Consider the following 57,671-nt stretch of genomic DNA (forward strand, 5'->3'; position numbering starts at 1 on the left):
GAAAGTGTTATCCGGTATTAGCTCCGGTTTCCCGGAGTTATCCCAGTCTTACAGGTAGGTTGCCCACGTGTTACTCACCCGTCCGCCGCTCATTCCACAAGTTCACACCCCGAAGGGTGATCGCTTGTTTCCTGCGCTCGACTTGCATGTATTAGGCACGCCGCCAGCGTTCGTCCTGAGCCAAGATCAAACTCTCCATAAAGTTTATGAGCTTGATTGCTCGTTCAAAAAACTAGCTTAATTTCTTACTTAACATACTGGTTGTTTCGTTCAGTTTTCAAGGATCAAATCGTGATGTCTTTTTTGCGACAGCTTTTACATTATATCAAGTTATTTTGATAAAGTCAACAACTTATTAACAATGTTTTTTTCGTTTTTGTTCCGCCGTTCAATTTGACGGCTGAATTAATATATCATGTTAACCATTTCGATGTCAACACTTTTTCTTCGTTATTTCATGGTGATTCGCCGCGTCTGTTTCAGCGACGGATATAAATATAACATGGATATCAATACATGGTCAATACTTTTTATTAATAAATTTAAATTAGCAGCGACCACAACGATTAATGACCAAACATTAGTACCAATTACAGTTGATCATGATCTTCATGGTCGCACAGTTTCCTGATGTCCAAACCATTTAATAGGATTTAACTTTATACTTTCTATGATAGATGTCCTTCCCTTTTGTTTCTACCTGGACAACTTCTAAGATTTCTTTCTCTGTTAAATACTCAATCATAGAACTTAAGTTTAATGCGTAAGACTCAACTTCAGGATGCACTTTTAATTCACCAAAGGACCATGCTTCCTCTTTTGTCTCTATAATATCAATTAAATGCTTCGCACACACTTTAGAACGTGAACTAAGCGCAAATTCCATCGCAATCAACATTAATTCAATTCGCTTTTTTAAATCCTCATCACTTTTTATTAACTCTTCATATAACTTATATACTTCCGGATCAATTCGCTTCACTTGGTTCCAAACGATTACTTCCGGATGATATCCTTTTTCGATGATTGCAAGTCTTGCTAAATAATGTAACGATCGAATCACTTTACTATAAGCATCTAGATATTGAGCCGATTCATATAAATCCTTTGATTCACTGCAGCTTCTAGTAAGCTTAGAAAACTCCATTGCTAGCTTGGATTCTCTTTTAACTTGTGGGAAATTTCTAAGTTCTCCCTTCAGATTAGCTACAAACTCATTTCGGTCAAAGATAGTTTTTCCGTCAATCACCCATTCTACAGCTCTAGGAAACGTACTTGTATCAATCCAATGATTTAACAACTTTGTATCCACAATATGCATAGCGGCAGTTTTTCCATCAAACTCATAATGTTTTACATACCAAGATTGTTTTGCCTCTTTAACAATGACAAGTAAGATCACATCAAAATTATCCGTTACCGGGCTGATAGGTTTTTTCTTTCCTATTATAAGTACACCTAATGTGTTGGGTTGGCTTGCTCGCTCTTGATAGACTGGACGTAATAAGTCTTCCATAGTCTTTGCCTCCAATAAATAATTTAAAACACTATTTCGATAAAATAGCCTGAAATCCTTTTTTATATTAGCAGAAATTATAGATAAATCGAATACTTAATTTTAAAAACAAAACAATTTTCTAAATTCAGTATACATTACATTTATCCATACCCTTATTCATTTAGCAAATTAACATACATTAGTTAATTTCAAATTACTCCTTTAAAATTTTATGCTATACTACCTGTTGAAGGTTAAGGAGGGAATAGCTTGGCTTTAAATTATTCAAATAAAATTAATAAAATCCGGACGTTTGCTTTAAGTTTAATTTTTATCGGCTTCGGGGTTATGTATGTAGGAATTATATTTAAACAAGTCGAATGGCTAATGGTCATTTTGTTTATTCTCGGATTATTGTGTATTGTATTTAGTACAGTTGTTTACTTCTGGATAGGCATGCTTTCTACTAGGGCTGTACAAATCATTTGTCCATCATGCGAAAAAGCAACGAAGGTTTTAGGGCGTGTTGACGCTTGTATGCATTGCAAACAACCACTCACTCTTGATAAAAACCTTGAAGGTCAAGAATTTGACGAAAAATATAATTCAAAAGACTATCGTAAATCAATAAGAAATAAATCAGACAAATAAACGTTTCACCTTTAGAAAAATACAGTTTCTTGGATAGGTTTTATCTCTTAAATATCTTATAAAAAAACAAGCCCCTCTTCCTGCTCCACTTGAGCATTAAAGGGGCTTGTTTTTTCTGCACGTAATGTAGTGTTAATTAGTGCTTTGTTTTACAGTCTCCACATACACCATAAATCTCCATCCTATGATGACTGACGTCAAATCCAGTTACCTTTTCAGCAAGAGACTCAACTTCATCTAGACTTGGATAATGGAAATCAACGATTTTACCACAAGAGTCACAAATAATATGGTAATGTTTTGATGTATTGCAATCAAAACGGCTAGAAGAATCTCCGTAAGTTAATTCCCTAACAAGTCCAATTTCACGGAATACTCGTAAATTATTGTACACGGTAGCAACACTCATGTTTGGAAATTTTCCTTCTAATGCTTTATATATATCATCTGCGGTAGGGTGAATCTCAGCATTTAAAAGATATTCTAGCACCGCATGACGTTGTGGGGTAATTCTTACTCCAGATTCTTTTAATCGACCTACAGCTTCTTGAAGTCTTACTTCAGCCACCGTCATGCACCTCTCTTTCAATCCATATATTTTGATTTTTTGTTTTTATCTACGATTATTAGAATGATTATAACTGGTAAATAGGATTTATTCAATTTATTCTAACACTATTATTACTTTGTAATTCTTATAATTAGTCTAACCGCTTTGTAAACATTCTGTCAATAAAAGTATATTAAGTTTATCGATCATTTATACTACTCATCCACTTTTAATGGTACTTCATTTCCTCCACACATCTTATTAGCATAGCGTGCTGCAACGAACAAATAGTCAGACAAGCGATTGAGATATGAAATAACCAGTGGGTGACTTTGCTCACCTTCCACAGCTACAGCAAGACGTTCCGCCCTTCGAACAATTGTCCTTGCTACGTGTAGTGTCGCCGCAACTGGGTGACCAGATGGTAAAATGAAATTTTTAAGTGCTGGGAGTTCGTTATCCCATTGATCTATTTGGGATTCTAGTTCTACTATATGCTGATTCGTTAGCTTCCATGTCACTTCATTATTATCTGGAGTCGCAAGTTCTGAACCAACATGAAATAAAATGGTCTGAATTCGGTGCAAACTATTAAAAAATTCTTCCTTCTTCTCCCACTCGACTGCATCCAAGTGACTTAGCGCAAGTCCAATCATTGAATTTGCCTCATCACACGTCCCATAAGCTTCAACACGGATGTCGTTCTTAGCAACTCGCTTTCCATAGATTAGCGATGTTGTTCCTTTATCACCAGATCTTGTATAAATACGCACTTTAGTACCCCCTCGTTAAATCGATATCATTCAACTAATTTGTGTTTTTGTTTAACTAACTATTCTCAAGGTATTTTTTCATCATATACTTTTTCCTTTAACGTGAAAAACTTTATGACTTAAGTCAATTTCATAATTACAATATCAAGCGATATCCTGTCAACATATAGGTGGAAAGGGTTCAGGTCCTACTATTATATTATCAGGATATGGCGGTAAAGGTATTATGAAATTGATTAAACTATGGGCTTATGTATTACTAGTCAATTCCATACTATTGATTTTTTGAAATTGACTCATTACTTACTATTTCCCAGAAAAAACACAAGGAACGAGTCCTTGTGCAAGATATTAATTATAAGGGGAGGTTTCAGGGTTATATGGTACTATATGAATTTAAATCACTATTGTATAGCGTTATTGCCTACCTTATGATAAATTTTCCGGATTTAGGCCTTTTAACTCTTCTACAACAAATAATCCATCTTTGCGGATTAATACATCATCAAAGTAAATTTCTCCGCCCCCATATTCTGAACGTTGAATCAACACCATATCCCAGTGCACCGATGACTTATTTCCATTTGGAGCATCATCGTAGGCTTCGCCTGGAGTGAAATGGAGACTTCCTGCTATTTTTTCATCAAACAATATGTCACCCATCGGCTCCGTGATTTTCGGATTGAGCCCTAGTGCAAATTCACCGATATATCTCGCTCCATCATCTGTATCTAGAATTTCGTTTAATCTTATTGAATCGTCTGCGGTGGCTTTTACAATTTTCCCATTATCAAATGTCAGAGAAACATTATAGAATGTATTCCCTTGATATGGACATGGCGTATTATAAGTAATGGTGCCAGAGACACTATCTTTCACTGGCGCAGTATATACCTCACCATCAGGAATGTTCCTTTCACCAAAACACATCACAGCCGGAATATCTTTAATAGAAAAATTTAAATCAGTATCAGGGCCAGTAATACGAACCTTATCCGTACGATCCATTAACAATTTCAGAGCCTTTTGGGCCTCTTCCATTTTATCATAATCGACGGTACAAACATCGAGCACATAGTCATAGAACGTGTCGTAGCTCATCGAAGCCTTTTGCGCTGCACCATGTGTTGGGTAATTAAGCAGCAACCATTTTTTATTATCGATTAAATAATCATTGGCTGGCTTTAACAAGCGACCTGCCATTTGCCACTTTTCGGCAGGAACTTCCCCAAATTCTGCATCATTTTCTTCACCAACAATCGAAATAAATGCATCAATATCCTGATATTTTTCCATATTCCATTTATTTTGCAACTCAAACTGTAATTCTTGTGAATCCTTCACCTGTAGCCTTGTCAGCTCATCATCCATTAACTCGAAATAAGGAATTGCTTTAAGCTCATACGCTTGTTTAATTAACTCTTTAATCAATGGTTTTGCATTCGTATGGCCCAGAATATGTACTTTTTCATTTTCCTCTATTTTTAATGAATGTGTTAATAATAATCTGGCTAGCTTTGTAAGCCTTGTATCCCTCACTAGATAATTCCCCCTTTTGTTTTGATAGAATTATTTATTTTCAGGCTTAAAAAGCTAATCCTTCCTTAACTTAAATTTTCTCGAATAAACGATAGTGCATCTTCCACATGCCCATCTACTTGAACGTTGCGGTATTCCTTTTGCAAATTACCTTCTTTATCAATGATAAATGTAGAACGTTCAATTCCATAGTACTCTTTCTCTGGCTTTTTCTTTAATTTCCAAACACCATATTCTTCTGCTAGTTTATGATCCTCATCCACTAATAGAGAAAAAGGAAGATCATGCTTTTCCTTAAACTGTTGATGACTTTCTTCTGAATCAGGACTAACTCCAAGGATAACGGCATTAACATCTTTGAAACTTTGATGGTTATCACGGAATCCACAAGCTTCTGTTGTACATCCTGGTGTATCATCTTTCGGATAGAAATATAATACAACATGTTTACCTTTAAGATCAGAGAGCTTCACTTGTTCTCCATTATTTGCTTTCAAATCAAAATCCGGTGCTTTTTTACCCACTTCTACGGTCATTATTATTCCTCCTCATTTAATCCATCTATAATTAATGGTATATAATATTCGTCTAACTTACAAATAATCAAATTTGCGTTGTTCTTCTTTTTGTCTATCTTCCGCTTTTAACTCAGCAGAGTATTGCCAAAACTTCAGAAAAAATGCTGTTGGCAGAATGTAACCGATTAACGCTTCAATTAAAGCAAGCAGCCTCCCCCATCCAATAGGTGTTACATCACCATAGCCAACCGTCATTAATGTTACTCCACTAAAATACAATGAGTGAGCTAATGATTCTAATACACCTATTTCCTGCAATATTCCTCCTTCTATTAAAAGAACACCATTAAATGAAAGTACAAAATAGAGTAACCCAAAACTGATGAGTACGCCAAAATAGACTATTATCATCGTATAAAAAATCTCGCGGGAAAAGTAGCTCCTCTGGTAAGACTTCTGGTAAAAGAATGAATACAAACTACCCCCAAGTAACACCAGTATTAATAGCACCGCTACGATCGCAATCATTGTTCGACACCTCCACCTGACAAGCTATCACCACTACTTTTAAGTCTATGTTTTAAATGCCGATTTATTTTCTACTTTATAGTTAAATGTAATTATGCAGCACTGGTCTAAGCTGTTCCTGTCTTTTTTAAACTGTTATAATAGGATCGAAAATCAAAGATAAAGATATGGAGGTTTCACATGAATTTTACTAATTCCGAAAAGTTACATACAGAAGCACAAGAGCATATTGTTGGTGGTGTTAATTCGCCATCACGCGCCTTCAAAGGTGTTGGCGGAGGTACTCCTATTTATATGGAAAAAGCAGAAGGAGCCTACTTCTATGATGTTGATGGCAATAAGTATATTGACTACTTAGCCGCTTACGGTCCAATTATTACTGGACACGCCCACCCACATATTACTGCCGCCATTACAAAAGCAGCTCAAAATGGCGTTTTATACGGGACACCAACTGCCCTTGAGAATACATTTGCTAAAATGTTAAAAGAAGCAATTCCTTCTTTGGAAAAAGTACGTTTTGTTAACTCTGGTACAGAAGCTGTTATGACCACCATTCGTGTGGCACGGGCCTATACAAACCGAGATAAAATTATAAAGTTTGCTGGTTGTTACCATGGACATTCGGATCAAGTATTAGTCCAGGCCGGTTCTGGTCCATCCACACTTGGCAACCCAGACTCCGCTGGTGTAACTAAATCAACTGCCAAAGATGTCATCACAGTACCTTTTAACGACATTGAGTCCTATAAAAAAGCAATGGACGAATGGGGCGATCAAGTAGCAGCTGTTTTAGTTGAACCAATTGTTGGTAACTTTGGCATTGTTGAACCGAAACCCGGTTTTCTAGCGGAAGTGAATAAAATCACTCACAACGCTGGTGCATTGGTAATTTATGATGAAGTAATTACGGCTTTTCGTTTCACTTATGGAAGTGCGCAACAACTTGTACATGTTGAACCTGATATGACCGCGCTTGGAAAAATTATTGGCGGAGGTCTACCTATTGGTGCATACGGTGGGAAAAAAGAAATAATGGAACAAGTTGCCCCCCTAGGGCCTGCCTATCAAGCAGGAACCATGGCTGGAAATCCGGCATCCATGTCCGCTGGAATAGCTTGTTTGGAAGTGTTAAAAAAACCGGGAATCTATGATAAATTAGATAAACTCGGGGAAAAATTAGAGCAAGGTATTCTTAAAGCCGCTCGAGATAATGACATTACAATCACAATCAATCGTTTAAAAGGTGCATTAACTGTCTATTTCACTGATGTGAACATAGAAAACTACGCGCAAGCAGAAGCTACCGACGGCGATAAATTCGGGCAATTTTTCAAACTTATGCTCAATCAAGGAATTAATTTAGCACCATCAAAATATGAAGCTTGGTTCCTAACCATCGCACATACTGAAAAAGACATTGAAGATACATTGGTTGCTGTTCAACATGCATTTAAACAAATGAAATGAATGAATTAATATACAAAATGGACGATTTGAACACTTCCAAAATATCCCTCATTTCCACTGATATCATCATGAGGGGTTAGATTCAATAAAATTTACAAACCAGCATTTAAATTGCATAATTATTTGATTATTATGTATCTTTATGCTATGATTAAGATGAAAATTAATACTTTTCAACTCATGCTATTGTGTCAGTTTACGTATGACTTCCCTTCAAAAGCATGATTACTTGCTCCTGCATTTTATGCAGGAGCTTTTTTGTTTATTTAATTGAAGCTATTGAGTCAATTCAGAAATAATTACTATTGTTTGCTATACTTAATTTAGAGGAATAAAGAGATTTACTGCTTACTTTTTTAAATTTAGCAGTTTTAAACTATTGACTTTAAGAGGGATGATTACATGAAACTTGGAGCAAGAATGCTGAAAACTGGACTTGCTGTAGCAGTAGCACTTTATGCAGCTGAAATGCTTGGTTTTTCTTCACCCGTTTTCGCGGGTATCGCAGCAGTATTTGCGATTCAACCATCCATTTACCGTTCTTTTCAAACAATAGTAGAGCAAATACAAGCAAATATTATTGGTGTACTGATTGCAATTATCGTTGTTTTCACCTTAGGCAATGATCCATTTGTCATTGGCTTCACGACCATATTAGTCATTGGGATTTGTATGAAATTAAAGATGTCTGAAAGTACAATTTCCTTAGCGATTGTTGCTATTATTGCTGTTATGGAATCAACTGATATGAATTTCTTAAACTTTGCATTGATGCGATTCTCCGCTTTAACGTCAGGAATCTTATCAGCGTTTTTGGTGAATTTATTATTCTTGCCACCAAAATATGAAACAAAACTTTTTCAAAAGATCGACCGCTCTACCGGTGATATATTACAGTGGCTTCGTGTAACAACTCGGCACCTTTCCGATGAACCGGCACTAAAAGGTGAAATTACACGATTGCATGATGAAATTCGAATAATTGATAATACCTATAAGTTATTTCTAGAAGAACGAACATACTTAAAAAAGTACCGTCTAATCAAAGCACGAAAGTTGATCATTTTCCGACAACTGATCGTTACAACAAAGGAATCTTACGATGTATTAAAGACATTTCACCAATTAAACGAGAAGATTAGCACGATACCACACAGCTTTCAATCCGTATTAGTTGAAGAATTGGATAAGGTCATCCACTCGCACGAGAAACTTTTGTTAAGCTCGATGGGAAGAATTAAAAAACAAAACACAGAAATGCTACACCAACTGTCCGAACCCGACATCCCGAAGTTAATTGACACACTTATCCATGTTTATCAAGAAGATGAAGATAAGAAATTAGTCTTATTACCCTTAGCAGCACAATTGATGGAGTATCAACGTGAATTGCTCCATTTACAACTATTGTTGAAAAGTTATCAGCAGTATCACCAGGACGAACATCTGGAAGTGGTTCATAAAGATACATAAAACGGTTAACACAACATCAGATTCTGCTTTTAATAAAAATATCTAAACAGTAAACGGCTGTGAACTTATAAGTTCACAGCCGTTTTTCACCTTAGGTTCCCATATATTCTGGTTTTGAGTCATCTAGATGTTGTACTTGATAGAGACTATAGTAACCACCTTTTTTATTCATTAATTGTTGATGTGAACCTTCTTCTTTGACAACGCCATCTTCAATTAAAATGATACGATCTGCGTGGGTAATCGTAGCAAGTCGATGTGCTACAATAAACGTTGTACGATCTGAAGCTAGTTTTTCCAACGCTTCCTGGATCAAGTGTTCACTTTCCAAATCAAGTGCAGATGTTGCCTCATCTAAAATAAGAATTGGTGGATTTTTCAAGAAGATACGAGCAATTGCTATCCGTTGCTTTTGTCCGCCAGATAACTTGACACCACGTTCTCCAACTAACGTGTTGTATCCATTTGATAGTTTCATAATAAATTCATCTGCATTAGCTGCTTTTGCTGCCTCTATTACTTGTTCATCCGTAGCATCAGGGTTTCCCATCCGGATATTCATTGCAATTGATTCACTAAATAAAATATTGTCTTGTAAGACCATTCCAATCTTATCTCGCAACGAGCGAGCCTCCACGTCTCTAATGTCGTACCCGTCAACCTTTATACTTCCACCAGTGACATCGTAGAGCCTAGGGATTAAGCTGATAATGGTTGACTTTCCACCACCACTCATGCCCACTAACGCAATTGTTTCTCCTTGTTTTACTTGGAGTGATATGTTGTCCAACACTAATTCTTCTTCGTCCTCATATCTAAAAGAGACTCGATCAAATTCAATTTTTCCATCCAAATCCTTTAAGTGCTTAGCGTCTTTTTTATCAACAATATCATAATCTTCATCAATAAATTCAAACACGCGGTCCATGGAAGAAATTGATTGGACAAGGACAGTCGAAGAACTAATCAGGCGCCTTAACGGACCATAAACGCGGTCGCTATATCCTACAAAGGCTGCAATCGTACCTACAGTAAGTCCAGAAGTAATCGCTAAATACCCCGCAAATGCAATAACAATTAGTGGTGCAATGTCTGTAATTGTATTCATTACAGCAAATGTCTTTGCATTCCATGATGTATGGTCAATAGCTTTGTTTAGAAAGTTTTTATTTTGCTGGTCAAACTGCTCTTGTTCATAATCTTCTAAAGCAAAACTTCTTGTGACTGGTATTCCTTGAATTCGTTCATGCAAATGCCCTTGAACCTCAGCCAAAGCTTGTGACCTTTCCCCTGTCAGGCTTCTTAATTTTCCATAAAATATCCTCACTGCTATACCATATAAAGGGAATAGTGCAATAGCTACGATAGTTAATGGGATATTCATTGTAAGCATGATGGCGATAGCGATTAGAATTGTTATCAAATCAAGCCAAATATTCATTAATCCAGTCATCACAAAATTCTTTGTTTGCTCTACATCATGAATGACTCTTGAAATAATCTCTCCCGTTTTTGTCTGCGAGTAATAACGAAGACTGAGTCGCTGAATATGTTCAAATAATTGCTCTCTTATATCATAAAGTATTTTATTTCCAGTCCATTGCCCTAAGTATTGTCTATAATATTCAATCGGTGGACGTAATACTAGAAATACAACGAAGGCTCCTCCCATTAGCCACATTAATTCACCTAACTTTTCTGTATCACTAAGATTTGGTGCTCCGATAATGTCATCAATCACATATTTAACTATTAATGGCATTAATAGCGGGATCCCAAATTTCAAAATCCCAATCAAAACTGTCAATAATATTTTCCATTTATAAGGTGTTACAAACTCTAAATACCGTTTTATACTATCCAAAATGTCACTCTCCTTGGTTGCCTTGGTACCTTGCCATTTTTTTCTTCTGTACTTGAACTTCTTCATCGTGTTTTAAGACATGCCAAATTAGAATACAAAAACCTTGTCTTTATGAGACAAGGAATTATAGTAAAATATAGAACTATTCATTTAGCGGTAGGTTAAATATCGCTCATACCATTGATCAATAAATTCTGGCGCAAAAGGACCTTTTCTTTGTCTAACCCAATGAATTAAGTATTCTAAATTATTTTTCAAAATCCCATCAAGTACCTTTGGATAATTCATTTGATTTCGGTGTAATTCGTATTCATCTTCATCTAACAATGTGTATGTCATATCAGGAAAAACCTTCAAATCCAAATCATAGTCAATATATTTAATTGCTTCTTCTTCGAAAATAAATGGAGATCCAATATTGCAATAATAATGGATACCTTCATTACGCAGCATGCCGATAATATTAAACCAATATTTTGAATGAAAATAGCATATGGCCGGTTCTCTCGTTACCCATGTTCTTCCATCACTTTCTGAGACAACGGTTTTATCATTAGCTCCAATAATCACGTTACTAGTACCTTTTAAAACCATACTATTCTCCCAGACGCGATGGAGTTGGCCATTATGTTTGTAGCTTTGTATTTGTATGGTAGTACCAGGTGCCGGGCCAGCCATTCCTATCTTCCTTTCTATTCGTACAATCAATTATACTTATTTTAACATATATTATAACTGTTAAAATTATTAAAAGGAAATGAAAGGCTGTATAACGATCTAGTAAAAAGATGAAATAAATTAGAACGCACGTACCAGAAATCATTTAAGGGGTAGAAAAGGAGCCCCCATCGGCATTGGGAGCTCCTTTTTTAAAAATCATCCTGGCGCTTAATTACTTCTTTTGTTGAGACTTTTGGTTTTGCTGTCTTACTTTCTGTGCATCGGTCTCAGAAGCAAATTCAGTACCGAATTGTTGCTGACCTTGGCCTTGTTTAGCCTGTTGGTTTTGTTGTTTCACCTTTTGAACATTTGTTCCTGCAACAGTTTTGTTTGGCTGATTATTATTTTTAGCCATGAGAATATCACCTCCGCAGATATTAATTTATCCATTTCATTTGATATTATCCAAACATAATCACAAAAAATTTTTATTCCATCTATTACAGGCTAAAAATACCCAGCGAATAAACTTTTCATTATGAATTAAAATATGTTTAACAACTGAATCAATTTCAAGAGAAGTGCTATGAAATTGACTAAACTACTTGAAATGGAGATGTATGAATATGTACAAAGGTAGAGACATGACGGCATTATCAATGATGGGAAAAACAGATTGGGACAAGCAAGAATTGACTTATTTCCACCATGCACTTACTCAAATTCTCCCTTATTTAAATGAAGAAGGTACCACCATCTTAAGAGAGATAAATGCAGAAATGCACAATAGAAGCAAACTTTAAGTCAGCTAGAAAGATTGTGTTGAAAAAAGATAGGGAATTTCTATAAAATGCGACGTAACTTTATCGTGACTTTTCTTTCATTCTTTATAAGATGAGTGGTTAAATCAGCGCTGCGGAAATACACTTCGCTTTCCGCGGGTGGCTGCTGAGCCTCCTCGTGCTTCGCACTGCGGGGTCTCATCTATGCCTTTCCTCCCGCAGGAGTCTTCGTGTATTTCCTCCGCTAGTAAATGTGGTTTGGTCAATTAAATTTCTTGATTGATTTTCACATAATAACGAGTTGTTTGGAGCGGAGGGCAGTCGACTCCTGCGGGAAAAGCAACAGCTGAAAATCCCGCAGGAAGCGGTTTTCTTCCGAGGAAGTTGAAGCGTTGCCCGCGGAAAGCGACTGGCCGGAGCGGAAATCAACATTGCAGTTACGTCGCAATTTCTATCAACTGCGGAGGTTTATAACCAACAACATTTACGAAAAGACCAAAAAACACAAGCGCCTCAGTCACCCTAGGCAATAAGTCGAACCTGTATGTGGTGCTTTTGCCACAACAAAGAGTAGACCTCAGACTGGTAGGCGCTAGAGCTAGACATTAGTACGCAATTAGAAATAAGCAATATAACTCACCGTAAGTGTTTTAAAATCTTTTGGTGAGGAACAGGGAATGGATATTCTTCTAATTTTTCTAATGATACAAACACTGCATCACTGTTGGATAATTCCCCTCTCACAACGCTTGCATCATAGACATCCAACTGCCAAATGATGTGAGAAAATACGTGTTTAATTTTATTACTATTCCTATTCACATTAACCTTTAGTCCGTATATTTGTTCTAACCATTCCTCACTGTGTTCAAGGTCAACCTCATCTAATGGAGCCATTGGGAATTGCCACATATTGGCGAGTAAACCTTTTTCGGATCGTTTTTCAATTAAAAAATTACCATTAGAATCTTTAATTACAAAAACATGATAAGGAATCGTCTTTTGCTTCTTTTTCTTTGATTTGACAGGAAGTTGGTCTTGTCGACCTGCCTCATATGCCTGGCAATGTTCCTGAACAGGGCATAACAGACAATTTGGAGTTCTCGGCGTACAAATAACTGCTCCAAGTTCCATTAACCCTTGATTAAATGCAGACGGGTTATCTTTTGAGATAATTTGACTGACACACTGTTCAAATAAGTTTCTCACACTTTGTTTAGCAATGTCTTCGTCGATTAAAAGAATTCTTGATAATACTCGCATGACATTACCATCAACAGCTGGCTCAGGTATATCATAAGCGATACTCAAGATTGCACCCTTTGTATAGGGACCGACACCTTTTAACGATCCAAGTTGTTTTGTTTCTGAAGGTACTTTGCTATTATAAGAAGTAACAACTTCTCGAACAGCGTTTTGTAAGTTCCTTGCACGGGAATAGTACCCTAGACCTTCCCAAGCTTTTAATACTTCTTGTTCTTCTGCATCTGCAAGGTCACTTAAGGTTGGAAACTTTTCAATAAATTGCTTAAAATAAGGTATGACTGTATCTACTTTGGTTTGTTGAAGCATAATTTCAGACACCCATACTTTATAAGGGTCTTTATCTTTGCGCCAAGGAAGGATTCGTTGTTCCTTTTCAAACCAATGAATTAAATCATTTTGAAACTGTTCTATTTTTACATTTTCTACAAGTTTATTTGCTTGATCGTTTGGCACAATGCTTCATCCTTCGTGTTACAATAAATTTGTTATGGAATAGCTGATAATCTTTAGCTAATCATCGTTAATGATTGCTTTTTGTTACTGAGTTAAATTTCATAATTAGACGATAAAGCTATATCCTAACAACATAATTATGAAATTGATTAACCTTATATTGAAAAATTCAAGGCGCGCCCAATATATATCGAATTAATTCACACGCACTTATATTATCATCAGATTTACTTTAAGTGAAACCCTATTTTAGTTGAATTCACGAAGAAATAGAAAAAGGAGGAACCATTTGGATGGATACAGGAACCCATATTGTTATGGGGGTTGCTTTGGGTGGAATAGCCACTCTTGATCCCGTAGTACAAAATGACCCTACTTTGTTCAACGCTATCATGATCGGTACAGTATTAGGTTCACATGCTCCTGATTTCGATACCGTTCTTAAATTAAAAAATAATGCAGTTTACCTGCGACATCACCGCGGAATTACACATTCCATGCCGGCAGTTGCCTTATGGGGCATAGGTCTAGCAGCGCTGATTTATGCATTCACGCCAGAAGTTAGTTTCCTACATCTATGGCTATGGACATTTTTAGCAGTTATTCTGCATGTTTTAGTCGATGTCTTTAATGCTTATGGGACCCAGGCATACCGGCCATTTACACGTAGATGGGTTGCTTATGGCTTTATTAATACTTTTGATCCCTACATCTTCTCGTTGCATATTGTCGGTATTGTTGCATGGATGCTTGGGGCTGAGCCAGGATTCACTTGGTTAACCATTTATGCGATTATCCTACTTTATTACATCAAACGGTATTTGGATAAGCGTGAATTAGTCAGGAAAGTCCATCAACATTTTGATGCTGTTGAACAAATTGCAACATCTCCAACACTAAAGCATAATGTATGGCGATTGGCAATTACGACTGCTAATAACTTCTATGTTGGCAAAGCGGAAAATGGCCATATAGAAATTGTGGATGAGTTTGAAAGAGTATTTTTACCGAACAATAAAATTATTGATAAAGCAAAACAAGATAAGAATATCTCCGCTTTTCTTTCTTTTTCACCTGTATATCGGTGGGAAATTAATAGTTATGATGACTTCACAGAAGTAAGGTTTATTGACTTAAGATATCGATCAAAGGAGCATTATCCATTTGTTGCTGTTGTTCAGATTGATGACAACATGAGAATTATGAGTTCCTATACTGGATGGATATTCTCTGAACAGAAACTACAAAGTAAACTTCTTTTGGATGAGAGTCCCCCGTCTATTTAGAACAGAAAACTAACTTAAAATAAGAAGGCTGACTGCTTGATAGCGTCAGCCTCTTCTTAATGCAGCTTTTTATTTTTTTCAAATAATTCTCGATATTTCGGGTTATGTTCTGCAAATTCATGTAATTTCGGGCCATAATGATCAATCCAGCGCAGCACAATCTGTTCAGTAACTTCTTTTCCTGCATATTCACGACCAGCTTTCGCTCTTGTCGAATCGAAGTCTTCCCAAAGTAATTCCACCCAAGTGATCGCCTGATCAATTGTAAGCTTTTCATTTTTATTATATAACCGCTCCGCTAAGCGTTTGATTATGTCTTGCATAGCTATTTTCACCTCAGTTTTCCTATCTGGATCGTTTAGTAATATCCAAAACTTAACTGTCATTGTACCACATAACATGCTTCAATTTTGCGCAAATTAAAGATGCATTACTTAGCAAAAGTAGTGCAGTGCATGTTACTGTTCGGGAGGTTTGAACAATGCGTAATAAGAAGAAAGGTTTTCCTTTGAAAAATATGGACGGCGAACCACGTGCTAAGGCGAAATACAGCCCGCAAAGAGCAAATGGAACGACCAATACTGATCCCCAAGGACGAATGCAAAAATCTTCCAAACGCTAAATTATTAGGAGGAATCAGTCATGGCCAAAGGCCGTAATCAGCATAAACCATTCTTTGCTAATCTTTATCAAGATCCGTTTCAATCACCCCGTGCAAGTCATAAACACACTGGCCATCAAGTGAATGGTGAAACAAAGAAGAGCCAGTCAGAGATTATCACTGAAGTTCAAATGAATAAACGAGCATAAACAAAAGCACTGGCGCCGGAGCTAGACATGGCTAACCTAGACAAAAAGAAGAGAGGTACAGTCCTAAGTCGACTGTACCCTCTTTCCAAAAACAGAAATTGGTATCGCTTCTTGTTTTTCATACTTCTGACCTAACAAATTGATTCGATACCCCCAGGCAAACACTCCATTCATATAACTAATCACAAACGTCTGTCCAGGATCACCGTCGAGCTCATAAACTTCTCCAGCTTTAAAATCACCCGGGTTTAGCATATAGGCAATAGCCATTTGTACTTTTCTTTCATATATTGCGTACTCACTTACATTTCCCATTTGCTCAGCTTTTTGAGCCTTCTCTTTTAATGTTGCTACTTCGTCTCTAAGCTGTTCCACTGTATATTCACTGTATCTCGTTTCCATATTTTTCACCTTCCCAAATGAAGTTATTGTTTAACAAGACCTTCTATCTATAGATATCCATTCTGAGGTCTTAAGTAGCAATGATTGCAACTAGCGCGAAACTCGCCTTAAAATTAAATTTCTGTATTCAATACTCTTGAATGTGTATAATCAAAATGAAATGCATTATAAAACATCCTACATAAATAAAGGAGTACCTTACATGTTGAAGTTATTTGTAACAGATCTTGATGGAACATTATTGGACAACCACCGATATGTTAAAGAAGAGAATATACTAGCCATCCAAACATTAATTGAAAATGATGTTGAATTTGCAATCGCAACTGGTAGAATGGATCGCGATATTATTGAGATTCTGAAAAAAGTCAACCAAACTGGTCATAGAGTTAGTCAAAATGGAGGATTTGTTCATGACAAGGATGGAAGCTTACTTTTCTCTGAGACGTTCTCTGATGATTTAAGTAAACGACTCCATCAATCAATCTCTACTCATTCGTCCTTTTATTCTGTTACCACCGCAGACGAGGTTTATGTAACTGAGAAGACACCAATGGTGAAGCAATTTGAGAAATTAGCATATTTCCCATTAACAGAGTTTGCTGATGTTGCTGATCATTATGGTAGTACTATATTTCCGGCAAAGTTTAATATTATTGGAAAAACCGAAGACATAATAGCGATTCAGGAAAAAGTAAATCAAGAGCTAGGATTGGAAATGGAAAGTTACTTATCTGATAAATATTGTGTTGATTTTGTACCCAAGGGTGTAAGCAAAGCACTTGGACTGTCTCATTTAATTGATAAACTCGAAATGAAGGCTGATGAAATTGCTGTTATTGGCGATTCACACAATGACATTCCAATGCTCGAAATGACACCACACAGCTATGCGATGTCCACTGCCCATCCTGAGGTTAAAGAAAAAGCTTCTTATGTCGTTGATCATGTTCATGAAGCCATTAATCACTTAAGGAACAAAGAATTATTTTAAGTGTTTTGTTTGCGCGCGATAACAAATCGCGTGCTTTATCTTTAACTATTTTCATCAATGAAACGATCAATTAAATCAAAACTAAAGCCTTTCTGGTACAAAGCACCTTTTAATTTTTGTCTCAATGCATTTCCTTCTAGCTTTTTCTCATATTTGCGAACTAGTTTTTCACCTTGATAAACAACTGATTGCCATTCCTGATCATCATCTTTATTGTTTTCAACATTCTCAAGAACGTCTTTTATCACATCCTGTGTAAATCCCTTTTGCATTAATGTTTGTTGCAGATTTTGCACTTGTTGCCTAAAAGACTTTCTATTACTACTTTTTAATTTTTTTTCTACCCATTTAGCGGCTTTTTCATATTGAGACTCATATGGATAAAAAGATAATGCTTGATCAGCGATTGCTGATGAAACACCCTTATCCATTAACTCTCGCTTTACTAGCATCGGTCCTTTACTTGTCGTTTGAACTCTTGTACGAACTAACGCTTCAGCAAAATCAGTATCGTTTAGTAAACCCTCAGAAAGCAATCGGTTGACAACAACATCGATTTGCTCTTGTTCTACTTCCTTTTTTATTAAATATTCTTTTATTTCTTTGATGGAGCGCATTCGGTAGCTTAAAAAGTTTATTGTCAGGGAATAGGTCCTATGTATCGAATCTTTTTGAATAAGCTGTTCTGTTGTTTGCTTGTCCAGTTCTAAACCCTTACGAAGGTGAAATTCAATTAATATATCTTCGTCCACACTGAATCCATACTCTTCACCCTGTCCATTATCTATAAAAATATTGTATCTACTTTTACTTTTTTTCTGTGTAGTGATTCGGGTTATTACTGCCAAAATACTCACCCCTTCGTAATTATATTAACACGAAAGAATAGAAAATCGTTAACAAGATAAGATTCTAGTTTTAACTAAAAGGTGTTGCAGGCAATGACTGATTTAAACTTAAACAAACACAATGGGAGGCGTTTTCAAAATGAAAATTGCAATTACGGGCGGGACAGGATTTGTTGGTAAACAAGTAACCGACCAACTAGTAAAACAAAATCATGAGGTTTATATTCTAACTCGTTCACCAGATAACTATCATGACACAAATGAGGTTACATACGTTGGCTGGTTAAGAGAAAACGATCAACCAAGTAAAAAACTACCAGCGTTAGATGCAATCGTTAATCTTGCCGGAGATTCTTTGTTTGGCTATTGGACCAAAAACAAAAAAAGGCGTATCCTCCAAAGTCGACTAACAGCCACTGAAAATGTAATACATTTAATTAAAACGATGGAAATAAAACCAAAGGTGTTAGTTAATGCATCTGCAATTGGTTATTATGGTACCTCTACCTCAGACTTTTACACAGAAAAAAATGCAACAGCAGGTAACGACTTTCTAGCCCATGTTACAGAGAAATGGGAGCAAACTGCAAGTGCCGCCGAGTCATTTGGCGTAAGAACAGTCTATGCTCGCTTCGGAATTATTTTGGGAACAGAAGGCGCGTTACCGTTAATGACACTTCCTTTTAAATTAATGGTTGGCGGCAAGGTCGGCTCAGGTGAACAATGGATGTCTTGGATCCATATTCAAGATGTGGTTGGTCTAATCATTTTTGCAATTGAAAATAATCAAATCAGTGGCCCTTTGAACATAACGACACCAACCCCGATTAAAAACAAAGAGTTTACGATGACGATAGCTAAAGTACTAAAACGTCCCAACTTAATAACTGCCCCCTCGTTCGCTATCAAAACGATTCTTGGTGAGATGAGTATACTCGTATTGAAGGGACAGCATGTAACACCTGAAAAGGCAGTCGCGCAAAAGTATCCCTTTTACTTTACTCACTTAGATCATGCGTTACGTGATATTTATCAGTCTAAAGACTAATCATTTCCTTTTAAATTTCCGTAATAGACTTTGAAAATGGGTCTTTGAAGCACCATGAAAAACATCAGAAAATTCGTACACATGTACTTCAAAAAAGTGTCGAAAAATCAGTGAAAATTTTTGTTGGCAATTCATTTATTTTTGTGTAATATATTGATGAGAAATCAATACATTTTGATGCCTCTTAACTCTAAAAAACGTACGATAAAGATTGCTGTTGTTTTATATACAGGGAAGGCAAATGGTGCGCCACCAGTTTAACTGGTCCTAGTGGGTTCGATTCCCACCCCGAATTTTTGTTGGTATTTTGATAAAAATTCGAGGGTGAGTGTACCACTATGTCTACCGTAGTGTCTTCACCCTCCCACTAGGAGGGTTTTTTTATGTTAAAAAGACGTGATTTACATGATGCACCAGTCTTGTTTGAATTGATGACACACAAAGAAGTATTTCCATATGTTCGTCATAAAGCTTATTCATCCGATGAATTTTATTTTTTAACTAAAAGTACGATAGAAAAAGAAGAAAACGGCGAGCTTATCTCACGTACAATTCTCGATGAATATCACCATCCTATTGGTACTATTAATTTATTTGACTTAAAAGACAACAAAGGGTACTTGGCCACTTGGATTGGTCAACCCTATTTTGGTAAAGGCTATAACAAAATAGCAAAAGAACGTTTTATGGAAGAACTGTTCTTTATACACGAAATTGAAGCAGTCTTTATAAAAATTAGAAAGACTAACACTCGGTCACTTAAAGCGATTCTCAAACTACCTTATATCTCTTTAGGCAATATTCTATTTCCTGCACAATTCGAAGAAATAAATAAAGACTCATTAGAAGCTCCTACCTATGAATTATTTGTTATCACACGTGAACAATATATGATTCATAGAGAAATCTGCGCAGTCAGTGAAGGAGAAACGGCCGTATAAACTTCTTTTATTAGGTAATTATAGTATAAACGGGATACCTTGTTTCTAAGGCAGAACTAAAATACTATAAAAGCGAGGGACTAATGGATGAAAAAGAAAACAAAAGGTATTAAAGAAGAAAGAAGCTCCTTATCCAAAACACAAGAGGTTTTATATCAAAAGGAGTTTCGGGCTGCGGACCGGATGTATCAATCCACAAAAAAACCTTTTTAATTATGACACCTAATTCATTTGCTAGCTGTATGATGTGGATAAAGTTATCCACATAGTTGTGCACAGTGTGGGTAACTATAATTTAACCATGTACCATCTGCATTTACTTATCAACAATTATTTGAGGATAAGTGCTTTGGTTTTTGTGGAAAAAGTGGATAACTCAATCAATCATTGTGTATAAAACATTTTAATTGTGGATAATACTGTGGGTAAGTGATTGTCTTTCTCTTATAGTCAATGACAACCCGATTCCTCCCCTTTTCGGATAGAGTTGACAATCAAATCAAAAAGGTTGCCGTAATGGCAACCTTTTTGATTACCTTTTTCATTTCCACCTCTTTACAAGCAACATTACAAAACTCCCTATCTATCATTCTAAGTGAACCGAGTACTAACATAAAGTAAATTTTTACACCTAAATCCTACAAACATGCTATAATTTTTTACTGAAATCAATTTAGTTTTTAAAGATGAGGGGAAAACATGAAAATTTTAAAGATTATTGCACATATTGCTGTATTATATGGATTTTATTTTGTAGGATCCTTGATTCAAGCAGAATTAGACCTTTTCATCCCAGGAAGTATTATTGGAATGGTATTATTATTTTTAGCTTTAACGTTTAAACTTATAAAGGACAGTTGGATCGAGGAAGGAACCCAGTTTCTAATCAAGGACATGCCTTTGTTGTTTGTACCAATTACAGTAGGAATTATTAATTATCTCGAACTATTTTCAGGAAAAGGATTTAGTCTAATTCTAATCGTATTAATTAGCACTGCATTAGTTATGATTAGCTCTGGCCTTACCGCACAGTTTTTTTTACTTCGAAAGGCTAAAATCGAATGATGAATTTCTATATTGGAGTCGCAGCTTTACTTTCTACCATTATCCTGTATTTGCTATCTAAACGCATGTATCGTATCTACAAAAGTCCTTTTACCTTACCAATTTTAACGACCACTATGACGATCGTAGTGTTATTGTTAGCCTTTCAAATTCCGTATCAAACGTATATGATTGGCGGGAAATGGCTTGACCAATTATTAGGACCAGTAGTCGTAGCACTTGCTTTTCCTCTATACAAACAATTTAAGCTTTTAAAAACATATATAATACCCATTTTAACCGGTGTATTTGTCGGTTCGATTATAGGGATATGTAGTGGATTACTTCTAGTTAAGTGGATGAACTTTGAGGAAATGATTATGTACTCCATCTCAGCAAAGTCGGTGACAACTCCGGTTGCGATGGATATCACTCAGTCATTAGGCGGCGTTTCTTCTTTAGCAGCTGCATTTGTAATGATTGCAGGAATTGGTGGAGCTTCCTTAGGACCATTAATTTTACACTATTCACGTATTCATCTCCCCATTGCTAAGGGAATAGGTATGGGAACGGCATCACATGCAATAGGGACCTCACGTGCCATGGAGAACAGTGAACTTGAAGGGGCAGTTAGTACTGTTTCAATGACGGTAAGTGCGATCGTTGTTGCTATTCTTACTCCGTTGTTGATCGTTATGATTTTATAGCATAGGTGGTCATAGGTAATGTGACTCATAGTGATTTTTCTTTTAAAATAAAAGGCCCTCCTAAACGAGGGCCTATACTTTCTTATCAGATTTTTCTTGTTTTATCAGATATTTGCAACTTGTTTCACCTTTAGCTATACATGATACTCGTTCGATTTCATTTGTTCCTAACACATTTTTAAATAGAGACATCTCGCATTCACATGGTTTGTCATACTTATTGGCGATTGCGGAAATTGGACAGTTATACTGCATGAGTTCTAATTCATTTTCATTAACCTCTCTAAACTCTGCCATATATCCACTTTCATTTTGAACATCTGTTAATGATTTCACCTTCTCTTTAATGGAATCATCATAATAAATTTTACGCGAGTATTTTTTCTGCAATCGTTTCTCTCTATTTTCAAATAATTGATCAATCATATCGACGCCACTAATGTCTTCAATGTCAGCTAATAATTCTATTGCCATGAGATCATAATTAGAAGGAAATAGACGTTCACCCGTTTCAGATAAAGAGTAAAAAATAACAGGACGTCCCATTGGTTGTCTTACGGTTTGAGAATCAACCAAGTGTTCGCCTTCTAGTTTAATCAAGTGCTTCCTTACAGCCATTTCTGTAATATCCAAATGGCTTTTCAGCTCACTAACTGAAAGAGTTCCTCTTTTTTTCAATAATTCAAGAACTGTTTGACGAGTTGATAATTGCTGTACCATTTACAACACCACCCTTATCTATATTCTAAAGAAAAAAGTTTGTGAAGTAAATAACATAATCAAAACAAATCGCTTAGTTTGTGTCAATCGGTTGACAAAAAGCCATTATCAAGTTAGTTTTTGTAGAGTTTCACTTTTAATTAATAAATTTTTTAAAAATAGTGCATAGTTACTGAAGAGAAGGTGATTATTATCGGCATTGTTGTAGTTGAGATCTGTGATGGCAATTTAATGACTACGATAGATCTTGAAGGAATCATTGAATCCGAGTATCCAGAAGTGGCCGTATTAACGAGTGATTGTTTAAGCTTCTGCGGTTTATGTGCGTTAAAACCATATGCACTGGTTAACGGAAAGCGAATTTTCGCTAAAAACCCAGAGGCATGTTTAGAAAAAATCAAAAAGGCGATTGAAGAAGAGCTGGCTGTTTATCAGTAAGACTCACTATTAGTTGCTTTTAAATATAATTAATTTAAACAAAATGATTTTATTTTGTTGATTTTTGGGGAATAGACAGTGTAGTTTACTGTCTATTCCCCTTTTTTAATAACTGGAATATATACGCATACATCTCTTATCATTTTAAGGAGAAAATAAAACGAACTTTTTTAAAAAGGTGGTAATGCACTTGCATACCTATAAACAAGAATGGTTCGGCAATAGTAAAGGTGACATACTTGCTGGTCTAGTTGTCGCATTAGCACTGATCCCAGAAGCCATTGCCTTTTCAATTATTGCTGGTGTAGATCCTATGGTAGGCCTTTATGCTTCTTTTTCTATTTCAGTTGTTATCGCCTTTGTGGGTGGTCGGCCTGGTATGATTTCAGCAGCAACAGGTGCTATGGCCTTATTAATGATTACCTTAGTAGCTGACTATGGTTTGGAATATTTACTGGCAACGACCATTCTAACAGGTATTTTACAAGTAATATTTGGTGTTCTAAATTTAGCTAGGTTCATGAAATTCATTCCTCGTTCTGTAATGGTCGGTTTTGTAAATGCGCTAGCAATACTTATTTTCACTTCCCAATTACAACACTTTGTCGATGAAACATGGATTATGTATGGATTAGTTGGTTTGACATTAGCAATTATCTATCTTCTTCCATTGGTAACAAAAGTGATACCATCAACACTTGTTGCTATTGTGGTTGTTACTGCTGCAGCAATCTATATGAATGCAGGAGTTCGAACAGTAGGAGATATGGGTGAGTTATCTCAAACACTTCCTACCTTTTTGTTACCAAATATACCTTTAACGTTTGAAACATTAATGATTATCTTTCCATATGCACTAGCACTTACGATTGTTGGTCTTTTAGAATCCTTGTTAACAGCTTCTATTGTTGATGATGCCACGAATACCGAGAGTAATAAAAATAAGGAAAGTCGCGGACAAGGGATCGCTAATATAGTAACTGGTTTTTTTGGAGGAATGGCTGGTTGTGCGATGATCGGACAATCTGTTATTAATGTGAAATCAGGAGGAAATGGTCGTTTATCATCTTTTGTAGCCGGCGTTTTTCTAATGTTCCTCATTATTGTTCTTGGTAATATCGTTGTGCAAATACCAATGGCCGCTCTTGCTGGTGTAATGATAATGGTTGCTATTGGTACATTCGATTGGGGATCTATAAGGCACATGGACAAAATCCCCGTTACTGACACAATTGTTATGGTAGTAACTGTTGGGACAGTATTAATTACACATAACTTAGCCTACGGGGTACTGACTGGTGTTGTCCTAAGCGCACTCTTTTTTGCAGCTAAGATTTCTAAAGTTGATATTTATTCTGCCACATCCAGTGACGAAAAAAGCAGAGTATATTTTGTCTATGGGCAGTTGTTTTTTGCTTCTGTTACTGAATTTATTACACACTTTGAATTCAAAGAAGACCTAGAAGAAGTAATTATTGATTTGACCCACTCTCATCTGTGGGATGATTCCGCAGTAGGGGCATTGGATAAAGTTAAGGCAAGATTTGAACAAAATGGAACAAAGGTTTCCTATAAAGGTCTAAACAGAGAAAGTTCAGATCTATTTGACAAAATTGGAGGCTTTGGATCTGGTCATTAAATAAGAAAAGCGCGTTTCCATTGATTTATTATACGTTGATGTCTAAAACAGATATTCTAAGATATGGAGATTCTGACACAGCAAGCTTAAAACGCAAAAAGTTAATGAATGGTAATGAAGAATAATTAACGTCAGAACGAATGTCCGTTGAAAAGTATTGTTTTACACGGAGAACCTACACCAACGATTATAGGTAGTTTTCAAGGTAAGAGTGGATGTTTTATTATAAAACATTTATGATTAAATTACCCGTTACTTGGGTAGTAAATACTTAGGGAGGTTGATATAGTGTCAAAAGATAACATGGTAAAAGGAAATAGCATTGTTGTATCAGAAAATCCCGTTTCATTTTATTTATTCAACAGTACACGGTCAGCATGGATTTGGCTAATTATCCGGTTATATGTTGGTTATGCTTGGCTGACGTCCGGTTGGGGCAAGGTAACGAGTGATGCTTGGACTGGTAGCGAATCAGGTACGGCTTTATCAGGATTTGTGGGTGGCGCTTTAGGTAAAGCGGAAGAAGGAGGAGATGTATCAGGTTGGTACGCTACTTTTTTAGAAAGCTTCGTATTACCGAATGCATCACTGTTCTCTTATATGGTTGCCTATGGCGAAGTACTCGTTGGTTTAGGATTAATTCTAGGTTTATTAACAGGAATTGCAGCATTTTTCGGCAGTATAATGAATGTTAGCTTTTTATTTGCGGGTACATTAAGTACAAATCCACTATTATTTATTTTAGCAACCTGGTTAGTACTTGCATGGAAAGTAGCCGGTTGGTATGGGTTAGATCGGTGGGCTCTACCATTCTTAGGTACTCCGTGGGGACGAAAAAACACCTAAACCCATCTTGAATAGGATAGGTAGTTGTTTCTATTGCAAGCGCAATCAATACTAAAGATACTACTAATACATGATTAAATATATATCCGATATAAACGGTTTTATCTTATCAACTGTGCTATAATCAGTAGAAGCTAACCACTAATTTCATACATTGATAAAACACCTTTACACTTTAAGTCCTGCACTAACCACCCGCTAGCGCTTTACTTAAATGTAAAAGGTGTTTTTTATTATTCTCAATTGGAAAATTATACCAACTGGTAGAGTTATTGCGGGCAAAATGATGGGAGAGAAAGCCTAATGAAAGAAACTGCACTTATTTATTGCGAAGGCAAATTTGGAACCATGGACGGAAAGACTGCAAACGGTTTGATTAGAAGCTCAAGGAACTACGAAATTGTTGGAGTGATTGACAGTACGAAAGTAGGTTTGGATACTGGTATCTATCTTGAAGGAGTGAAAAATGGAATTCCGTTTTTCTCAAGTTTAGAAAGCGCTTTTGATTATTTACCAAAGATGCCAAGTCAATTCATTTACGGAATCGCCCCCTCTGAAGGACTTCTAAAAAATGACGAAAGAGATATCGTCTTAAAAGCAATCGAACATGGGTTAAATATTATCAACCCCTTACACGAATTTTTTACTGATGATGAAGAGTTTATGGCAAACTCTTTGAGATATGGAGTTAAGATAACTGATGTAAGAAAGCCCCCTGAAAAGAAAGACATGCATCTTTTTTCAGGTAGAATTTTAAACATTCAAACACCCATTGTAGCAGTATTAGGAACAGATAGTGCAGTCGGCAAGCGAACAACATCTGTTTTACTAGAAGATGCTCTCTTAAAAATGGGCTTAAATGTCGCATTTGTTGCAACCGGACAAACTGGTTTGATTCAAGGTGCGAAATACGGTGTAGCAATTGATGCTATCCCTTCACAATTCATGACAGGTGAAATTGAGAACCAAGTGATGAAAGCCTACGAGAATGACAATCCGGACATTATTATTGTCGAAGGACAAGGTGCGTTAAGTCATCCAGCATATATAAGTTCTTGCGGAATTATAAGAGGATCACGGCCAGGGTCTGTCATCGTTCAACATCCTCCTAAGCGGAAGAATTTAGGTGACTTTGACTATATGAAAATGCCAACAATAGAAAGTGAAATAGAATTGATTGAAGACTTTTCAGTGGCAGAGGTAATTGCAGTTACAATCAATCATGAGGACATGTCTGATAATGAAATAAATAATACGATTACAGAATACGAGCAACAACTCAAGCTACCAACAACTGATGTTCTTAAATTTGGATGCGACAAACTTATCACAACTCTCTTTAAGAAATACCCAGAATTGAAAAATAAACAAATAAAAGCATTCGTTAATTGAACGAACTCGGTTCACCAAGGCTTGAAATCAATCTAGCCAAAATTGGCCACAATGTGGAGAAGTTAATCAACATCTATAGCAAAAAAGGCATTGAAATTACCGGGGTTACAAAAGCAGTCTGCGGTGACCCAACTATAGCCAAGGTACTTGTGAATAAAGGAATTCAAATGCTTGCGGACTCCAAAATAGTGAACATAAAGAGTATGCGTGAAGCAAATGTATTGGCCAAGTTCGTTTTACTCAGAACACCTGCGTTAAGCGAAATTGATTTAGTCGTGAAATATGCTACTATTAGCCTGAATACGGAACTATCAGTTATTAAAAAACTTTCAGCTACTGCTAATAGGAGCAACTCCATCCATAAGATTATCTTAATGATAGAAATGGGAGATTTGAGAGAAGGCATTATGCCCGTTGATTTAGACGATGTGATTCAGGAAGTTTTGAAATTGACGGGAGTTGAAATAGTAGGTATAGGAGCAAACTTTGCCTGCTTTGGAGGCGTCAAACCAAGTATAGCTAATATGGAAGAGTTATCAGCACTTGCTAGCACTATTGAGGAAAAATTCTCACTCCCTCTCTCCTATGTTACAGGGGGTAACTCGGCCAATTACAACTGGGCAGTAGCTGTTAAAGATACTGGTAAAGTTAATAACTTAAGGATTGGAGAATCCATCTACTTAGGCTGTGAAACTCTAAGCCGTATGGCTATTCCTGGATTATTTACAGATGCGTTTACATTTGTTGCAGAGGTAATTGAATCTAAAATTAAACCTTCCAAGCCCTACGGTGAGATAGGTCAAGATGCATTTGGAAACAATCCCAAATTTGAAGATCGCGGATTAATGAGAAGAGTAATACTTGGCGTTGGCTCTCAAGATGTCCTTGTTTCTGGTTTAACACCTAAATTAGATATCGAGGTCCTAGGCTCTAGTAGCGATCACACCTTGTTAGATGCTAAAAACGTTGATTTGAAAATTGGAGATGAAGTCGCATTTACCATGACATATGGGGCACTTCTTGCTGCCGTGACGTCTCCCTATGTATTTAAAAAGTATATTGATTACGAGTCAATTTCATAATTACAATACCAAGCCAGGTAAATAGATATTATGAAACTGATTAATAACAAACAATAAATTCCGATGTCAATCGGGGTTCTTTTTTTGCTCAATTTAGTCAATCAAGCTTATTTTTAAAATTTACCTAAGACCAAAAAAACTCTGTCATTTCTTTTACAGAAATAACAGAGTACCTGTGAAATAGATCGTTATCTAATTAATGGATGGAACTGATGGGATTCGAACCCACGACCCCTTGTCTGCCAGACAAGTATTCTCCCGCTGAACTACAGTCCCCTAAGTTATAGAAATAAATAGCTTAACAATCTTTACTATGGATTATACCATTATGTCAGCAAAGATTATTATATATGAATTATGATTAATCAGCAACATCAATTTAACAATACTTGAATCAATTTGATAATTACCTTATACAGCAATTGTCATCCGCATATAGTTTAGGAACGATTCATCCCAACTATATCTGGATGACAAGTGTGAAAAATCAGTATTATGAAATTGACGAACTCAGGAAAAATTTTCTATTAAATGAACCCTTTTCACCATTTGATACGTATAAATAAATTGAAACGGCAATCATACACGGACCCTACATCGACTCATTTTTATAATGAGCCCATTTTATACAAACAACTATTCGCATCTGAATTTTTACTGGGCCTGTCCAATATATTTAACTGGAGGTGAAAGTTATGGAAATTGTTGAGCTTCTACCCATTTTAGCACCAATAATAATTATTGAAGCGATCTTAGCAATAGTTGCACTAGTTGCTTGGTTTAAAACAGACGAAACGAACGGACCTAAATGGATGTGGTTATTACTCATTATTTTCATTGGTGTAATAGGTCCAATATTATTTTTCATTATTGGAAGGAGACAACAATAAATGGCAATAATTAAGGTGGATCATTTAACGAAAACATTTGATGGTAAATATGCCGTCGCAGATTTGTCCTTTGAACTGAGTGCAGGTAAATGCGTTGCATTACTTGGCCCAAACGGCGCCGGGAAAACAACCACCATTCGAATGCTTTCTGGATTACTAAAACCATCAAATGGCACCATTTCCTTTGAAGGCATGAAAGAAGGAGGAGATATTAGAGAACACATTGGCTACTTACCACAATATCCGGTATTCCATAGTTGGATGACAGGAACAGAATTTCTTGTATATGTTGGTCAATTAGCTAATTTAACAAAGCAACAAGCAAGTGAACTTGCACAGAAGTATTTAGAGCGCGTTGGAATAGCGGATGCTAAAAATCAGCGAATCGGAAAGTATTCTGGTGGAATGAAACAGCGGTTAGGTATTGCTCAAGCGATGATACATACACCACAATTGCTTATGTTAGATGAACCGGTATCATCACTTGATCCAATCGGTCGTAGAGAAGTGTTAACTTTAATGGAAGAATTAAAAGAAACTACGACGATACTATTCTCCACACATATTTTAAGTGATGCAGAAGAAGTTAGTGATGACTTATTACTTATGCACCAGGGTGAAATTGTCGAATCAGGTTCGATTGATGGTTTGCGCAACAAACATCAAACAACAAAGATTCATCTCGCTTTTCGTGAGAATGTGGATACATATTTAACCAAATTGCGCGAAATACCTTCCATATCAGAAGCTCATTTAGAACGTAATGAAATCCAACTAGCGGTAAGTAATATTGATCACGCGAGAACTGATATTTTACAAATTGCTTCACAAGAGAACTGGCCATTGACTAAATTTGAGGTTAGTCGGACAACTCTCGAGGATTTGTTTATGAAAGTGGTGAAACGATAATATGCAATGGATGACAATATTCAAAAAAGAAATGCTTGAGTACTGGAGAAACTTTAAATGGATATGGGTTCCTCTCGTTTTTATTCTTATTGCTATCATGGATCCTATAACCACCTATTATCTACCAAAGATTTTGGATACTGTTGGCGGATTACCTGATGGAGCCGTGTTTGAAATGCCAGAAACACCACCAGTTGCTGCTCTAATGATGAGCTTGACAGAACTAAGCATGTTTGGTGTTTTAGTCATCGTACTGACGTCAATGGGTTTAATTGCTGGCGAACGAAAAAGTGGTGTCGCTGAATTAGTTTTGGTGAAACCTGTTGGTTATTTCACGTACATTACTAGTAAATGGGGAGCAACCTTGCTATTAGTATGGGTATCATTAATCATTGGATTATTAACAAGCTGGTACTACGTCAATTTATTATTTGGCGATATTTCTTTCGCTGCATTACTACAAGTCATTTTCTTCTATGGCCTTTGGTTAACCTTAGTTGTCAGTATCACAACCTTTGTTAATACCTTGTTTAGAACACCAGGTGTAGTTGGATTTGTTTCCATTGCTATCCTGATTGTTATGAGTATTTTCAATCAAATTTTCTCTAACAAAGTTACATGGTTTCCAAACAATTTATCTAGTCACATCGGAGATATGTTAGATTCTGGGACGATTTCAGGTGACTTGTGGGGAACTACTTTTATTATAATTTTGTTAATTATATCTTTACTATTTGCTTCCTTACTCACTTTTCGTGGCAAAGAGATGGCTAACTAAATAGAAAAGCAGCTCTCGTTCAGTAATCGGCGAGAGTTGCTTTTTTTTAGATAACAATCATTATTAAATGGAACAAATGATATAAATCCTTCATTTGTTCCATTTATCCGTCTACGATCCACTAAACGATTTAGCTGAGATATTGTGTAGTAACAGCCATGATAATAAGTAAAGAATAACTCCGATTAGAAAGGTAAAACTATAATAATTAAAACTTGGATTATTAATCATAAATTGAATTAATTCTACTAACAAACCGCTTCCAACAGATAGTATAATCGCCATACCTACTAATCCAAGAACTCCGTAACCGCCTATTAAACCATATTTATGAAAAATTAATCCTAGCAAAAACATAGTTGTGAACATAAAAAACATGATGAACACATCAATGCCAAATCTATAAAACACTGACTCTCCATTAACCATCATTGCAGAAAGATGAATTAAATTAAAATTTGAAATACCTAATAATTCAGTAATAGCGATAATTAATGAATGATAGATATTTTCTAGAATTGCCATAAGTATCGATAAAGATAGAAATAAGATACCTACAGCAAAAAAGTAATTCTTTCTAGTCGCACCCATTTTCAGTGAAAAAGATAGGCTTTCCTTTACTACAATAAAACCGAAAATTGCACAATAGATATAAATAGCAAAAGAGATCGTTAGGTACATTTTTCCGTTCTCCACGCCTGTTAGTAAAACGGCTGCTATTATAGATAAAACTACAATGGAAGATAGTACCGTCCAAAAGATTATAAAAGAAGTACGCAAATCAGTAAGAAAGAAATAGAGCATCACTTTTAATTGTCTCACCATTCAATCTTCCCCCCTTTATATGAAGTTAAATAAATCATTAGTTGTTGAATAGTTACTCCTTCAACAGTGAAACCATTTGTTCTAGCTTCCTCTATTTCTATACCTACTACAACAGCAGTCATCACACCTGCAAATTGTTTCGTATCAATTACCATCTTATCCGTTATAAATGACTCTATTTGTGGGATAGTTCCTGAAATTGATATACATTTTTGACGAAGAACATCTGTATTTTCTTGAACCAATAACTTTCCCTCCTGAAAAATTAAGACTTCTTCAAAGAGAAGGCTGACTTCGTCTATTAGGTGAGTGGAAAAAATAATGGTCCGCTTGTGTTCTTGATATTGTTCGACTAATATTTCATAGAAACGACTCCTTGCCGAAGCATCTAATCCAATGTAAGGCTCATCAAACATGGTGATTGGCGCCTTACTAGCGAGTCCTACGATAATTCCCAAAGCAGATTCCATACCTTTTGATAACGCCTTCACTTTTGCGTTAATATCAAGTGAAAATTCATCAACAAGTTTTAAGGCAAGAAGTTGATCCCATGTAGGATAAAATAGACTCGAGATAGTGAGTACATTCTTAATCTTCAAATCTTTCTTAAAGTTATTTCCCTCTTTTATTAGACAAATAGATTCTGTTAACCTCTGATTGTTAAATGGATTTGTTTTCTCTACCAGTATTTCTCCACTGGTTGGTTGCATCATGCCAGCCAGTAATTGCATAAACGTAGTCTTTCCAGCACCATTTTTACCTAATAATCCGTAGATTTTCGGTTCCTCCAAACAGAAACTAATTTGATCTAAAGCACGCTTACCTTTATATATCTTACTGAGATTTTTAGCTTCAATCTTCAATAGTTTTGCCCTCCTTTGTTAACAATTCTAGTAATTCCTGACTATCAATATTTAATTTTTTTGCTTCTGTCTTAAGCGGAATAACGAAATTTTTAATAAAGGCATTCTTTCTTTTTTGAAATAGAATTCCTTTCGCATCTTCAGTTACAAACATACCAACACCTCTTTTTTTGTATAAAATCCCCTCATCAACTAGTTGATTTATACCCTTTGCAGCTGTAGCTGGATTTATCTTATAGAAATTAGCAATTTCGTTGGTCGATGGTACTCGATCCCCTTTAGGAATTGAGTCGTTAATAATTATATCTTCCATCTGTTCTTTTATTTGCTCGTATATAGGTTTGCTTTCATCTAATGATCTATACATGATTACCACCCGACTTAGTTGGTTAGTTACTTATGTAATTAACCATATAACCATCCTTACTAAATGTCAACAACTAATCAAAAAAACTTCAAAAAAATATAAATCAAAGCCTTGTTTAATTTATATATCGATAAAAGTCTATTTATAAATTAAAAAGACCGTGCCTGGGATGTGCACGATCTTCATTTTTTTATTTTTAATCAAAGGTTCATCCTTAATAACGGCAATGAACAACACCGAAACGAGCCGCCAGACTTTATGATTTCAGAATAGTCGACTTCAATAATTTCATATCCTCGTTTAGCCATTTCTTGATTTGCATGATTATTTTGTGGCATGCTAATTATCTTTTTATTTCCAATAGAAAGTACATTTGTACCTAGAGAGAACTGTTCTTCACCATTAACTTCAATGATGTCAAAGTGTTGCTTTATGATGTTCAAATCTGTTGTAGAAAAGGCATCTGGATACACAAGTGCCAATCCTTCACCAATAATATTAAAAGCACAGTCCAAATGGAGAATTCTTTTTTCAATCGGTAGTGGGATAACTTGATATGATGGGATTAAAGCTTGAAGTGCTTCTGTTGCTTTTAATGATGTTCGACTGCTTAATCCAACCCACACCTTTTTGTTATCAATGATTACATCTCCCCCTTCGATTGGGGTTTGAACTAAATCCTTATATGGGATACTTTCTTGGTTGAGTTTTCCCATAAGGACTCCTACTTCACCTTCTCTAATTCCACTTCCCATTGCCGATATGAATAGTTGATTGCCAATACAAAATCCAATATCACGAGTAAATACCTGCTCATTTAGGTGATCCTCTGTAGTTAGCTCCAACACTTCAACGCCATACTGCGTCATTGTGTTAACAAAGCTTTGGTATTGTTCCATGGCGATGTTTATATCAATATTCTCTGAAACATACCTTTTTTGTGTTTCATTTATAACTGTACCAATCCTCATATTCTTAGGTGGGCATACAATTACCTTTTTCAGTGTATCGTACTCTGTATGACAATTAAGCTTGTCCTTCCCTTCAGTTTCCACAATCGCTTAACCTCCCCCTAATTTATATTTTTATTGTATTATAACAAAGTATCGTTTAGATAAAGTTAGCATAAACATCAACTTGAACTTCTATACACTAATCGTCCTGTTCCACTAACTTCGACATCATAGTCATACCCATCCGTTGTCACAATAATATCTCCTGCTTTAGCGGTGGAGTAAATTGTTGCACCTACTTGTTGTAAGCTATCTATTATTTCTCTCTTTGGATGCCCATACAGGTTATCCTTGCTATAGGATAAAATGGCTTTTTCCGGTTGCACTTCTTTAAGATACTCTAGTGAGGTAGATGTATCTGAGCCATGGTGAGCTACTTTTAAAATTTCAGATTGTAAGTCAAACTGCTTCAATAGCTTTTTTTCTTGTTTTACTTCAACATCAGCCATTAATAAAAAATCGATACTTTTATAATCAAGTGACAATACAATGGATGACTGATTTCTACTTTTGAATCCACTAAATGTATTCAACACTTCCAAGGATATCGCTGAATCAATCGCTATCATCGACTTAGCTTTAGGAAATTCAATAGGAATATTTCGTTCCTTTATTTGTTGTAAATAATCGAAGTAAGTTTCTGTATGATAAATCTTTCCGCTATCTAAAATTTTTTTTATGTTAAATTGCTTCATTACTGGGATTAGACCACCAATATGATCAATATCCGGATGAGTAGCTACTAATAGATCTATTGAAGTAATTCCATTTTGTTTTAAATAGTCTAATAATTTTTTCCCTGCTGATGGTGGACCACCATCAACTAGTATCGTTTTTCCATTCGGTGTTTCAATTAGGGTACTGTCTCCCTGACCAACATTTATAAAATGTACCTTCATTTCTTTTTGTATGGTTGTGGGCAAATCAGCTCCATTAGTAACACTTAGCATTAATTGGTTGCTAATACAGATAAATAGGACGAACACTATCACTATAAAGTATTTTTTCAATATCCACCCTCCTCTTCAAAAAAACAAAATAGAAAAAGTATTTGATTTGTTTATTTTTTTCAATTCAGAAGATAAATATTTACTGCCTGAGTTATTCTTTTTAAAAATCAGAAAGGCAGCTGATTAAATCATAAGTAGTTCTCTTCATAACTATTAGTGAAATTTTTCGTTTCATCAAATTTTCAATAGGTTTGCATACAAAAACACTTGGATAAAAGTGAGATTTTATCCAAGTGCTTTTTGAGGTGTAACGAAAGGCAACTTATACGAAAATTCCTTCATGAAGGTCTCTTTCATCCGTTTTCTCACTCATACTGACTTTCATCACCCTCATGAAGGTCATCTTCCTTCGTTTTCTCACTCATACTGACTTTCATCACCCTTATGAAGGTCATCTTCCTTCGTTTTCTCACTCATTTTGACCTTCATCACCCTCATGAAGGTCTTTTTCCTTCGTTTTCTCACTCATACTGACTTTCATCACCCTCATGAAGGTCTTTTTCCTTCGTTTTCTCACTCATACTGACTTTCATCACCCTCATGAAGGTCTTTTTCCTTCGTTTTCACACTCATTTTGACCTTCATCACCCTCATGAAGGTCTTTTCCATTCGTTTTCTCGCTCATTTTGACTTTCATCACCCTCATGAAGGTCTTTTTCATCCGTTTTCTCGCTCATACTGACTTTCATCACCTTCGCGTGAAGGTCATTTTTGGATATTTGTTCCAGATAGCTACCTAGTTAGTTATTAGACTTCAAATGAACATCAAAAATAGCATACCAATCACTATGATTGGTATGCTATTTCTCTTGTTATATTTGGTTTTCTACAGCAAAAATGAACTACTTAATCAAATCAGTTGCCTTTCTAGATTTGTACTACTTATCCTTTGTTTACTTGGATTTCACCTTCAACTAACTCTACAATCATCGTAGTTGTATTATCTTCATCTAAGATTAAATCAGTGATTCCATCCTCAACCTTATCCTGAATAATACGACGCAATGGACGTGCACCAAAGCGAGGATCATAACCATGATCAGCTAAATACTTCTTAGCATCATCGGTAACAGTGATAGATAATCCGTCTTCAAGTAAATTATCCTTCAATTCACTAATCATTAGATCGACAATTTTAATTAAATTGTCTTGAGCTAGTTCGTTGAATTTAACAATGGAATCGAAACGGTTTAGAAACTCAGGTTTAAAATATGCACTCAATGTTTCTAAAGTGGATATTGCTTCATTTGTACTTTTCTCAAATCCAACCGTGATTTGTTTATCACCGGTGCCTGCGTTACTTGTCATAATGATGACTGTTTCCTTAAAGCTTACTGTTCTACCATGACTATCCGTTAAGTGACCGTCCTCCATAATTTGAAGGAACAGATTTTGTACATCTGGGTGTGCCTTTTCTATTTCATCTAAAAGAATTAAGCTATACGGATTACGACGCACACGCTCAGTAAGTTGCCCTGCTTCTTCATGTCCTACATATCCAGGTGGTGAACCGATAATTTTAGAAATGGAGTGTTTTTCCATGTACTCACTCATATCTAGACGAGTTAGTGATTCTTTTGTACCAAATAACTCTTCAGCTAATGTCTTTGTTAATTCTGTTTTACCTACACCTGTTGGTCCGACAAAAAGGAAGGAACCAATTGGACGATGTTTGGATTTTAAGCCGGCACGACTACGACGTACTGCTTTCGCTACTTTTTGCACAGCATCTTCTTGACCAATCACTTTTGCTGATAGGTTATCAGCTAAATGCTTCATTTTTGTTTGTTCATCAGATTGAATCTTTCTAACAGGGATTCCTGTCTTTTCTTCGATAATTAACTGAATATCCTCTAGCGTTACCTCGGCGGTAGGCTCGTCATTTATATCAGTTACCTTTTTCTCTAATTTTAGTTCTTGATGACGTAAATGTGCAGCTCGTTCATAATCTTCCTTTTCAGCCGCTTCTTGTTTTTCCTGAGCGATTTCATCTAAACGTTTTTGCATTGATTCAACGTCTGTCTCAGAGTTAGTCAAGTTCAACCTTGCTCCAGATTCATCAATCAAATCAATCGCTTTGTCAGGTAAGAAGCGATCTTGAAGGTAGCGTTGTGACAAGGTTACAGCACCTTGTATTGCTTCTTCGCTATAACTTACTTTATGATATGCTGCATACCTATCCTTTAAGCCTTGTAAGATTAGAATCGCTTCCTCTGTGGAAGGTTCTTTAACAATAATTGGTTGGAAACGTCGTTCTAGCGCTGCATCTTTTTCAATTTGACGATACTCTTTTAACGTCGTTGCTCCAACTAATTGTAATTCACCTCTCGCAAGTGCTGGCTTTAAAATATTTCCTGCATCCATTTGTGAACTTTCTGCAGTCCCAGCACCAACTAATAAATGAATCTCATCTACAAATAAGATGACATTTTTACGTTCTTGTAGCTCGGCAATCAGTTGTTTCATTCGTTCTTCGAATTGACCTCTCATACTAGTACCCGCAACAATCGATGCCACATCTAAAATATAAATTTCTTTATTAATTAATTTTGCTGGTACATCGCCTTCAACAATTTTTAATGCTAACCCTTCAGCGATAGCAGTTTTACCTACACCTGGTTCCCCGATTAATACCGGGTTGTTTTTATTTCTTCTATTTAAAGTCTCAATGACACGTTTCACTTCTTTCTGGCGACCAATAACAGGATCAATTAAACCTGCTCTTGCACCATTCGTTAGGTTTCTTCCTAACTCGTCCAACAACCCTTTTTTGTTGGTTTGTTGTTGACTATTTGCTTCTTTTCCTGAAGCGAATGGTGATTGGTTTCCTCCGTTAAAGAAGTTATTAGGATCCATTTGACCTTGGTTAGAGAAACCTGATGGATTTTTTATATTATTATTTATTTCTTGAAAACAAGTATCACATAAATGTATTTGTTGAGCTTGATTATTAAGTCGAAGGGTAACATTAATACTGGCTTTGCGAGTTCCACAATTTTGGCATTGCATATTCGCTTCCTCCTTCATTCGATAAGAAATTTAAGGTCAATCTCTGACTTTGACTATATTTGACCTTTAAATATATTATAGTTTGACTTTCTTTGACTTTCAAGTAATAAGTTTTATTTTTTTAAAATAAATAGACACCACGTTACTATCGCCATAATTACTGACATTACAATAAAATTTCAGTCTATATTGAACTAATTACTGAAAATTGCAATTAAATTCCAACCTTAATAATGTTATTCTATACTAGACTTAGAGAATGATTGACCAAGGAGGGAACCATGAGCAAAAATAGAATAAAAGCAGTAATAGTAATCGGCATAGCAGCTATCATGCTTATCGTTTTCGTACAATATAACAAAAGTGAAAGTCAAATTGACCTAGATGAGTCTAAATTCGAAATTTTTGATTCTGAACAAGATCTGATGAATGAATTGGATAATTACCATACTCCGTTTAGTCTGGCTCGACAAATAGGTGTAACAGAAGAGTTAAACAAAAAAGTTCCGATTTTAAAATTGAATAGAACAATTACAATCGAAGAAGCGTGGATGGAAGGCCCCGGTCGACTCTTATTAATTCATAGTATCGACCTTCAACAAAAAGATAATCAACAGACAGTTCCTGATTTACAGATTGGTGAAATTACCTATAAAAATAAAAACGGGGAAGAATATACGTCTAAGATAGAAGAAGATAATCCTGGATATTTCGATCAAGAAGATAAGACAGTACATAATGGCAAACTCTATCAAATGAGTCTATTCTATGCAGAGGATTTATATAGAAACATGGAATTTGACGACATTGTTGGTTTCTTTGATGATGTCACAGAGGTTAGTCTTGGAAACATACATATGACTGAAAATGAAAAAACTGCAAATCTAGATGATTATTCTTTTTCTGTCCATCCAACAGCCATCGATGATTTCTTCATGAATGTGCCTATCGATAATGAAATAGCTTTACCAGACAATGAGAATGTCACATTTGAACAGTTAGATATCGGTCTATTTATGAACCGTCTTGTCATCGAACCTGATACAACCAATCCGATTAGTGGATTTTATCTGAACAATTCTGTTCCAGACAGAGAATTCCAAACTTTTCAACATGTTCAATACCAACAAGAAGGACAACCATTTATATCACAGAGTCCTTTCCCTGAAATTCCCGAACAAACAGAGATCAAGTTTAGTGCAATTCAGTATTTTACAGATGCAATTCTTGAAGCCTCTGTTGCTCGAGATGAGTTAGCTAATTTGTTAGAAAGTAAAACAGATAAAATTGATCTAGGAGAAAAACATGGCTTTCGCTTTTTCTTACAAGCTCCAGATGCTACCAGCGAAAACTTAGAATTATCATATCAAGTTCCCGAATTAATCAGTGATTGGCACCAGGTATTACCACTATCAATTAATACAAAAAAACGACTAGATGAGTGGTTAAGTAATGTTTCAAATGAGGAAGAAAGAAATCGAATCATAAATAATGAATCAATTTTGACAGTCAAAAATAACGAAGACAAGGCCTTAGAAGTCGATGAACTGTTCAGGAATTCGGAGTATTCATTTGTAATCAATATGGATGAAAGTAACTGGCTTAAGGAGGAAGTTATTCATCTTAACATTGCGGGAATTCCTCTAATTAAAGAACTAAACACTAAAGTAACGATTGAGATCCCTGAATACCAACAATCAAAGAAATAGGGTGTAAGGGCCGAAGCAATCGGCCCTTACACCCTAACAATTAGTAATTATTTATTTACTTCCTGTTCTCTCAGTTCAATTCGGCGAATTTTGCCTGATGATGTTTTCGGTAATTCCGCAATAAATTCTATCCTACGAGGATATTTGTATGGTGCTGTTAATCCTTTTACATGATCCTGTAATTGCTTGATTAAATTAGGATCATCGGCATTAACTGTTTCCTGTAAAACGATGAACGCCTTGACAACATTTCCTCTCACTTCGTCTGGACTAGCTACCACAGCGCATTCCTTTACGGAAGGATGTTTTACCAACGCATCTTCAACCTCAAACGGTCCGATTGTGTAACCTGAGCTAACGATAATATCATCGCTTCTTCCTTCAAACCAGAAATAGCCTTCCTCGTCAATTGATGCTTGGTCACCTGTAATATAATAGTTTCCCCGTCGGGATTTTTCGGTGCGATCTTTGTCTTTATAATATTCTTTGAATAGTGCAGGTGTATCAAGTGGGATAGCAATATCACCAACTTCACCTACTTCTACCGGATTACAATTCTCATCAATTAAATGAACATCGTTACCTGGAGTTGGTTTCCCCATAGAACCTGGTTTTACCTTCATTCCCTTTAGAAAACCTAACAACAACGTATTTTCTGTTTGGCCGTAGCCATTTCGGACTGTCACATTAAATTGTCTCAAAAACGTATCAATCACTTCTCTATTTAAGGGTTCACCAGCAGAAATAGCGCTGTGTAAAGAAGGAAGCGAATAATCATCTAAATTATCTACTTTAACCATCAAACGGTATTCTGTAGGTGTACAACATAAGACGTTGATTGATTCACTTTGTAGCAGGCTAAGGTATTTTTTAGGACTAAATTTCCCATTATATACAAAGCCAGTTGCACCAGAACCTAATACAGATAATAATGGACTCCACACCCATTTTTGCCAGCCTGGAGCTGCAGTTGCCCATACGATATCTTTTTCTTTAACACTCAACCAATTTTCTGGAGCTGTTTGCAAATGTGCAAATCCCCATCCATGTGTGTGAACTACTGCTTTTGGATTTCCAGTTGTACCTGACGTATATGGAAGAAAGGCAATATCTTCACGAGTTGTTGAAGCAATAGCTAAATCACTCGAAACCTCGTTCATTCGTTCATCTAAATATTCCCAACCTGTTACCTTCTTTCCAATTGAAAACTTTTTCAACTGATTCAATTCGGTAATTTCATTAAACTGTTCAACAAAGGGGTAATAGCTTACCACGCCGCTTACTTCTCCATGAGTTATACGGTATTGTAAGTCTTTTGTCCTCAACATTTCTGAGCTTGGTATTAATACAATCCCAGTCTTCAAAGCTGCAATGTACACGGCATACGCCTCTATTAGACGAGGCACAATTACTAACAGCTTATCGCCCTTTTTTAACCCTTTCTCTAAAAAAACATTACCAATTCTATTGGCATTATCAAGTAAATCTTTATAGGTAATTTCTTTCTTAAGACCTTCGTCATCTTGCCAAATTAAAGCTTTGCGATTCGGGTCTTTCTCTTTAAATCGCTCAAACTCCATGGCAATATTATAGTTTATTGGAGCAACCAATTCCTCTTTATTCATTCTATCACCTTCAAATTTAGTAGTAGGTCTTAACTACTCATCATTATACCAACTTTAAATTTATAAGGGAAGAGAACAGCTTGAATTGTTTGAACCCTTTAAAACGTATAACAGTTGATAACTATTTATTTTCTGCATATTATACAGGCTCTCTTTTCATGTGTTATGATAGAAGAAATAAGGAGGGACTAACATGAATACGTTCCCAATCACAATTAACAAAAAAACAGTAGTTGTACAACCAAACAAAATGGCGATATATAAACAGTGCAAAGTTATCGAAACAGTAGATACGGAGCAAATGCATTATTACCTAATCTTTTATAAAGATAATTTTCTGAATGGTGTTAAAGCTGATAGCGTTAAAATAAACTCACATATCCATAAATCGTTTACGCAAGGACTTACTTTTGATGGGGATCATCCAATCACGAAAGAAGTCATACGACATCAACAACCCTTCTCTTTCATTCGTTTTAACCAGTTATATAAAAAGGTTGAACAAAAATACTCCCTGATTGAAACAGTTATGATATTCACATTTTTCAATTCCTTTATACTTGAAACAGAAATAAAAAGATTACTTCAGAAGGTCTACTATCAATATCGTAGAAACGGTCAATTACTTGGGGCCTATCAATCATTAAAAATTTTCCAACAATACGATGATAATTATCGTTTTGTGGAAGATATGTTGAACAATATGCAATTCCAAAAATACGAAGAAATGTATCAAGATTTAGAACTTTTAATCAAAAAAGATCCTACTTACTTAGAATTGGTTAGCTTTAACCACCTTGATCAGCAGGATTACTCCAAAATACTCCTAAAGCTTTACCAACAACAGAACCGCTGGCTAGATGAACTTGCGATAAGACTACACATGCTCTCAACCGATTTCGCTGAGGATAACTTTGAGCGAGTCAATACCATCATTCAACAGCAGTTTGACTCACATGAACAAACCGCAATCCTTACTAGAATCGGGAAGAATAATGATAAAAATCCCAAATTCAAGCAGTTGCTTCTGGACAACTTACTCCAATCAGAACAACATAATGAAACTATCGAGTTTCTCATAACAACTGATGTACAGCCTAGCCCTAGTCAACTTTCATCGATATTACTTAGTTTTCAACTTGTTGATAATTACGTCCTTACCCCTTTATTTGATCAGCTGAATGTGCGATTAATAGAGCTATTCAACCACGATCATAAAGCGTTAGAAAAATCTACCGCACAATGCGTCTCCTCATTTTTCGGTCAATACGATTTGCAACAAATCAGAAAGTGGTTTGCAGTCTTCCATGATGCAGACATTCATCTCCCTATTGAAAATAAATTAAAAAAAATGCAAGCACTAGAAGATGACCCTGATCAACAATTTACTTTGGGTGAATTATACTTAGACTTTAACCAATTGGAAAAATCAATTGATTGCTTTAAATGGGAGATGGAACTAAAACCTGAAGATCCAAAACCAGTTCAATTCCTAAACCGAATATATAATCAATTAGGCAATCAAGACGAGGCTGTTGCATATCAACAACTGTTAATTCAGATGCAAAAACAATAATCAAGAGAACAAAAGCGCAGGCGCATTCGACATAAGCAACCCACTTATTTCCGGGTAGGCGCCGGTATTTTATACTATCCTAGACAAAATTAAAACGACACGATATCGTGTCGTTTAATTTTAGTTAGGTGCAACTAATTCTACTTTAATTCGATCTGGGTCTTCAAAATAAACAGCATAATAGTCTTTTCCACCAGCATATGGATGTCTATCCGAATAAAGAATGGGAATTTCCTTTTCCTTTAGTTTCCTTGTTAACTGATCGACTTGCTGCTTTGAGCTTGCGTGAAACGCTAAATGATTTAAACCAATCCGTGATCGATGATAACCAGCACTTAGGTGTTTATCTTCCACTTGAACAAAAACTAAATAGGTTTCCTGGTATTTCCAACTGATTCCTTTATCCCATCTCTGGTAAGTTTGATATCCTAATTCACTTAATAACCAACCCCAAAACTGTTTCGTTTTTGTTAAGTTAGACACATATAACTCGACATGATGCAACAAATTAATCCCTCATTTGTATCTATTATGATTTATTAACAACCGAATCATTATTATATTTAGTTCACCATTTATACTATATTTCCTTCATCAATCGAAAGTATATCCGATAAGTGTATTTTACAGAAAAAAATAGATTGCATCCAACGATGCAATCTATTTCTCCCTTATATTCTACATACCGAATATTGACTTTGGAATCATATCTTTCATTACGAGGTGATCTAAGCTTTTGAATACATAACCTTGTTTTCTCAAATCATCAATTAAATATTCTAAAGCCTCTGCATTATCTTTTGAAACAGTATGGAGTAGTATAATAGCGCCAGGATGAATTTGGTTCATAACTTGCTGATGTGCCTGTTTCCATCCTTTTTGACTATCTATATTCCAATCAACAAATGCTAATGACCAAAACACATGAATATATCCTAACTCACTCGCCATTTGAATTGATTGCGGACTAAATGTGCCCTTTGGTGGCCGTAGATATTGCATTGTTTTTTGGTCAGAAATAGTTGCTACCGCCTCCTGAAGACTGTTCAACTCTTTTTTCATCCTATCTTTAGAAACAGTAGTTAAATCTGGATGATGGTAAGTGTGATTGCCAACAATATGCCCTTCGTTTACCATCCGCCTAATCAAGTCTTCATTTTTGTCGACAAAGTGGCCAGTAACAAAAAACGTTGTTGGCACTTTCTTGTCGTTAAGAACATCCAAAAATTTACTGGTGTACCCTTGTTCATATCCATTATCAAAGGTTAAGTAAATTTCTTTTGCACCTGATTTATCCAGATAATAGCCTCCATATTCTTCTAGAATTCCTTCGTACTTCCCAACCTTAGGTGGTTGGTGGTCGGTTCCTTTTTTAAAACCCCACCCGTAGTTTGCTGCGTGTATATTTATCGGTAATGATGCCAAAACCAACAGAACGATTGCCATAATAAGTCCCAACTTTATCCGCATGATCTCACCCACTTTTTTCTTTATTTTTTCAAAATCGGCTGTTTTTATGCAGGATGGTTAACTATTTAAGCTGTCAGTTTTTTAAAATTACAATACCATTGCAGCTACCCATCCAAAAATGAGTAACGGGATATTATAATGAATAAATGTTGGTACACATGTGTCCCAAATATGGTTATGCTTACCGTCTGCATTTAATCCTGAAGTAGGTCCGAGTGTACTGTCCGAAGCAGGAGACCCAGCATCACCTAAAGCACCAGCTGTTCCAATTAATGCCGCAATCGCCATTGGAGAAAAACCAGCTTCAACACAAATCGGTACAAACAATGCAGCAAGAATTGGCACTGTACCAAACGATGAACCAATACCCATAGTTATGATCAATCCAACTAGTAATAACATAAAGGCAATCACGGCTTTATTATCACCTAATAGACCTGATGTGACATCGACTAAAGCATTAACACTGCCAGTTTCTTGGATCGTATGACCAAAACCAGAAGCGACTAACATTACAAAGGCAATCGTACCCATCATCGCAACACCGTCACTAATGATATTGTCACCTTTTTTATATGGTACGACAAGAAATAGAAACATTAGTATAAGTCCAGTTAGTGCACCAACTATTAAATTTTCGGTAACAATTTGAACAATTAAAGCTGTTATAATTGCTATAATCGTTAATAAGTGATTTCGGTTAAATGTTATTTTTTCCACGGGATTATCATAGATACTAGGCTCATTTTCTGATAAAGGTAGCTCTCTATTCTTGCGATAAGTAATAAAGACAGCGATCAGTAGTCCAACAATCATTCCTGACCCCGGAATAAGCATTGACAAAGCTACTTCTTTCATACTAAGTAACGTACCGCTGTTCTCCATTGCGTCTTTTATCGTTTTATGAAATGCCCAACCAAATCCAACCGGAATCATGATATATGGGGCTTTCAAACCAAATGTTAGCGCGGTAGCAACACCACGTCGATCAATCTTCATCTTGTCAAACAGCTTAAGCAACGGCGGTATTAAAATAGGTATAAATGCAATATGCACCGGTACTATATTTTGAGATAAAGATGCGATTCCCGCAATAACTAGCAACATCACACTTCTCTTTCCATTCATCATCCGTAGAAGATATTGTACTAACAAATTAGTAATTCCTGTGTAACTTATCGCTACAGCAAATGCTCCTAACAATATATAACTAAGCGCCGTGCTGGATTGCCCACCCATTCCATTCACTAGCATTTCTACTGATTCTACAATAGATAATCCTGACATTAGCCCAGCTGTTAGTGACGCCATAATAATAGCAATAATAACGTTTACTCTAAACAAACTTAATACAGTCATTACTAAAACAGATATAATTACAGTTGCAGCCATTCTAGTTCCCCTCTTTCTAGATGTAAAACATTAATTTCTTCGTCCACTCTATCGCTTTACCATGATAAAGTAATGCACCAAAAAAATCAACCGGTAAATTTTTTCACCAGTTGATAGCTATCATTATAGAATTAGTGACCTTGAAACATTAAAAAAATACTTATCGGGAGGGGACCAACTATTTTCTCTTTCTTTTCTATATTTATGTTAAAAAATGGAGAAAATGCTTTTCCTCAACATTTCTTACTTCAAATTCTCTTCCATTTTTTCTACAATTCTTATAAGCTCATCAATGTCTTCTAGAGAAGTTTCACTTGGATCCATATTTTCAAGTCTTTCCATAAATCCTGCCAAATGGTTTTTTAGTTCTGCTACTTTTCCTTGCTGATTCATCCTTTATATCTCCTTTTTGTTTGCAATTTGATTGGTCTGTCGTTCAGTATAACACTGAATAATTTCCATTCATTCTGAGTGAAATTAGAGGATTTCACGACTAAAATCTTGTTTAACTGATTACTATCGTCTATCCTACCTAAAAACGGACGTCTTTGTCTAGGAGCAACTTTTAAACGAAACGACTAGAAAATGATATACTATACTGTAGCGAGTTAGTTTTGGAGGTATTATCTATGAACGTTGCTAATGTATTGGACATTATCCAGATTATTTTGGAAAATAAAATGACTAAGATAACTATCGGGGCCATCTTCTCGTATATCTTATATCGTGTTTTGAGAAAATTAATTACTTCTTTCTTCGTAAGAACTGATTTTCTTGATGAGAAAGAAGAAAGTACAATTGAATCCATGCTAATTTCAATGATTAAATACGTGATTACTTTCGGCTTTATTGTGTACGTTTTATCTGCTTTTGATGTACAAGTTGGAAATATCCTAGCTGGTGCCGGGGTTATTGGTATCATTGTTGGTTTCGGTGCTCAAAGTTTAATAAAAGACCTGTTAGCCGGACTATTTTTAATCTATGAAAAGCAGTTACACAAAGGTGACTGGATAAAAGTAAACAATTCGCACTCTGGTGTAGTTGAAGATATAGGACTAAGGTTCCTGAAAGTACGTGAGTGGAGCGGCATCTTGTTAACAATGAGTAATGGGCAAGTAACTACAATAGAAAACTATAACATCGACAAAATGCGTGTGATTGAAACTATTACAACAAGTTTTAATGAAGATCCTAAAAGAATGTTCACACTTCTCGAACAAACTTGCGAACGTTTAAATAGTGAACTAAGCAACTACCTCAAGAAGGACGCTTCAGGTTCTCCTGTCGAACCATTCGTACTTTATGGCTTGTCATCGCTCAACGATCAGTATCGAGGTTATCAATATACTGTTACAGGTCTTTGTGATGACCTTTTATATTTTACCGCAGCTAAAGAAGCACGACGAATGATTGCAGAGGCCTTGTATGATAACAATATCCAAATGGCCGAACAGCATATCGATCTTACAGCTAAAAATTAAAACTGCCTCAAGTATTTTAATGTCTAAAAATACTTGAGGCAGTTTTTTTATTTTAATTTAAATGAAAATGATACATGATCCTGAATAGGTATCCAGGCACCAATTCCTTGTTTTGTTACATTTTTAACGACAATTTTCTTATTGGATCCTTTAAGTTCAAGATAAACCTCACCAAATGTCACTTGTCCTTTTTCACTTACTGCTGGTGCAAACGCATCAAGATAGCCCATTTTTTTGACTGGAATTCCATAAGAATTATCTTTCTTTGTGTCTTTTCCTACAACCGTATTAAAAGATAATGGAAGCTTCATGTTTTCTTTGGAACTTAGTAACATCATCTTTTTAATTTGATCAGGGCTATCGATCTTTGCTGTTAAACCACCTTTGACGTGCTTTTCTTCTTGCTGATTATAACTCATTGACTTTTGAGTATCTCCATCTAGATTATTTAGCTGGTTGGTATTAATTTTCTGATATTCCCAGTTAACATTCGTTTCTGATGATTTATAGCTTAAAGCCCAATGGCCCATATAAACCATTCCCCGATAACCAATTGCTATTGGTGATGGCCTTAGAGAAGTTTCATTTAACATTTTTATCAAGTCAGGATTTTCTATATCATGATCGGACTCTTTAATAAGTTCTTCTACTAATTCACTTGGTTCTAAAATAACTTCATCTTTCGTTGAGTTCGGATAGGTATTTTCTTTCGATATATTTAAAACATGGCTCGGTATTTTATTATCTTTCTCGGTATCTTTTTTCTGCTCAGCCTCCTCTGCGATAAGCAAACGAGGAGAAATCAATGTAACCATAAAAGCTGTGATTAGTATTAAAATAATTTTGTTCATGCGCCCAATCCTTTCTTGGTTTTTTTTTAGTATTTTCAAGACGCACGAATGTTATTCTAATATTCTATAATGTATTCACCTGCTTAATTCAATTGACTCGAGACTTTCCTCTATCTCGATACTATTCTCGACTGAACGAATCATTGAGCAGTTCTTTCTTGAAACTTCCAGATTTTTATACAATTTATCATCATCTAGACTATAGCCCTTAATAATGTAGTGTAACTTTATTTTCTCAATTCTATTTGCTTCTACTGGATTTCTTTCTACCTCGACACGAACTAAAAAGTCCTCTACCTCCATTCGCTGTTTTTCAATAAGTTTCTGAAAAACGGAGGCACTGCCTCCGGCGATCGAAGCCACCATCAATTCAAAAGGACGAAAACCATATTCTTCATTACCAGATATTTCTAACTCTCCATAAGGAAGATTCGTACGTACTCCAAATTCTTTTAAATGAAATTCCAAGATTATCACTCCTCTTTGTTATATAGTATAATTCTACCCTTTATCAAGCATCTATAATACGTTTGTAGATCTATTCGAATAAAAAAACTAGTTGTCGATATTAATAGCTATGATTTCATTTACAGGCTTAAAACAAATACATGAACGAATGTGATTAAGTTTAAATAAATTGACCTTTTGGGCACTTCATATTAAATTGGAAATATTGGTTACATAAAAGATAATGACGAAAGGAGAAAGCGATATGATCTCGAATAATACTAGATTTTGGATTTTAATTAGTCTAGTTGCTATTTCGGGATTTTCACAAGGTATGCTTCTACCCTTATTAGCTATCATTCTTGAGCAAAGCGGAGTTCCTTCCTCAGTTAATGGGTTACATGCTACAGGTTTGTATATCGGTGTGTTAATTGCCTCGCCTTTTATGGAGAAACCTCTACAAAAACTCGGGTACAAGCCAATTATCATAATTGGTGGATTACTTGTGATTACATCCCTTACATTATTTCCACTTTGGCATGCGCTATGGTTTTGGTTTGTTTTACGCTTATTGGTTGGTATTGGAGACCACATGTTGCATTTTGGGACCCAGACCTGGATAACTTCCACTTCTGCGCCTGACCGCCGGGGAAGGAATATTGCTTATTACGGACTATTTTTTAGCATTGGATTTTCTTTAGGTCCCATGATGACAAGGTTATTATCTGTCCATCAGAACCTCCCTTTCTTCATTGCTGCAGGTATGTGCTTATTGGTTTGGAGTGGCATGTTCTTTATACGAAATGAATGGGCAGACACAGACAGTGATATTAATACAGTCGGAGCTAAATCATCCATTGGCCGTTTTATTAAGACTTGGAAATTGGCATGGGTTGCACTGTTAGCACCTTTTGCCTATGGCATTTTAGAATCTACACTTCACGGTATATTCCCCATTTACGGAATCAGGTTAGGGCATGATGTTGATATTCTTTCACTTGTTATACCTTGTTTTGCAGCAGCAAGTTTAATTACACAAATTCCATTAGGGATCTTAAGTGATAGAATCGGCAGAAAAAAAGTACTATCCATTGCTATAAGTGCCGGAATACTCATCTTTTTCTTAGCCTCTCAGTTAGAAAATTCCGTCGTCTGGCTATTTATAGCATTTGCATTAGCCGGCATGTGTTTAGGATCTTTATTTTCGCTAGGAATTTCTTACATGGCAGATTTACTCCCAAGGGCTTTACTACCTGCAGGTAATATTATGTGCGGCATCGCTTTTAGTCTAGGCAGCATTACTGGTCCTTATTTGGGTGGTTTATTTATAGAAGTATTTCCAGGAGTATCGTTTTTCTATGTCGTTATGATCATGCTACTAGTTGTTCTTGTCGCGATTGTTAGTAAAGGGAACAAGACATTAGGAAAGCTTAAACAAAGACATAGTTTGGGGTAGTTACTTTCAGAAAATCTACGGTGACTATTCTAAGGAGTTCAATTTTGATGAAGAAAACAAATATAACAAGTGAAGTAGCATACTAGATATCTATGCTGAATGGTATGCTATTTTTCATTAACATCAAAATAGTACAAAAATCAACACCCTACTAATAGAATTTGACCTTATCATGCAGGTGAAAGCCTTAACGCGCGTGAATGCGAAGGGATTTGACCTTCATGAAGTAGATGAAAGTCAAAATGAGCGAGAATACGAAGGGATTTGACCTTCATAAAGGACTTTAGTCTTGTTCGTATAAGGGACCTTTAGTTAATAAAAAATAATGCGAAAAGTTACACTAATAGTTATGTGCTTTGCTGTTTTCTCCACGGTAAGTGAATTATTTATGACTATTCTAAGGAGTTTTCCTTAGTGAATCCACCTTGAGCGGTCTAGGCGCTGGAGCTAGACATCGATGCGCAAAACTCTATACTTTCTCACCTTTAAAAAAGAAGCTCGACATTCACTACTATGTGAGATGCTCGAGCTTCTAAAAATAGGCACAGGTATTTTTCACGTTGACAAGAAAAACTACTGATAAACTAAGGTTAATTCACATATCTACTAAACCTTTTTTCGAGCTTTTCTTGGAATGCAGAAATCACAATACATAATGGCCAGTAAATCAATGCAATAAGTACATACATTGTCATTGGATCAAATGTCCTGCCACCAACAATTTGAGCTTTTTGGAACAATTCAGGTACAGTAATGACGGCTGCTAGCGATGTAGCCTTTACTATATCCAAAAATACATTTGTCAAGGGCGGTAGAGCAATTCTTGTCGCCTGTGGCAAAATAATTGTCCGTAACGTTCTCCAGTAGGTAAACCCTAACGCTTTAGCAGATTCCCACTGTCCACTTGGGACACTGTTCAAAGATGCCCGATTAATCTCGGCTATATACGCTGCACTGTTCAACCCAAAGCCGATAATTGCTGCAGTATAGGCGTTTAATTCGATGCCAACAACAGGAAGGCCCGAGTATAAAATAAACAAAAAAACTAGAATTGGCGTCCCTCTCATGAACGAAATATATAAACGAGATGGCCACCGTAACAATCTGTTATCTGATCTACGCCCAAGTGAGAGAAACAATCCTAGTATTAAACCAATCGCCATCCCTACGAAAGAGACAGCGATAGTCATTGGAAGTCCTCCTAATACAAAAGGAAGATTCTTTATTGCAAGTTCAACATCAAAGAATCCACCAAAGTCAAAACCATTGACGTCTATTTCAAACATGGCTACTCACCTACAAGTCAAGGCCTTCAATTTCAACTATTTCTTCTTCTGGTAGCTTAGAAGCATCTTTTCCACCAAAGAACTGCTTAGAAATTTCAGTAAGTGTTCCATCCTCACGCATTTCAGCTAATGTTTCATTTATTTTCTCTGTTAACATTTCAGAACCTTTTGGCATTACAATTGCTTGTTCTGTTGGGTGAAATTTTAAATCAGGATGAAGCACGATATCAAATTCCGTGAAAGCTTCTAGTGCTAAGCTTTGTAAGTAATAATCGTTAATAACAGTATCTGTTCGCCCATTATCAACATCTCTTAAGTACGTATCATTCGTTGCATTTCCGTAAGTAACAATCTCAGCTCCATAATGTTCGGCAATCTGACTAAAAACTGTCGTTGCTCCCCCACCAGCTTCTTTTCCTTCTAAATCTTCTAAAGACTCAATTCCCGAATGATCTTCTGCCCTTACAATCATTGTTGTGTACGAATATTTATATGGCTCACTAAAGGAAAACTGTTCCTTCCTTTCTTCTGTTACTTCCATGTCATTAATAATTAAGTCAACCCGACCATTTGTTAATGATGAAAGCATCGTATCGACCCCCATCGCCTCAAAGGAAATGTCTAGATCAAGACGATTTCCAATCTCCCTGATAATCTCAATATCATAACCCGTTAATTCCTCTGATCCCTCCGGATAAAAGGATGCAGGATAAAGTGTGCCAGACGTACCGACAACAATCTGATTCGCTTCTTGAATTTCATCCCACTGTTCAGAGGATACGTCTTCCTCTTTTGAACCACAAGCTGCCAATACAAGTATTAGTACAAATAAAATTGTAAACCCCTTCATTTTCATGTTAACCCCACCTTATTTACTTTTGTTATATAAAGTTTACTCTATAAAAGATAACAGTTTATTTCTTTTAAATCAACGTTATAGCACTCTGTTTTTGAAATTAGTAATAACTGTTATACAACTATTACTAGTTGGTATAAATAGAAAAAATTTTGATTCTATTTATTTTATGGTTAAATCAAACCCCTATAACTTAAATTATAAAATTAATTAAAACTTAAAATATTGTCATTAATTCACCACTAAATTATCTTGACGATTTTCTTTAATGTGATACTATAATAATATAGCTAAATTATAATAATTATAAATAAGGATTTATTAAAAATAAATTTAAATACCAATAAAACAACATTTTAATCACTCGATAGTGATTATTATTCTCAATTAGTTAAAGGGGATGTATATAATGGCAACTCTAGCTAAAATCATTACAAATAAGAGCCCTAACGAAATGAATCAGCCTATCTTAAGTAAAAGTTTTGACTTCCTTAAACTTCATGGCGAGCTACTTGCTGCCCTTTTTAGCGGATTATTAATTCTTCTTGCCTGGGTTTTTGAAAATTCTCTTGATCACCGCATTTGGGTACTACTCAATAGTACCGCGTTTATTATTGGTGGTTTTGCCAAAGCCAAAGAAGGTATTCAAGAAACAGTCTCAACTAAAAAACTAAATGTGGAAATGCTCATGATATTTGCAGCAATCGGTTCTGCAGCAATTGGTTATTGGACTGAAGGAGCTATTCTCATCTTTATATTTGCTTTATCAGGTGCTCTTGAAACTTATACAATGAACAAAAGCGAACGCGATATCTCCTCATTGATGAATCTGCAACCTGAGCAAGCACTAAGAATCAACGGTAATGAACAGGAATTAATTAATGTTTCAGAATTGATTGTTGGTGATAAAATTTTTATCAAAGCCGGAGAACGTGTACCCATTGACGGTATTATTACTTCTGGAACAACATCAATTGATGAAAGTGCCATCACAGGTGAAGCGATGCCAGTTACTAAGGAAATGGATCATCAGGTCTTCGCAGGAACAGTCAATTTAAACGGAAGTATAACTGTTGAAATGGAAAAACCAGCTAATGAATCGTTATTCCAAAAAATTATTAGTCTTGTTCAGTCAGCTCAAAGCGAGAAATCACCATCTCAGTTATTTATTGAGACATTTGAAAATAAGTATGTAAATGCAGTTCTAATCCTTGTTATCCTTATGATGTTCATTCCTCATTATTTACTTGGATCGAGTTTTACAGTTTCGATTTATCGAGCAATGATATTACTGGTAGTTGCATCTCCTTGTGCATTAGTGGCGTCAATTATGCCGGCAACTCTATCCGCTATATCGAACGGGGCACGGCAAGGAATCTTATTTAAAGGTGGCGTTCATGTTGAAAACCTATCGAATGTTCATGCTATTGCCTTTGATAAAACAGGAACGTTAACACACGGAAAGCCTGTCGTTACAGATTCCTTCTTTCGTTCATCAGATGAAGAAGACTATGTTTTACCGATAATTTCTTCCATCGAAAAGGAATCCAATCATCCACTAGCCCAAGCAATTGTTAAACTGTGTAACCAAAAAGTTATTCCTATCAACTACGAAGTAACACACATGCAAGATATTAGCGGTAGCGGTGTTAAGGCAAACGTAGACAATAAAACATGGAAAATCGGGAACGCTGATTTTGTTGGAAAAGATAAAGCGGATAAATTTCATAATGGGATTGCGAAACAACTCGCAGATCAATCTAAATCACTCGTGTTTATCGCAAATGGGGATGAAGTAGTAGCTGTCTTTGCTTTAAAAGATTCTATTCGAGAGGATAGTAAAAAGGCAATTCAGTTATTAAAGAAAAACAACATCCATACCATAATGATTACTGGAGATAATCAAACGACAGCCAATGCAATCGCAAAAGAAGCTGGTGTTGATCAATGTATTGCTAACTGCCTTCCTGAAGATAAAGTGACTCACATAAAAGAATTGCAAACAAAATTCGGTCACGTTGTCATGATTGGTGATGGCATAAATGATGCCCCTGCCCTCGCTACTGCCAACGTCGGGATTGCGATGGGAACCGGAACAGATGTTGCACTAGAGACTGCTGATATTGTACTAATGAAGAACAAATTATCAAAAGTCGCCGATGCAATTACCATTTCCAAACGGATGAACAAAATAGTAAAACAAAATGTCGTACTGTCAATTACCGTTATTTCATTGTTAATTTTAACTAACTTTTTACAGGTTATTGATTTGCCGTTAGGTGTAATTGGACATGAAGGTAGTACCATTTTAGTTATTTTAAATGGACTACGCTTATTAAAATAAGGCTCTTTTCGCATTGTTTGTGGCTATTGATGGGAATTGTGACGTAAATTCTAGTTCCACTCTAATTGAATCGAGTGCGATACGATCGCTTCGTCAGAATACTTCGCTTTCCGTGGGCACGGCCTTAGCCTCCTCAGAATCAAAGAACGATTCTTCCGGGATCTTCGGCTCGTGGGACTGCGATTACTCGTCCCATCGAAAACCTTTCGCTAGTCCCACTGGAGTCTTCGTATTCTGCCTACGCTGAGTAGTGGTTTTCTGATTAATGAGTATCTATATGCCGTAAAATCAACATTTCGTGAGACTCTTGCCATTTGTACAGAAAGCTTTCCTAAGCGGAGGCAATACACGAAGACTCCTGCGGGAGGAAAGGCATAGATGAGACCCCGCAGTGCGCAGCACGAGGAGGCTCATCAGCCACCCGCGGAAAGCGAAGTGTATTGCCGCAGCGCTGACATAGCATTCATCTTATAAAGAATATAAATGGAAATCAACTCAGCAGTTACGTCGTAGTCTATAGAAATTTCGATTAAGATTCAATACTTGGAAAAAGCAACGATGGTTTAGAAAACAGCTGAAAATAAAAACCGGATATCGGAAATTCTAGTTACTAAATAATCAAAAAGCTGGCTAAAAGAGAAGCCAGCTTTTTGATATTACCAACTCTTTTCTATTCTTCGAAGTTTTAATAGTGCATTAATTTCCCCACCGGTAATAATGATAATGCCAGAAATATAGAACCATATCATTAAAATAATTACTCCACCAAGACTTCCATATGTGGCAGAATAGTTACCGATTGTATTAACATAATGAGAAAATAATAAAGATACTAGTTGCCAGCAAATTGTCGCAAAAATCGCTCCAATTGCTACATCTTTAATGTGAACTTTTTTATTAGGTGCAAGTATGTAAAGAGCTAGTAGAACGGTGAAAAATACAACCGATGAAATAACCCACCTGAGCGTATTCCATGTTTGCAGAAAGTCATCAGAAAGACCAAAAAATGAAAATAAATAAACACCAATTGCTTCACCAAAAATCGGAAGTAAAAAGGCAATGATAATTACAAAAAGCATTGCAATAGTAAGCACAATAGCTATTAATCTAGAAACAATAAACGACCTATTTTCCTCGACATTATATGCCGCATTAAATGCGCGCATAATTGCATTAATCCCATTAGATGCAGACCAAAGCGTACCAATTATACCGATTGATAATAGTCCCCCGTTCCTTTCAGAAACAATCTTATCTACATTTTCACTGATAAGATTTACTGTTTCAGCAGGCGCATAGCTACCAATAAAATTCATAACATCTATTTCCGGTAACGGTAAATAACCCAAAAGAGTCACCAGAAAAATCATAAATGGAAATAAGGACAGTAAAAAGAAATAGGCTAACTGTGCGGACAAACCAAATACATCGTCATCCATCATTCGTTTTAATAATCTTTTTACAAACTGAAATGCTTCTAACACGGAGCAATTCTCCCCTCTTCCTTTAACGTTTAGTTATTCACCTTTTAGCTTTTCATTTTCTGTCACTTCAGCTTGGCTGATTGAATCTAACGTTTCTTGCACCTGAGTTAGGATAGTTAAGACGCTATTTATTCCTCTTGTTAAGTCTGTAGATATGGTTTCGTAACTATTTCGAAGATTGTAAAAAGCTTCTGAAGGATTTTTCACGTAATTGTTCGCTGTACGGCTCGATGTTTTCAGCTGATCCAAAACATCATTTCTTGTGTTTCGATCAAACATGGTAACTAATCCACCAACCGCCGCTCCTATAATTATACCTCTAATTAGTTTTCGATTACTCATTCATTCCACTCCTTATTTTCAGATGATGTGTTAGCTTTACATGTTCAAGAAACTCTAAACATCCTTGATTAATCAATTCGTAAGTATAGTCAAAGTTGTTCGTATAATAAGGGTCTGGCACATTACTTTCTGATGGATTTTTGACAAAATCCATTAACTTTGCAATTTTTACATTTTTACCTTCATTCTGAATTGCTTGTAAATCCTCTATATTTTCATCGTCCATCGCAATAATATAATCAAATTCTTCCCAATCATCTTTCTCCACCTGTCTTGCTTTTATTCCAAAATATGAAATAGACTGCCTCTCTAACAGGTTTCTAGTTCCAGGATGAGGTGAATTACCATTATGCCATTGGCCGGTTCCGGCTGAATCAACAGTTAACCATTGGTCCAAACCTTGTTTATGTATTAAGTCACGCAAAACAGCTTCTGCCATAGGGGACCTACAAATATTTCCTAAGCATATAAATAATACCTTAATCATATCTTTTAACACCTACCCATCTTACTAGTTTAATTATACATATATGTTTTGCATAAAGAAAACTTGACGATTACTACGCGAAACTATTCGTATTGAAGTAGTTTTTGATTTTAGCCGTACAGTTTACAGGAATTTTAAACTAGTATAATATTTAACCATACTTTTAAGGGGGAATTATGTTGACTGAAGAATCAACCTTGTTAAATGTAGTTAATCAGATTAGCGGATATGTTTGGGGTCCTCCACTATTAATCCTATTAGTAGGAACTGGCCTCTATCTCACGATTAGACTCGGATTTCTCCAGGTCAAGGCATTACCTTACGCATTAAAACTTGCTTTTAGTCCTGAAAAGAAAAATACGAAATCCAAAGGGGATATCAGTCATTATCAAGCACTCACCACAGCTATGGCCGCTACTATCGGGACAGGTAATATTGCAGGTGTTGCAACTGCAGTAGTTTTAGGTGGTCCTGGAGCAGTTCTATGGATGTGGGTCACAGCGTTTTTGGGTATGGCTACTAAATACGCAGAAGCAATTTTGGCGGTCAAGTATCGTGTAACCAACGATAAAGGAGAAATCTCTGGCGGGCCAATGTATTATTTAGAAAGAGGACTAAATGCCAAGTGGCTTGGTATTACTTTTGCAATATTTGGCGCTATTGCTGCATTCGGAATTGGAAACATGGTACAGTCTAATACTGTTTCCGATGTACTAAATGGCTCTTTTAATGTACCTAAGTGGGGTACAGGACTTGCCCTCGCCGTCTTAGCAGGACTTGTTATTATAGGTGGTATAAAAAGCATAGGACGTGTTACATCATTCTTCGTTCCTATCATGGCTCTTTTTTATGTTGTTGGTGGACTAATTATTATTATTATGAATTTCGATCTTGTTCCTAGCGCAATTAGTCTTATTTTTTCGGATGCGTTTACCGGAAGTGCAGTTGGCGGTGGTCTTTTAGGAACGGCCATTCGGTA

Annotated in this window: 60 protein-coding genes, 1 tRNA gene and 1 rRNA gene (1 of these 62 running past the window's edge); 28 read left to right on the plus strand and 34 right to left on the minus strand. The window is 35.9% G+C overall.

Going from position 1 to position 57,671, the window contains the following annotated elements; genetic code table 11:
• Positions 1–202, minus strand: a 16S ribosomal RNA gene (locus LD272_RS04045); the annotation flags it as partial.
• Positions 203–502: 300 nt separating this feature from the next.
• Here LD272_RS04045 and LD272_RS21375 point away from each other — a divergent pair.
• On the plus strand, positions 503–631 hold the full coding sequence (locus tag LD272_RS21375; RefSeq protein ID WP_255639638.1) for a hypothetical protein: 129 nt from the start codon (positions 503–505) through the stop codon (positions 629–631).
• 12 nt (positions 632–643) lie between these two features.
• Here the strand turns inward: LD272_RS21375 and LD272_RS04050 are convergent, their stop codons facing one another.
• Positions 644–1,516 carry a nucleotidyltransferase-like protein gene (locus LD272_RS04050; protein ID WP_226035318.1) on the minus strand — a complete coding sequence of 291 codons (873 nt, stop codon included), beginning with the start codon at positions 1,514–1,516 and terminating at the stop codon, positions 644–646.
• A gap of 252 nt (positions 1,517–1,768) precedes the next feature.
• Between LD272_RS04050 and LD272_RS04055 the strand changes: the two genes are divergently transcribed.
• Positions 1,769–2,149, plus strand: coding sequence for a YgzB family protein (locus tag LD272_RS04055; protein WP_226035319.1), 381 nt, complete (start codon positions 1,769–1,771; stop codon positions 2,147–2,149).
• Between the two features lie 136 nt (positions 2,150–2,285).
• Here the strand turns inward: LD272_RS04055 and perR are convergent, their stop codons facing one another.
• The 5 genes from perR to LD272_RS04080 form a co-directional block, all read right to left on the minus strand.
• Entirely contained in the window at positions 2,286–2,723 is a 438-nt protein-coding gene (perR, locus tag LD272_RS04060) for a peroxide-responsive transcriptional repressor PerR (protein ID WP_255639639.1), read from the minus strand.
• Positions 2,724–2,914: 191 nt separating this feature from the next.
• A complete protein-coding gene (locus LD272_RS04065) occupies positions 2,915–3,472 on the minus strand; it encodes a cob(I)yrinic acid a,c-diamide adenosyltransferase (protein WP_226035321.1) in 558 nt (185 codons plus the stop codon).
• 429 nt (positions 3,473–3,901) lie between these two features.
• On the minus strand, positions 3,902–5,011 hold the full coding sequence (locus tag LD272_RS04070) for an aminopeptidase (protein ID WP_226035322.1): 1,110 nt from the start codon (positions 5,009–5,011) through the stop codon (positions 3,902–3,904).
• Positions 5,012–5,076: 65 nt separating this feature from the next.
• Positions 5,077–5,547, minus strand: a complete 471-nt coding sequence (gene bcp / locus LD272_RS04075; RefSeq protein ID WP_226035323.1) for a thioredoxin-dependent thiol peroxidase — start codon at positions 5,545–5,547, stop codon at positions 5,077–5,079.
• Positions 5,548–5,604: 57 nt separating this feature from the next.
• Positions 5,605–6,057 carry a potassium channel family protein gene (locus LD272_RS04080; protein WP_226035324.1) on the minus strand — a complete coding sequence of 151 codons (453 nt, stop codon included), beginning with the start codon at positions 6,055–6,057 and terminating at the stop codon, positions 5,605–5,607.
• Between the two features lie 180 nt (positions 6,058–6,237).
• On the opposite strand from LD272_RS04080, the gene LD272_RS04085 reads away from it, so the two are divergent.
• Both LD272_RS04085 and LD272_RS04090 read left to right on the plus strand, forming a co-directional pair.
• Positions 6,238–7,527, plus strand: coding sequence for a glutamate-1-semialdehyde 2,1-aminomutase (locus tag LD272_RS04085; protein ID WP_226035325.1), 1,290 nt, complete (start codon positions 6,238–6,240; stop codon positions 7,525–7,527).
• A 402-nt stretch (positions 7,528–7,929) separates the two neighbouring features.
• Complete coding sequence (locus tag LD272_RS04090) at positions 7,930–9,000, plus strand: FUSC family protein (RefSeq protein ID WP_226035326.1); 1,071 nt, start codon at positions 7,930–7,932, stop codon at positions 8,998–9,000.
• Between the two features lie 91 nt (positions 9,001–9,091).
• Here the strand turns inward: LD272_RS04090 and LD272_RS04095 are convergent, their stop codons facing one another.
• From LD272_RS04095 to LD272_RS04105, 3 genes are all read right to left on the minus strand, one after another.
• On the minus strand, positions 9,092–10,864 hold the full coding sequence (locus LD272_RS04095; RefSeq protein ID WP_226035327.1) for an ABC transporter ATP-binding protein: 1,773 nt from the start codon (positions 10,862–10,864) through the stop codon (positions 9,092–9,094).
• 150 nt (positions 10,865–11,014) lie between these two features.
• Complete coding sequence (gene ntdP, locus LD272_RS04100) at positions 11,015–11,542, minus strand: nucleoside tri-diphosphate phosphatase (protein WP_226035328.1); 528 nt, start codon at positions 11,540–11,542, stop codon at positions 11,015–11,017.
• A gap of 214 nt (positions 11,543–11,756) precedes the next feature.
• On the minus strand, positions 11,757–11,939 hold the full coding sequence (locus LD272_RS04105) for a gamma-type small acid-soluble spore protein (RefSeq protein WP_226035329.1): 183 nt from the start codon (positions 11,937–11,939) through the stop codon (positions 11,757–11,759).
• A gap of 211 nt (positions 11,940–12,150) precedes the next feature.
• On the opposite strand from LD272_RS04105, the gene yfhS reads away from it, so the two are divergent.
• A complete protein-coding gene (gene yfhS, locus LD272_RS04110; RefSeq protein ID WP_226035330.1) occupies positions 12,151–12,327 on the plus strand; it encodes a mother cell protein YfhS in 177 nt (58 codons plus the stop codon).
• A 615-nt stretch (positions 12,328–12,942) separates the two neighbouring features.
• Here yfhS and mutY read toward each other — a convergent pair.
• Positions 12,943–14,028: an A/G-specific adenine glycosylase gene (gene mutY, locus LD272_RS04115; protein WP_500784460.1), complete on the minus strand. Its 1,086-nt coding sequence runs from the start codon at positions 14,026–14,028 to the stop codon at positions 12,943–12,945.
• Positions 14,029–14,318: 290 nt separating this feature from the next.
• Between mutY and LD272_RS04120 the strand changes: the two genes are divergently transcribed.
• Positions 14,319–15,311, plus strand: coding sequence for a metal-dependent hydrolase (locus LD272_RS04120; protein ID WP_226035332.1), 993 nt, complete (start codon positions 14,319–14,321; stop codon positions 15,309–15,311).
• 56 nt (positions 15,312–15,367) lie between these two features.
• Here LD272_RS04120 and LD272_RS04125 read toward each other — a convergent pair whose 3' ends face one another.
• Positions 15,368–15,634, minus strand: a complete 267-nt coding sequence (locus LD272_RS04125) for a YfhJ family protein (RefSeq protein ID WP_226035333.1) — start codon at positions 15,632–15,634, stop codon at positions 15,368–15,370.
• 158 nt (positions 15,635–15,792) lie between these two features.
• Between LD272_RS04125 and sspK the strand changes: the two genes are divergently transcribed.
• Together sspK and LD272_RS04135 are read left to right on the plus strand one after the other, a co-directional pair.
• On the plus strand, positions 15,793–15,933 hold the full coding sequence (sspK, locus tag LD272_RS04130; protein ID WP_226035334.1) for a small acid-soluble spore protein K: 141 nt from the start codon (positions 15,793–15,795) through the stop codon (positions 15,931–15,933).
• Between the two features lie 20 nt (positions 15,934–15,953).
• Entirely contained in the window at positions 15,954–16,121 is a 168-nt protein-coding gene (locus tag LD272_RS04135; protein WP_226035335.1) for a YpzG family protein, read from the plus strand.
• A 63-nt stretch (positions 16,122–16,184) separates the two neighbouring features.
• On the opposite strand, the gene LD272_RS04140 is transcribed toward LD272_RS04135, so the two are convergent.
• On the minus strand, positions 16,185–16,523 hold the full coding sequence (locus LD272_RS04140) for a YfhH family protein (protein ID WP_226035336.1): 339 nt from the start codon (positions 16,521–16,523) through the stop codon (positions 16,185–16,187).
• A gap of 202 nt (positions 16,524–16,725) precedes the next feature.
• Between LD272_RS04140 and LD272_RS04145 the strand changes: the two genes are divergently transcribed.
• Positions 16,726–17,517: an HAD family hydrolase gene (locus tag LD272_RS04145; RefSeq protein WP_226035337.1), complete on the plus strand. Its 792-nt coding sequence runs from the start codon at positions 16,726–16,728 to the stop codon at positions 17,515–17,517.
• Positions 17,518–17,558: 41 nt separating this feature from the next.
• On the opposite strand, the gene recX is transcribed toward LD272_RS04145, so the two are convergent.
• On the minus strand, positions 17,559–18,374 hold the full coding sequence (gene recX / locus LD272_RS04150; protein ID WP_369413925.1) for a recombination regulator RecX: 816 nt from the start codon (positions 18,372–18,374) through the stop codon (positions 17,559–17,561).
• 130 nt (positions 18,375–18,504) lie between these two features.
• On the opposite strand from recX, the gene LD272_RS04155 reads away from it, so the two are divergent.
• From LD272_RS04155 to LD272_RS04175, 5 genes are all read left to right on the plus strand, one after another.
• The gene (locus LD272_RS04155; protein ID WP_226035339.1) at positions 18,505–19,413 is read left to right on the plus strand and encodes a TIGR01777 family oxidoreductase; all 909 of its coding nucleotides are present in this window, start codon (positions 18,505–18,507) and stop codon (positions 19,411–19,413) included.
• Positions 19,414–19,796: 383 nt separating this feature from the next.
• On the plus strand, positions 19,797–20,354 hold the full coding sequence (locus LD272_RS04160) for a GNAT family N-acetyltransferase (RefSeq protein WP_226035340.1): 558 nt from the start codon (positions 19,797–19,799) through the stop codon (positions 20,352–20,354).
• 87 nt (positions 20,355–20,441) lie between these two features.
• A complete protein-coding gene (locus tag LD272_RS04165) occupies positions 20,442–20,567 on the plus strand; it encodes a YfhE family protein (RefSeq protein ID WP_226035341.1) in 126 nt (41 codons plus the stop codon).
• Between the two features lie 486 nt (positions 20,568–21,053).
• On the plus strand, positions 21,054–21,419 hold the full coding sequence (locus LD272_RS04170) for a CidA/LrgA family protein (RefSeq protein ID WP_226035342.1): 366 nt from the start codon (positions 21,054–21,056) through the stop codon (positions 21,417–21,419).
• A complete protein-coding gene (locus LD272_RS04175) occupies positions 21,416–22,105 on the plus strand; it encodes an LrgB family protein (RefSeq protein WP_226035343.1) in 690 nt (229 codons plus the stop codon). The genes LD272_RS04170 and LD272_RS04175 overlap by 4 nt, the downstream gene beginning before the upstream one ends.
• Positions 22,106–22,177: 72 nt before the next feature.
• Here LD272_RS04175 and LD272_RS04180 read toward each other — a convergent pair whose 3' ends face one another.
• Positions 22,178–22,825: a helix-turn-helix transcriptional regulator gene (locus LD272_RS04180; RefSeq protein ID WP_226035344.1), complete on the minus strand. Its 648-nt coding sequence runs from the start codon at positions 22,823–22,825 to the stop codon at positions 22,178–22,180.
• 192 nt (positions 22,826–23,017) lie between these two features.
• On the opposite strand from LD272_RS04180, the gene LD272_RS04185 reads away from it, so the two are divergent.
• From LD272_RS04185 to LD272_RS04205, 5 genes are all read left to right on the plus strand, one after another.
• On the plus strand, positions 23,018–23,263 hold the full coding sequence (locus LD272_RS04185; RefSeq protein WP_226035518.1) for a YuzB family protein: 246 nt from the start codon (positions 23,018–23,020) through the stop codon (positions 23,261–23,263).
• A gap of 184 nt (positions 23,264–23,447) precedes the next feature.
• Complete coding sequence (locus LD272_RS04190; RefSeq protein ID WP_226035345.1) at positions 23,448–24,902, plus strand: SulP family inorganic anion transporter; 1,455 nt, start codon at positions 23,448–23,450, stop codon at positions 24,900–24,902.
• 303 nt (positions 24,903–25,205) lie between these two features.
• Complete coding sequence (locus LD272_RS04195) at positions 25,206–25,748, plus strand: DoxX family membrane protein (protein ID WP_226035519.1); 543 nt, start codon at positions 25,206–25,208, stop codon at positions 25,746–25,748.
• A 303-nt stretch (positions 25,749–26,051) separates the two neighbouring features.
• A complete protein-coding gene (locus LD272_RS04200; protein WP_226035346.1) occupies positions 26,052–27,140 on the plus strand; it encodes an N-acetyltransferase DgcN family protein in 1,089 nt (362 codons plus the stop codon).
• Positions 27,137–28,222: an alanine/ornithine racemase family PLP-dependent enzyme gene (locus LD272_RS04205; protein WP_226035347.1), complete on the plus strand. Its 1,086-nt coding sequence runs from the start codon at positions 27,137–27,139 to the stop codon at positions 28,220–28,222. The genes LD272_RS04200 and LD272_RS04205 overlap by 4 nt, the downstream gene beginning before the upstream one ends.
• Before the next feature lie 204 nt (positions 28,223–28,426).
• On the opposite strand, the gene LD272_RS04210 is transcribed toward LD272_RS04205, so the two are convergent.
• Positions 28,427–28,498, minus strand: a tRNA-Ala gene (locus LD272_RS04210).
• A gap of 419 nt (positions 28,499–28,917) precedes the next feature.
• Between LD272_RS04210 and LD272_RS04215 the strand changes: the two genes are divergently transcribed.
• From LD272_RS04215 to LD272_RS04225, 3 genes are read left to right on the plus strand one after another with little or no spacing between them, the layout of a single operon-like run.
• Positions 28,918–29,112, plus strand: a complete 195-nt coding sequence (locus tag LD272_RS04215) for a PLD nuclease N-terminal domain-containing protein (RefSeq protein ID WP_226035348.1) — start codon at positions 28,918–28,920, stop codon at positions 29,110–29,112.
• Positions 29,113–30,021 carry an ABC transporter ATP-binding protein gene (locus LD272_RS04220; protein WP_226035349.1) on the plus strand — a complete coding sequence of 303 codons (909 nt, stop codon included), beginning with the start codon at positions 29,113–29,115 and terminating at the stop codon, positions 30,019–30,021. It abuts the gene before it with no gap.
• A gap of 1 nt (position 30,022) precedes the next feature.
• Positions 30,023–30,799 (plus strand): ABC transporter permease, encoded by a 777-nt coding sequence (locus tag LD272_RS04225; RefSeq protein WP_226035350.1) that lies wholly within the window; start codon positions 30,023–30,025, stop codon positions 30,797–30,799.
• Positions 30,800–30,910: 111 nt separating this feature from the next.
• On the opposite strand, the gene LD272_RS04230 is transcribed toward LD272_RS04225, so the two are convergent.
• The 6 genes from LD272_RS04230 to LD272_RS04255 all read right to left on the minus strand — a co-directional run bounded on the left by LD272_RS04230 (position 30,911) and on the right by LD272_RS04255 (position 37,886).
• On the minus strand, positions 30,911–31,624 hold the full coding sequence (locus LD272_RS04230) for a hypothetical protein (RefSeq protein WP_226035351.1): 714 nt from the start codon (positions 31,622–31,624) through the stop codon (positions 30,911–30,913).
• The gene (locus LD272_RS04235) at positions 31,618–32,487 is read right to left on the minus strand and encodes an ATP-binding cassette domain-containing protein (RefSeq protein WP_226035352.1); all 870 of its coding nucleotides are present in this window, start codon (positions 32,485–32,487) and stop codon (positions 31,618–31,620) included. The genes LD272_RS04230 and LD272_RS04235 overlap by 7 nt, the downstream gene beginning before the upstream one ends.
• On the minus strand, positions 32,477–32,854 hold the full coding sequence (locus tag LD272_RS04240) for a GntR family transcriptional regulator (RefSeq protein WP_226035353.1): 378 nt from the start codon (positions 32,852–32,854) through the stop codon (positions 32,477–32,479). Before LD272_RS04240 ends, LD272_RS04235 begins: the two co-directional genes overlap by 11 nt.
• 200 nt (positions 32,855–33,054) lie before the next feature.
• A complete protein-coding gene (locus LD272_RS04245) occupies positions 33,055–33,909 on the minus strand; it encodes a dimethylarginine dimethylaminohydrolase family protein (protein ID WP_226035354.1) in 855 nt (284 codons plus the stop codon).
• A gap of 77 nt (positions 33,910–33,986) precedes the next feature.
• Entirely contained in the window at positions 33,987–34,877 is an 891-nt protein-coding gene (locus LD272_RS04250) for a ComEC/Rec2 family competence protein (RefSeq protein WP_226035355.1), read from the minus strand.
• A gap of 882 nt (positions 34,878–35,759) precedes the next feature.
• Positions 35,760–37,886, minus strand: a complete 2,127-nt coding sequence (locus LD272_RS04255; protein ID WP_226035356.1) for an ATP-dependent Clp protease ATP-binding subunit — start codon at positions 37,884–37,886, stop codon at positions 35,760–35,762.
• Positions 37,887–38,167: 281 nt separating this feature from the next.
• On the opposite strand from LD272_RS04255, the gene LD272_RS04260 reads away from it, so the two are divergent.
• Positions 38,168–39,595 carry a hypothetical protein gene (locus LD272_RS04260; protein ID WP_226035357.1) on the plus strand — a complete coding sequence of 476 codons (1,428 nt, stop codon included), beginning with the start codon at positions 38,168–38,170 and terminating at the stop codon, positions 39,593–39,595.
• A 47-nt stretch (positions 39,596–39,642) separates the two neighbouring features.
• On the opposite strand, the gene mbcS is transcribed toward LD272_RS04260, so the two are convergent.
• Positions 39,643–41,220, minus strand: a complete 1,578-nt coding sequence (gene mbcS / locus LD272_RS04265; RefSeq protein ID WP_226035358.1) for an acyl-CoA synthetase MbcS — start codon at positions 41,218–41,220, stop codon at positions 39,643–39,645.
• Between the two features lie 193 nt (positions 41,221–41,413).
• On the opposite strand from mbcS, the gene LD272_RS04270 reads away from it, so the two are divergent.
• Complete coding sequence (locus tag LD272_RS04270) at positions 41,414–42,796, plus strand: tetratricopeptide repeat protein (RefSeq protein ID WP_226035359.1); 1,383 nt, start codon at positions 41,414–41,416, stop codon at positions 42,794–42,796.
• A gap of 120 nt (positions 42,797–42,916) precedes the next feature.
• On the opposite strand, the gene LD272_RS04275 is transcribed toward LD272_RS04270, so the two are convergent.
• From LD272_RS04275 to LD272_RS04290, 4 genes are all read right to left on the minus strand, one after another.
• Positions 42,917–43,303 (minus strand): VOC family protein, encoded by a 387-nt coding sequence (locus tag LD272_RS04275; RefSeq protein ID WP_226035360.1) that lies wholly within the window; start codon positions 43,301–43,303, stop codon positions 42,917–42,919.
• A 171-nt stretch (positions 43,304–43,474) separates the two neighbouring features.
• A complete protein-coding gene (gene pdaA, locus LD272_RS04280) occupies positions 43,475–44,266 on the minus strand; it encodes a delta-lactam-biosynthetic de-N-acetylase (RefSeq protein ID WP_226035361.1) in 792 nt (263 codons plus the stop codon).
• A gap of 87 nt (positions 44,267–44,353) precedes the next feature.
• Positions 44,354–45,658, minus strand: a complete 1,305-nt coding sequence (locus LD272_RS04285; RefSeq protein WP_226035362.1) for a Na+/H+ antiporter family protein — start codon at positions 45,656–45,658, stop codon at positions 44,354–44,356.
• 243 nt (positions 45,659–45,901) lie between these two features.
• A complete protein-coding gene (locus tag LD272_RS04290; protein WP_226035363.1) occupies positions 45,902–46,051 on the minus strand; it encodes an SE1561 family protein in 150 nt (49 codons plus the stop codon).
• 236 nt (positions 46,052–46,287) lie between these two features.
• Here LD272_RS04290 and LD272_RS04295 point away from each other — a divergent pair, with 236 nt between their 5' ends.
• Positions 46,288–47,139, plus strand: coding sequence for a mechanosensitive ion channel family protein (locus tag LD272_RS04295; RefSeq protein WP_226035364.1), 852 nt, complete (start codon positions 46,288–46,290; stop codon positions 47,137–47,139).
• A 47-nt stretch (positions 47,140–47,186) separates the two neighbouring features.
• Here LD272_RS04295 and LD272_RS04300 read toward each other — a convergent pair whose 3' ends face one another.
• Both LD272_RS04300 and LD272_RS04305 read right to left on the minus strand, forming a co-directional pair.
• Positions 47,187–47,990, minus strand: a complete 804-nt coding sequence (locus LD272_RS04300) for a YfkD famly protein (RefSeq protein ID WP_226035365.1) — start codon at positions 47,988–47,990, stop codon at positions 47,187–47,189.
• A gap of 75 nt (positions 47,991–48,065) precedes the next feature.
• Complete coding sequence (locus LD272_RS04305) at positions 48,066–48,458, minus strand: OsmC family protein (protein WP_226035366.1); 393 nt, start codon at positions 48,456–48,458, stop codon at positions 48,066–48,068.
• Between the two features lie 244 nt (positions 48,459–48,702).
• Between LD272_RS04305 and LD272_RS04310 the strand changes: the two genes are divergently transcribed.
• The gene (locus tag LD272_RS04310; protein WP_226035367.1) at positions 48,703–49,893 is read left to right on the plus strand and encodes an MFS transporter; all 1,191 of its coding nucleotides are present in this window, start codon (positions 48,703–48,705) and stop codon (positions 49,891–49,893) included.
• A gap of 590 nt (positions 49,894–50,483) precedes the next feature.
• Here the strand turns inward: LD272_RS04310 and LD272_RS04315 are convergent.
• Together LD272_RS04315 and LD272_RS04320 are read right to left on the minus strand one after the other, a co-directional pair.
• On the minus strand, positions 50,484–51,179 hold the full coding sequence (locus LD272_RS04315; protein WP_226035368.1) for an amino acid ABC transporter permease: 696 nt from the start codon (positions 51,177–51,179) through the stop codon (positions 50,484–50,486).
• A gap of 10 nt (positions 51,180–51,189) precedes the next feature.
• Complete coding sequence (locus tag LD272_RS04320; RefSeq protein ID WP_439647380.1) at positions 51,190–52,029, minus strand: transporter substrate-binding domain-containing protein; 840 nt, start codon at positions 52,027–52,029, stop codon at positions 51,190–51,192.
• Positions 52,030–52,444: 415 nt separating this feature from the next.
• Between LD272_RS04320 and LD272_RS04325 the strand changes: the two genes are divergently transcribed.
• On the plus strand, positions 52,445–54,379 hold the full coding sequence (locus LD272_RS04325) for a heavy metal translocating P-type ATPase (RefSeq protein WP_226035370.1): 1,935 nt from the start codon (positions 52,445–52,447) through the stop codon (positions 54,377–54,379).
• 656 nt (positions 54,380–55,035) lie between these two features.
• Here LD272_RS04325 and LD272_RS04330 read toward each other — a convergent pair.
• From LD272_RS04330 to LD272_RS04340, 3 genes are read right to left on the minus strand one after another with little or no spacing between them, the layout of a single operon-like run.
• Positions 55,036–55,863: a YihY/virulence factor BrkB family protein gene (locus LD272_RS04330; protein ID WP_226035371.1), complete on the minus strand. Its 828-nt coding sequence runs from the start codon at positions 55,861–55,863 to the stop codon at positions 55,036–55,038.
• A 33-nt stretch (positions 55,864–55,896) separates the two neighbouring features.
• Positions 55,897–56,205, minus strand: a complete 309-nt coding sequence (locus tag LD272_RS04335; protein WP_226035372.1) for a YtxH domain-containing protein — start codon at positions 56,203–56,205, stop codon at positions 55,897–55,899.
• On the minus strand, positions 56,198–56,692 hold the full coding sequence (locus LD272_RS04340) for a low molecular weight protein-tyrosine-phosphatase (RefSeq protein ID WP_226035373.1): 495 nt from the start codon (positions 56,690–56,692) through the stop codon (positions 56,198–56,200). The genes LD272_RS04335 and LD272_RS04340 overlap by 8 nt, the downstream gene beginning before the upstream one ends.
• Positions 56,693–56,871: 179 nt before the next feature.
• On the opposite strand from LD272_RS04340, the gene LD272_RS04345 reads away from it, so the two are divergent.
• On the plus strand, positions 56,872–57,671 hold the 5' portion of the coding sequence (locus LD272_RS04345) for an alanine/glycine:cation symporter family protein (protein WP_439647379.1). It continues 571 nt past the right edge of the window; only the first 800 of its 1,371 coding nucleotides appear in the window; the start codon lies at positions 56,872–56,874; its stop codon lies off the right edge, out of view.

It is taken from the genome of Aquibacillus saliphilus (assembly GCF_020404745.1).
Classification (GTDB): domain Bacteria; phylum Bacillota; class Bacilli; order Bacillales; family Amphibacillaceae; genus Aquibacillus; species Aquibacillus saliphilus.

Coding starts and splice junctions, on each gene's coding strand:
- LD272_RS21375 (WP_255639638.1), top strand. CDS start 503: ATGGATATCAATACATGGTCAATACTTTTTATTAATAAATTTAAATTA.
- LD272_RS04050 (WP_226035318.1), bottom strand. CDS start 1,516: ATGGAAGACTTATTACGTCCAGTCTATCAAGAGCGAGCAAGCCAACCC.
- perR (WP_255639639.1), bottom strand. CDS start 2,723: ATGACGGTGGCTGAAGTAAGACTTCAAGAAGCTGTAGGTCGATTAAAA.
- bcp (WP_226035323.1), bottom strand. CDS start 5,547: ATGACCGTAGAAGTGGGTAAAAAAGCACCGGATTTTGATTTGAAAGCA.
- LD272_RS04080 (WP_226035324.1), bottom strand. CDS start 6,057: ATGATTGCGATCGTAGCGGTGCTATTAATACTGGTGTTACTTGGGGGT.
- LD272_RS04085 (WP_226035325.1), top strand. CDS start 6,238: ATGAATTTTACTAATTCCGAAAAGTTACATACAGAAGCACAAGAGCAT.
- LD272_RS04090 (WP_226035326.1), top strand. CDS start 7,930: ATGAAACTTGGAGCAAGAATGCTGAAAACTGGACTTGCTGTAGCAGTA.
- ntdP (WP_226035328.1), bottom strand. CDS start 11,542: ATGGCTGGCCCGGCACCTGGTACTACCATACAAATACAAAGCTACAAA.
- LD272_RS04105 (WP_226035329.1), bottom strand. CDS start 11,939: ATGGCTAAAAATAATAATCAGCCAAACAAAACTGTTGCAGGAACAAAT.
- yfhS (WP_226035330.1), top strand. CDS start 12,151: ATGTACAAAGGTAGAGACATGACGGCATTATCAATGATGGGAAAAACA.
- LD272_RS04120 (WP_226035332.1), top strand. CDS start 14,319: ATGGATACAGGAACCCATATTGTTATGGGGGTTGCTTTGGGTGGAATA.
- LD272_RS04125 (WP_226035333.1), bottom strand. CDS start 15,634: ATGCAAGACATAATCAAACGCTTAGCGGAGCGGTTATATAATAAAAAT.
- sspK (WP_226035334.1), top strand. CDS start 15,793: ATGCGTAATAAGAAGAAAGGTTTTCCTTTGAAAAATATGGACGGCGAA.
- LD272_RS04135 (WP_226035335.1), top strand. CDS start 15,954: ATGGCCAAAGGCCGTAATCAGCATAAACCATTCTTTGCTAATCTTTAT.
- LD272_RS04140 (WP_226035336.1), bottom strand. CDS start 16,523: ATGGAAACGAGATACAGTGAATATACAGTGGAACAGCTTAGAGACGAA.
- LD272_RS04145 (WP_226035337.1), top strand. CDS start 16,726: ATGTTGAAGTTATTTGTAACAGATCTTGATGGAACATTATTGGACAAC.
- LD272_RS04155 (WP_226035339.1), top strand. CDS start 18,505: ATGAAAATTGCAATTACGGGCGGGACAGGATTTGTTGGTAAACAAGTA.
- LD272_RS04160 (WP_226035340.1), top strand. CDS start 19,797: ATGTTAAAAAGACGTGATTTACATGATGCACCAGTCTTGTTTGAATTG.
- LD272_RS04165 (WP_226035341.1), top strand. CDS start 20,442: ATGAAAAAGAAAACAAAAGGTATTAAAGAAGAAAGAAGCTCCTTATCC.
- LD272_RS04170 (WP_226035342.1), top strand. CDS start 21,054: ATGAAAATTTTAAAGATTATTGCACATATTGCTGTATTATATGGATTT.
- LD272_RS04175 (WP_226035343.1), top strand. CDS start 21,416: ATGATGAATTTCTATATTGGAGTCGCAGCTTTACTTTCTACCATTATC.
- LD272_RS04180 (WP_226035344.1), bottom strand. CDS start 22,825: ATGGTACAGCAATTATCAACTCGTCAAACAGTTCTTGAATTATTGAAA.
- LD272_RS04190 (WP_226035345.1), top strand. CDS start 23,448: ATGCACTTGCATACCTATAAACAAGAATGGTTCGGCAATAGTAAAGGT.
- LD272_RS04195 (WP_226035519.1), top strand. CDS start 25,206: ATGGTAAAAGGAAATAGCATTGTTGTATCAGAAAATCCCGTTTCATTT.
- LD272_RS04200 (WP_226035346.1), top strand. CDS start 26,052: ATGAAAGAAACTGCACTTATTTATTGCGAAGGCAAATTTGGAACCATG.
- LD272_RS04215 (WP_226035348.1), top strand. CDS start 28,918: ATGGAAATTGTTGAGCTTCTACCCATTTTAGCACCAATAATAATTATT.
- LD272_RS04220 (WP_226035349.1), top strand. CDS start 29,113: ATGGCAATAATTAAGGTGGATCATTTAACGAAAACATTTGATGGTAAA.
- LD272_RS04225 (WP_226035350.1), top strand. CDS start 30,023: ATGCAATGGATGACAATATTCAAAAAAGAAATGCTTGAGTACTGGAGA.
- LD272_RS04230 (WP_226035351.1), bottom strand. CDS start 31,624: ATGGTGAGACAATTAAAAGTGATGCTCTATTTCTTTCTTACTGATTTG.
- LD272_RS04240 (WP_226035353.1), bottom strand. CDS start 32,854: ATGTATAGATCATTAGATGAAAGCAAACCTATATACGAGCAAATAAAA.
- LD272_RS04255 (WP_226035356.1), bottom strand. CDS start 37,886: ATGCAATGCCAAAATTGTGGAACTCGCAAAGCCAGTATTAATGTTACC.
- LD272_RS04260 (WP_226035357.1), top strand. CDS start 38,168: ATGAGCAAAAATAGAATAAAAGCAGTAATAGTAATCGGCATAGCAGCT.
- mbcS (WP_226035358.1), bottom strand. CDS start 41,220: ATGAATAAAGAGGAATTGGTTGCTCCAATAAACTATAATATTGCCATG.
- LD272_RS04270 (WP_226035359.1), top strand. CDS start 41,414: ATGAATACGTTCCCAATCACAATTAACAAAAAAACAGTAGTTGTACAA.
- pdaA (WP_226035361.1), bottom strand. CDS start 44,266: ATGCGGATAAAGTTGGGACTTATTATGGCAATCGTTCTGTTGGTTTTG.
- LD272_RS04285 (WP_226035362.1), bottom strand. CDS start 45,658: ATGGCTGCAACTGTAATTATATCTGTTTTAGTAATGACTGTATTAAGT.
- LD272_RS04290 (WP_226035363.1), bottom strand. CDS start 46,051: ATGAATCAGCAAGGAAAAGTAGCAGAACTAAAAAACCATTTGGCAGGA.
- LD272_RS04295 (WP_226035364.1), top strand. CDS start 46,288: ATGAACGTTGCTAATGTATTGGACATTATCCAGATTATTTTGGAAAAT.
- LD272_RS04300 (WP_226035365.1), bottom strand. CDS start 47,990: ATGAACAAAATTATTTTAATACTAATCACAGCTTTTATGGTTACATTG.
- LD272_RS04310 (WP_226035367.1), top strand. CDS start 48,703: ATGATCTCGAATAATACTAGATTTTGGATTTTAATTAGTCTAGTTGCT.
- LD272_RS04315 (WP_226035368.1), bottom strand. CDS start 51,179: ATGTTTGAAATAGACGTCAATGGTTTTGACTTTGGTGGATTCTTTGAT.
- LD272_RS04320 (WP_439647380.1), bottom strand. CDS start 52,029: ATGAAGGGGTTTACAATTTTATTTGTACTAATACTTGTATTGGCAGCT.
- LD272_RS04325 (WP_226035370.1), top strand. CDS start 52,445: ATGGCAACTCTAGCTAAAATCATTACAAATAAGAGCCCTAACGAAATG.
- LD272_RS04335 (WP_226035372.1), bottom strand. CDS start 56,205: ATGAGTAATCGAAAACTAATTAGAGGTATAATTATAGGAGCGGCGGTT.
- LD272_RS04340 (WP_226035373.1), bottom strand. CDS start 56,692: ATGATTAAGGTATTATTTATATGCTTAGGAAATATTTGTAGGTCCCCT.